The sequence below is a fragment of the Streptomyces sennicomposti genome, from assembly GCF_019890635.1.
GTDB lineage: Bacteria > Actinomycetota > Actinomycetes > Streptomycetales > Streptomycetaceae > Streptomyces > Streptomyces sennicomposti.
Genome location: NZ_JAIOAB010000001.1, coordinates 173,015 through 230,685, shown reverse-complemented (window position 1 = coordinate 230,685; position 57,671 = coordinate 173,015). Strand labels below are relative to the sequence as shown.

Genomic DNA, 57,671 nt, shown 5'->3' with positions numbered 1-57,671 from the left:
ACCACCGGAACTGCGGCGGCTGGCCCGGTCGTTCAACGAGATGGCCGACAACGTCGAGAACGTGCTGGAGCAGCAGCGCGCCTTCGTCGCCGACGCCTCCCACCAACTGCGCAACCCGCTCTCCGCGCTGCTGCTGCGCATCGAACTGCTCGCCCTCGAACTGCCCGAGGGCAACGAGGAGATCGCCTCCGTGCGCACCGAGGGCAAACGCCTCGCGCAGGTCCTGGACGATCTGCTCGACCTCGCGCTCGCCGAGCACGCCGAGGCGGACCTCCAGCTCATCGACATCGGCGAGCTGACCGCGGAACGCGTGGCGGCCTGGGCGCCGGCCGCCGACGCCAAGGGCGTCCGGCTGACCGGCGACTGCCCGGCGACCACCGCCTGGGCCGACCCCGTGGCCCTGTCCTCCGCACTGGACGCGGTGATCGACAACGCCGTGAAGTTCACCCCCGAGGGCAAGAGCGTGACGGTGACGGTCTCCGGCGGCGGCGACACCTCGAAGGTCGTCGTCGCCGACGACGGACCCGGTCTCACCGACGACGAACTCGCCCGCGTCGGCGACCGGTTCTGGCGCAGCGGCCGCCACCAGAACATCAAGGGTTCCGGCCTCGGCCTCTCCATCACCCGCGCCCTGCTGGCCGCCGGCGGCGGCTCGCTGGCCTACGACCACCACCACGACCGCGAGCCGCGCGGACTGAAGGTGACGGTCAGCGTCCCGCGCACGGACCCGCGGCGGCCGGACCCGCACCCGGCACAGCGCTGAACGACCCGATCGCGGCTACGGCTTGACCGACCGGTAGTAGCGGCGCGCGCCCTCGTGCAGCACCAGCGGATCGGTGTAGATGGCGGTGCGCAGATCCACCAACTGCGCCGAGTGGACGTGGGCGCCGATGCCGTCCCGGCTCTTGATCACGGTCCGGGTCACCCACTCGGTGAGCCTCGCGTCCACGTCCGCACGCGTCATCAGCACATTGGAGACGGCGATCGTCGGCACGGTCGAGCCGTTCTGGATGCTCGGATACGCCGACTCCGGCATGTTGGTGGCACGGTAGTAGCGCATGGCGCCGCCCTCGGCGTGCAGCTTGCTCACCAGCTCCGGCTCTATCGGCACGAACCGGTACGCGAACTTCGAGGCGAGCTGCTTGAGCCCGTCCGTCGGCAGCCCGCCCGACCAGAAGAACGCGTCGATCGAGCCCTGCCGCAACCGCCCCGGACCGGTGTCGATGCCGTCGGCCATCGGCTCGATGTCCTGGCGCGGATCGATCCCGGCCGCCTTCAGCACCCGCTCGGCGATCAGCCGGACGCCCGACTCCGGCGGCCCGACCGCCACCCGCTTGCCCCGCAGGTCCGCCACCGAGTTGATCCGCGAGTCCCGCGCGACGACCAGCTGCACATAGTCGTCGTACAGGCGGGCGACCCCGCGCAGCCGCGCCGCGCCCGGCCGCTGCTCCAGCTCGTACGTCTCCACCGCGTCGGCCGCCGCGATGGTGAAGTCCGCCTTCCCGGTCGCCACCCGCGTCACGTTCTCCTGGGAACCGTCGCTGGTCAGCAGCTTCACCCTCAGGTTCGGCATGTCCTTGCCGAACGCGGTGCGCAGCCGCTCGCCGTACTCCTGGTAGACCCCGCGCGTGGTCCCGGTGCTGAAGGTGATCGTCCCGCTCGGCGGCCGCTCGCCCAGCGGCAGCAGCCACCACAGCAGCAGCCCGAGGACGACGGCGCCGACGGCCGCGCCCTGCAGGCCGCGGCGCCTGCCGAAGGAGGAGAACAGCTTGGACATGCGCGCGATCCTGCCAGCCGGAGGCCGGTGCTGACCAGGCCGCCGGGGGCTGTCGGCGACGGCGGATAGAGTCGCCGCATGAGCAGTTCGCCCGCCGTTCTCGTCCGTGAGTTCCACCGTGCCTTCGGCCTCGACGCCCGCAGCACGCCGACCCGGGTGCCGCCGGCGCTCGCCGCGCACCGCGGCGAACTCCTCGCCGAGGAGGCGGCCGAGGTCGCCGAGGTCTCGGTCGAGGGCCCGCTCGACCGGCTGGCGCACGAACTCGCGGACGTGGTCTACGTCGCCTACGGCACCGCCCTGGTGCACGGCGTGGACCTCGACGAGGTGATCGCCGAGATCCACCGCGCCAACATGAGCAAGCTCGGCCCCGACGGAGAGGTCGCCCGCCGCGCCGACGGCAAGGTCCTCAAGGGCGACCACTACCGCGCGCCCGACGTGGCGGCCGTACTGCGCCGCCAGGGCTGGGACCCGGACGCCGCCTGAGCGACGGCGAAAGGCCCTTTCGGCCGGGGGCTCAGGGCGCCGGGGCCGGTACGTCCGCCGCCGGGCCGCTCCCCGCGGGCGCGGCCGTCCGCCGGGCCGGTGGGCGCGCGCACCGCACGGCCAGGACCAGCGCCAGCCCCGTCAGCGTCACCACGTCCTTGAACGCCCTGCGCGTCGAGGGCTCCAGGTACGGGAAGACGAAGCCGGCCGTCTGCGGGACGAGCGCCGCCCAGAACCACGGCGAGCGCGCCACCGAGTCGGCGGCCGTCGCCCCGGCGAGCAGCAGCGGCACGACGACGACCGGATAGTGCTCGTAGGACGGCCGGGAGACCAGGAGCGACGCCAGCATGAGCATCGCGGCCGTCTCCACGAGCCGCGAGGGGCCCGCGTCGCCGCGCCGCCAGCGCAGCCCGGCGCACACCACCCCGGCCGCCGCCGCGATCAGGGCCGGCGCCTCGGCGGCCACCGGCGGCACCCCGAGGCGCGGCAGGACCGCCGGCCAGGAGCAGTCGAACGGCCGCATCAGGGCGTCCCCGCCCCTGAGGAGGAAGGGCAGCGTGCGGGTGAGGAACCCGCCCGGGTCCGGCATGACCAGCGCCGCACCCGCGGACAGCGCCGCCGGCACCAGCACCGTCCAGGCCAGGGCCCGCCACCGCCGGGCCAGCACCAGCAGCAGCACCACCGGCACCAGCAGCGGCTTCACCGCCAAGGACAGCCCGAGCACCACCCCGGCCGCGTCCCAGCGGCCCCGGTCCGCCAGCAGCAGCGCCGCCGGCAGCGCGAGGACGCTCACCGCGGTCCAGTTCCCCAGGTCGATCAGATGACCGACCGGGACCCAGCACAGCACCAGGCCCAGCAGCCCCAGCACCGCGAACCGGGAGCGCGCCGGCACGCGGAACAGGCGCACGGCGCACCACCAGCCGGCCGTGACGAGCCCCACGCACACCACAGGCGCGGCCACCCGCAGTACGGGCGCCGGCAGCAGCGCCTGCCCCGCCGCGAACAGCACGGCGCTCGGCAGGTAGAGGAACCGCCGGTCGCCGTACGGGGCGCCGCCGTCCAGCCACACCCGCCCGGCGTGGACGACGAAGGCGTTGTCCATGCCGCCCTGCGGGTGCACGAGGGCCACGTGCGCCGCGCGGGCCAGCAGGACGAGGGCGAGGACGGCGAGCGGGACCGGACCGGCCGGCCGCAGGAGCCAGGCGCGCAGCGCCGGGGCCGCGGGCGCCCGCGGTGCGGAGGCCCGCACGGCGTCACGAAGCTGCATCGGGTACCTGTCACTGTGCGGGGCCGCTCGGGGCGAAGCGGCCGTGAGCGGCGCGGGAATGCCGTCACCGAGCGGTGCGGAGTGTCCCTATTTTGGAGCTGCCGTCCCGGTATGGGAGGCAGCTCCCGCCTCGTGTCGCGAACCGGGCGGAAGCTTGTGCCGCGATCCGGCCGGAGCCGCCCGCCCGTGGCCCTGGGCCGTCCGCCCGTGGCTCCGGGCCGTCCGCCACTGGCTTCGGGCCGTCCGCCCGTGGCCCCCGGGCCGTCCGGGGGCACTTCGCCGAGCGCCTACCCTTATGGCATGAGCAGCATCGACCGGAGCCGAGAAGTGGGCGTCACTCGCAGCTATGAGATCCGCACCTACGGGTGCCAGATGAACGTCCACGACTCCGAGCGGCTCGCCGGGCTGCTGGAGGACGCGGGCTACGTGCGGGCGCCGGAGGGCTCGGACGGCGACGCGGACGTGGTCGTCTTCAACACCTGCGCCGTGCGCGAGAACGCCGACAACCGGCTCTACGGCAACCTCGGCCACCTCGCCCCGAAGAAGGCGAAGCGGCCCGGGATGCAGATCGCGGTCGGCGGCTGCCTGGCGCAGAAGGACCGGGACACCATCGTCAAGAAGGCGCCCTGGGTGGACGTCGTCTTCGGCACGCACAACATCGGCAAGCTGCCCGTCCTGCTGGAGCGCGCCCGCGTCCAGGAGGAGGCCCAGGTCGAGATCGCCGAGTCGCTGGAGGCGTTCCCCTCCACGCTGCCGACCCGGCGCGAGAGCGCGTACGCCGCCTGGGTCTCGATCTCCGTGGGCTGCAACAACACCTGTACCTTCTGCATCGTCCCGGCGCTGCGCGGCAAGGAGAAGGATCGCCGCCCCGGCGACATCCTCGCCGAGGTGGAGGCGCTGGTCGGCGAGGGCGTCTCCGAGATCACGCTGCTCGGCCAGAACGTCAACGCCTACGGCTCCGACATCGGCGACCGCGAGGCGTTCAGCAAGCTGCTGCGGGCCTGCGGGAACGTCGAGGGCCTGGAGCGGGTCCGCTTCACCTCGCCGCACCCGCGCGACTTCACCGACGACGTGATCGCGGCGATGGCCGAGACGCCGAACGTCATGCCGCAGCTGCACATGCCGCTGCAGTCCGGCTCGGACACCGTCCTGAAGGCGATGCGCCGCTCCTACCGCCAGGAGCGCTACCTCGGGATCATCGAGAAGGTCCGCGCCGCGATCCCGCACGCCGCGATCACCACCGACATCATCGTGGGCTTCCCCGGCGAGACCGAGGAGGACTTCGAGCAGACGCTGCACGTGGTGCGTGAGGCGCGGTTCGCGCAGGCGTTCACCTTCCAGTACTCCAAGCGGCCCGGCACCCCCGCCGCCGAGATGGACGACCAGGTCCCCAAGAAGGTCGTCCAGGCGCGCTACGAGCGGCTGGTCGCCCTCCAGGAGGAGATCTCCTGGGAGGAGAACAAGAAGCAGGTCGGCCGCACGCTGGAGCTGATGGTCGCCGAGGGCGAGGGCCGCAAGGACGGCGCCACGCACCGCCTGTCCGGCCGCGCCCCCGACAACCGCCTCGTGCACTTCACCAAGCCGGACGAGGAGGTCCGCCCCGGCGACGTGGTCACCGTCGAGATCACCTACGCCGCCCCGCACCACCTCCTGGCCGAGGGCCCGACCCTGGCCGTACGCCGCACCCGCGCGGGCGACGCCTGGCAGAAGCGCACCGCCGCGGAGGCCGCGAAGCCGGCCGGCGTCATGCTCGGCCTCCCGAAGATCGGCGCCCCGGCCCCGCAGCCGGTTCCGGCGGGCAACGGCTGCGGCTGCGACTGACGCGCCTCTGGGGGCGCGGCGGCGCGGGGAACGGCGCGCCCGGCCCCCGCACACCCGCCGTGGCGTGCCGGCGGGCAACGCTGCGGCTGTCCCGACCCGGGGCGCGTGCCCGCCAAGGGGCGCGGGGAACGGCGCGCCCGGCCTTCCGAGACCCGCACCCACCCTCTCCGGAGGCGGGAAGAAGGGGGGTCCGGGGGCGAAGCCCCCGGGGACGGGACGGGTAGGGGCGGCGGGGGCGGAACGAACCCATCGGACACCCCACCCAGGACCTCCGCGCCCCCCAGAACCACCGCGCCGTCCGCGGAACCGCCGGGCGTCCCGCGACGCGGCTGCGGGCGGGGCGGACCGCTCGGCGGCGCGGCCGGAGCGACGGCGGCAGGGGTGAGGCGGCCGGACCGCCCACGGGGTTACGCTGCCGATCATGCTTGTCGCCGCCGCAGTCTGCCCCTGCCCGCCGCTCCTCGTACCCGTGGTCGCCGCCGGAGCGGCGCCCGAACTGGACGCCGCGCGCGCCGCGTGCACGGACGCGCTCGGCGTCCTCGCCGCCGCCCGGCCGGACCGCCTCGTGGTCGTCGGCCCCACCGAGGCGGCCGGGCACGGCCCGTACCCGGAGGGCGCCCGGGGGTCCTTCCGCGGGTTCGGCGTCGACGCGGACGTACGCCTCGGTCAGGGCGGCGGCACAGCGCCGGACCGCGAACTGCCGCCCTCGCTCGCCGTCGCCGCCCACCTGCTGGAGCGCACGGACTGGTCCGACGCCCCGGTCGAGGGACTGGGCGTGGACGCCTCGCTGGCGCCCGAGCGCTGCCTGGCCACCGGCCGCGACCTCGCCGTACGGGCCGACCGGGTGGCGCTGCTGGTCATGGGCGACGCCAGCGCCTGCCGGTCGCTCAAGGCGCCCGGATACCTCGACGAACGGGCCGAGCCCTTCGACGCCGAGGCCGCCCGCGCGCTGGGCGCCGCGGACGTACCGGCGCTCGCGGCGCTCGACGCGGCGCTGGCCGCCGAGCTGAAGGCGTCGGGCCGGGCCCCGTGGCAGGTCCTGGCGGGCGCGGCCGAGACCGCGAACCTCTCCGGCGCCCTGCTCTACGACGAGGCCCCTTACGGCGTCGGCTACCTGGTGGCCACCTGGACCTGACGGACCCCGGCCGGTCGCGCACCGGCCGCGGGACCGCGACCGGCGCCGGCCGGCGGCCGCGAGGAATCGCCCCGGCGGGCGACCGGCGAGCACGCGGCTCACCGGCCACCCGCCGATGTACTCCCGGCCGGACGGCACCGCGCCCCCGCGTCCTTCACCCGCGGCGACGCGTTCCGGGCCGCGCCCGAGCGCGTCGCGTCCCGCTCAGGACGTCGGCGGCGGAGGCGTCCGCGGGCCCGCGCCCGGCTCGTCGCCGCCCCGGCCCTCGGGGCCGGCACCAGGACCGGTGCCGGGGCCAGGGCCGGTGCCGGCGTCGCCGCCCTGGTGGGCGAGCCGGTCCACGGCCTCCTTCGCCTTGTCCGTACCCGCGTGGATCTTGTCCCGGTACTTGCCCTTGGTCTTCTCGTCGACCACCTTCGCGGCCCGGTCGAGACCCTGGCCGATCTGGCCTCCGTGCCGCTGCGCGAGGTCCGAGACCTTTTCCCTGGCCGGACCGAGCTTGGCCTTCATGTTGTCCAGCAGACCCATGGTTCAGCCTCCCTTGCGGGACATCACGTCCGGGCGCCCTTGCCGGTCTCCTGTTCGGCCGCCTCCTCGGCGGACTGCTGCTTGGGGATGTCCACGCCGTCGCCGCCGGCGTCCGCCGCGGCCTCGGGGGCGGCCGCGCCGTCCCCGGTCTCCGCCGCCTCCGGGTCGCTCCCGGCGGCGCCGTCCGCCGCCGTACCGGCGCTCACCGCACCGGCCGGAGCCGGACCGGCCGGCTCCTCGGCGACCGACGCGCCCTCCACAGACGTGCCCTCCACAGCCTCGGACCTCCGGAAAAGTCGCGCAAAAACGCCCATGTCAACTCCATACGTTACTTGTGCGGGCGAAATCCCGCGTGGTCCGCTGTGTCCGTTCACGGCGCCCGCGCCATCGCCCTGACGCGATCCGGGCGCGGGTACCTCTCACCGGGCAACGAGACCGTGACCGCGCCGTCACGTAACTCGTTCGAGACACCCCCGCGGGGTTTGCGAAACTGGTGCGGTGAGCAGCGCACCCCCCGCACCCCGCGTCATCGCCGTCGTCGGCCCGACCGCGGCCGGAAAGTCCGATCTCGGCGTCTTCCTGGCCCAGCGCCTCGGCGGCGAGGTCGTCAACGCCGACTCCATGCAGCTCTACCGAGGGATGGACATCGGCACCGCGAAACTGACGCCCGAAGAGCGCGGCGGCGTACCGCACCACCTCCTGGACGTGTGGGACGTGACGGTCACCGCCTCCGTCGCCGAGTACCAGCGCCTCGCCCGGGAGCGGATCGACGCCCTGCTCGCCGAGGGCCGCTGGCCGATCCTGGTCGGCGGCTCCGGCCTCTACGTCCGCGGCGCCGTCGACAACCTGGAGTTCCCCGGCACCGACCCGGAGGTCAGGGCCCGGCTGGAGGAGGAGCTGACCCTGCGCGGCTCCGGCGCCCTGCACGCCCGTCTGGCCGCCGCCGACCCCGAGGCGGCGCGCGCGATCCTGCCCAGCAACGGCCGCCGCATCGTCCGCGCGCTCGAAGTGATCGAGATCACCGGCCGCCCCTTCACGGCCAACCTCCCCGGCCACGACTCCGTCTACGACACCGTCCAGATCGGCGTCGACGTGGCCCGTCCCGAGCTGGACGAGCGCATCGCGCGCCGGGTGGACCGGATGTGGGAGGCGGGGCTCGTCGCCGAGGTGCGCGAGCTGGAGGCACAGGGCCTCAGACAGGGGCGTACGGCCTCCCGCGCGCTCGGCTACCAGCAGGTCCTCGCGGCGCTCGCGGGGGAGTGCACGATCGAGGAGGCGCGCGCGGAGACCGTCCGCGCGACCAAGCGTTTCGCGCGCCGCCAGGACTCCTGGTTCCGCCGCGACCCGCGCGTGCACTGGCTCAGCGGCGCCGCCGCGGATGTCACGGAACTTCCGCACCTGGCGCTGGCGTTGGTCGAACGACCGGTTACAGCCTGATCACGTGATGGCATCGGGACGCCCAGGCCGTCATCCAGGCCTGCGGCGGCGTGCCATCATCGTGCTTCGATCCACCGAATGAAGTCCTAGTTGGGAGGGCGCGTGGCGATGGAGGCCGGCCCTCGCGACACCGCACAAGGCGGCACCGAGCACGTCACCGCCGAGCACGCCGGTGCGGACCCGGACGAGCCGACGCTCAGCCCCGACGGCCCTGACGGTCCTGACGGGACGCAGGGCGGGGTGACCGAGGACGGTCCCGGGCCCGAGGAGATGTTCGCCGGGCCCGAGGTGGAGGTCGAGCTGCGCCCGCAGCGGCGGCTGCGCATCTGGCAGCTGGCGCCCATCGTGGGCCTGGCCGCCGTCGGCTCGCTGATGTTCGCCTTCCCGCTCGCCTTCGACGGCGACAGCGGCGCGATGATCGCCATGCTGGGGCTGCTGATCTGCTCCTGCGCGGCAGGCTGGGGCATGATGGCCGCACGCCGCGTGGGCTACACCTGGCCCGGTCTGCCCCCGCGGGGCGCCGGACGCCGCGCCGACTGGCGGCTGATCGGCGCCTACGCCCTGATCGTCGCCTTGGCCGTCGTCCTCGCGGTCTGGCGCGTCGCCCGCCTGCGCTAGGGCCGCCCGCACCGGGTCTGTCGTACCCGCACCGTACGATCGAGGCATGAGCTCGCGCATCGCCTTCCTCAAGGGGCACGGCACGGAGAACGACTTCGTGATCCTCCCCGACCCGGACAACGCCCTCGACCTGTCCCCGGCCGCCGTCGCCGCCCTGTGCGACCGGCGCGCGGGCATCGGCGGCGACGGCGTGCTGCACGTCGTGCGGTCGGCCGCGCACCCGGAGGCCCGCGCCATGGCGGCCGAGGCGGAGTGGTTCATGGACTACCGCAACGGCGACGGCTCCGTCGCGGAGATGTGCGGCAACGGCACGCGCGTGTTCGCGCGCTACCTCCAGCACGCCGGCCTCGCCGCCGAGGGCGACCTCGCGATCGCCACCCGGGGCGGCGTGAAGAAGATCCACATCGCCAAGGACGGCGACATCACCGTCGGCATGGGCAAGGCCCGCCTGCCCGAGGGCGACGTCGCCGTGAGCGTCGGCGAGCGCAGCTGGCCCGCGCGCAACGTGAACATGGGCAACCCCCACGCGGTGGCCTTCGTGGACGATCTCGCGGACGCCGGCGACCTGCTCTCCCCGCCCTTGTTCAGCCCGGCCGCGGCCTATCCGGACGGGGTGAACGTCGAGTTCGTCGTCGACCGCGGCCCCCGCCACGTCGCGATGCGCGTGCACGAGCGCGGCTCGGGCGAGACCCGCTCGTGCGGCACGGGCGCGTGCGCCGTCGCCGTGGCCGCCGCCCGCCGCGACGGCGCCGACCCCGCCGTCACCGGCGCCCCGGCGACGTACACGGTCGACGTGCCCGGCGGCACCCTCGTCATCACCGAGCGGCCGGACGGCGAGATCGAGATGACCGGCGCCGCGGTGATCGTCGCCGAGGGCGAGATCGCCGCGGACTGGCTGGAAAGCGTCGCCGGCTGACCGTGCCCCCGCCGGCCGATCGCAAGGCCGGCGCGCGGCAAGATCGACAAGACCCAGGGCGGAGATCCGGACGCACGCGGGAATCCACGGTCACCCGCATGTCAGGTGACCGAAAACCGTAAACCTCCGGATCGTCGCTCGAATGGGTGATCCGTTTCACGCTCCCCGAGAGGTGGTCGGCCGAGTGTGCTGGGCTCGGTAGCATCAAGCACCGGCCCGGACGGGGGATCCGACGCCAACCCCTGAGCCGCGTACGCCCTGGGGCACCCCGTCCACCGGTCCACGCAGCCGGAGGTGCCCATGAGTGCGGATGCCACGAATCCCGCGGCCCCGGGAGCGGTGGTGCCGGCGGCGCCCCGCAGGAAGGCCCGCCCGCGGCTCGACCTGCGCCGCCTGGGGCGGGCCGCACTGCTCGGCCCCGCCGCCCGCGACCGCCTGCCCGACGCCATCGGCCATGTCGCCGAGGCGCACCGGGCCCACTTCCCGGACGCCGACCTCGAACCGCTGCGCCGCGCCTACGTCCTGGCCGAGTCCTCGCACCGCGGCCAGATGCGCAAGAGCGGCGAGCCGTACATCACGCACCCGCTCGCCGTGACCCTGATCCTCGCCGAACTCGGCGCGGAGACCACGACGTTGACCGCGTCCCTGCTGCACGACACCGTCGAGGACACCGACGTGACGCTCGACCAGGTCGGCGAGGAGTTCGGCGCCGAGGTCCGCTATCTCGTGGACGGCGTCACCAAGCTGGAGAAGGTCGACTACGGCGCCGCCGCCGAGCCCGAGACGTTCCGCAAGATGCTCGTCGCCACCGGCAGCGACGTGCGGGTGATGTCGATCAAACTCGCCGACCGGCTGCACAACATGCGCACCCTCGGCGTCATGCGCCCGGAGAAACAGGCCCGGATCGCCAAGGTGACCAGGGACGTGCTCATCCCGCTCGCCGAACGGCTCGGCGTGCAGGCCCTCAAGACCGAGCTGGAGGACCTGGTCTTCGCGATCCTCCACCCCGAGGAGTACCGGCACACCCGCGAACTGATCGCGGAGAACGCGAGCCGCCCCGGCGACCCGCTCACCGAGGTCGCCGAACAGGTGCGCGGGGTGCTGCGCGAGGCCGACATCGCCGCCGAAGTCCTCGTCCGGCCACGGCACTTCGTCTCCGTGCACCGGGTCTCCCGCAAACGGGGCCGGCTGCGCGGCGCCGACTTCGGCCGGCTGCTGGTCCTGGTCACCGAGGACGCCGACTGTTACGGCGTCCTCGGCGAACTGCACACCTGTATGGCGCCGGTGGTCTCGGAGTTCAAGGACTTCATCGCGGTCCCCAAGTTCAACCTGTACCAGTCGCTGCACACCGCCGTCGCCCGCGAGGACGGCCAGGTCGTCGAAGTCCTCATCCGCACCCACCAGATGCACAAGGTCGCCGAGGCCGGCGTCGTCGCCCTCGGAAACCCCTACGCCGCTCCCGCCGAGGAGCAGAGCGCGGGCGACGGCGAGCGCGTGGACCCCACCCGCCCCGGCTGGCTCTCCCGCCTCCTCGACTGGCAGGAGGCCGCGCCCGACCCCGACACCTTCTGGTCCACCCTGCGCGAGGACCTCGCCCAGGACCGCGAGATCACCGTCTTCCGGCCCGACGGCGGCACCCTCGGCCTGCCCGACGGCGCCACCTGCGTGGACGCCGCCTACGCCCAGTACGGCGAGGACGCGCACGCGTGCATCGGCGCCCGCGTCAACGGCCGCCTCGCCAGGCTGAGCACCGTCCTGAAGGACGGCGACACCGTCCAGCTCCTGATGGGCCAGGACCCGGCCTCCGAACCCTCCCGGGAGTGGCTCGAGCACGCCCACACCCCGGCCGCCCGCATCGCCATCCAGCGCTGGCTGGCGACCCACCCGGCCCCGGCCGACGACGAGCCGGAGGAGGAACGGGACCTGCGCGACGCGGCGGCCCCGGACACCGCCGACGCCTCCGGCGCCCTGGCCGAGCCGACGACCGACGCGCTCGGCGGCCCGGTGACCGGCGCCCTCGGCGGGCCGGCTGCCGAAGCCCCCGCCGGCCCCGGTGCCGAGGCGCTCGGCGGGCGGTCCGATGCGGCGGGCGCGGTCGTCGTGGACGCCCCCCACACCGCCGTACGGCTCGCCGGCTGCTGCACGCCCGTACCGCCCGACCGGGTCGCCGCGTTCGCCGTGCGCGGGGGAGTGGTCACCGTGCACCGCGTCGAGTGCCCCGGGGTCGCCCGGATGAAGGGCACGGGGCGCGCGGAGGTCGGCGTGCGCTGGGGAGACACCACCGCCTGCCGGGTGACGCTGCTGGCCGAATCGTTCGGCCGGCCTCATCTGCTCGCCGACCTGACCGAGGCCATCGCGCTGGAAGGCGTCGAGATCGTCTCGGCGACCGTGGCCCCACCGGCCCAGCAGCGCGTCCACCACACCTACACCCTGCAACTGCCCGACGCCGCCCGGCTGCCCGCCCTGATGCGGGCGATGCGCAGCGTCCCCGGCGTCTACGACGTCAGCCGCGCCCAGCCGCAGCCGCCGGGGGCGTGAGCGGGCACCCGCCGGGGCGTACGGGAGCGCGCCGGGCGGAAGACTGAGCGCCGGCTCCAGAAGAACCCGTTCGGGTGGCCCGGGCGCGCGTCGCCGCCGTACTCGCACTAGGCGCTGATAGCGGTGTGTGCATGCCGCGCACCCTCCGTCACCACGTCCCGCGTCGCCTGAAGGCGACCCTCCTCGCGTCCGCCGCCTGCGTCTGCCTGCTGGCCGCGAGCGCCCCGCCCGCACCGCTCGGGGTCGGCGACCGGCTCTTCCCGTACCTCGGCAACCCGGGGTACGACGTGTCGGCGTACGACCTCTCCTTCGCCTACTCCGGCGACAACGGCAAGCCGCTCCAGGCCGTCACCACGATCGACGCCCGCACGACCAGGACCCTGGACAGCGTCAACCTGGACTTCACGCACGGCACCGTCGACTCCGTCGAGGTCGACGGCGAGCCCGCCGCCTTCGCCTTCGCCGACGAGGATCTCGTGATCACCCCGAAGCACCCGCTGCCCGAGCACAGCCGGACGCGCATCACCGTGCGCCACACCAGCAATCCGGTCCCCCAGAAGGGCCGGGACGGCGGCTGGGTGCAGACCGCGGACGGACTGGCCATGGCGAACCAGGCCGACGTCGCCCACCTGGTGTTCCCGTGCAACGACCACCCCTCCGACAAGGCGATGTTCACCATCCACGTGACCGCGCCCGAGGGCTACACCGCCGTCGCCAACGGCCTGCCCGTCCAGGCCGCCCGCAGCCGCGCGGGAACCACCTGGACGTACCGCACCCAGCACCCGATGGCCACCGAGCTGACCCAGGTCTCCATCGGCCGCTCCGCCGTGCTGCACCGCCCCGGCCCGCACGGCCTGCCCGTCCGCGACGTCGTCCCCGCCCAGGACCGCGCCGCCCTCGAACCCTGGCTGGCCAAGACCCCGGACCAGATCGCCTGGCTGGAGGGCAAGATCGGCGACTACCCGTTCGAGACGTACGGCGTGCTCGTGGCGTCGGCGAAGACCGGCTTCGAACTGGAGACGCAGACCCTCTCCCTCTTCGAGAAGGACCTGTTCACCGACGCCGCCTACCCGAAGTGGTACGTCGAGTCGGTCATGGTGCACGAGCTGTCCCACCAGTGGTTCGGCGACAGCGTCAGCCCCCGCTCCTGGTCCGACGTATGGCTCAACGAGGGCCACGCGACCTGGTACGAGGCCCTGTACGCCGAGGAGAAGGCGAACCGGCCCATGGAAGCCCGGATGAAGGCCGCCTACGGCGCCTCCGACGGCTGGCGCGCGGCCGGCGGACCGCCCGCGCGGCCCAAGGCCCCGAAGGCCGGCGAGAAGATCAGCATCTTCCGCCCGAACATCTACGACGGCGCGGCCCTCGTCCTGTACGCGCTGCGCCAGGAGATCGGCAAGCCGGCCTTCGAACGCCTGGAGCGCTCCTGGGTGCGCGACCACGAGGACGGCACCGCCACCACCGCCGACTTCGAGCGCCTCGCCTCCCAGATCGCCGGCCGCGACCTGAGCGCCTTCTTCCAGGCGTGGCTGTACGGCGAGAAGACCCCGCCGATGCCCGGCCACCCGGACTGGAAGCAGCAGCCGCCCCTGAAGTCGGTGAAGACGAAGAAGTGACGCGGCGGCGCACATCGGCGCCCGGGAAGAGGTGACAGGACGGGCGAGCGGGGAAATAACACCGTGACGAGACGGGCCGTGCCGTGCGACCATCTTCCGGTCGGCGCGGCCCGGCGCCGGGAATCTCCCGGAGAGCCCGGACGTTGTCGACAGTGACGGAGTGGCCGTCGCGGCGCATCAGATGTGTGACCGCGCCCCCGCGCCGCACCACGGATTCCCCAACGACGTAAGGACCCAATGACCTCCTCTTCTTCCTCTTCCCAGGCCACCAAGCGCCTCGCGCACACCTATCCCGAAGGTCTTCGGGCCGATGCCCTGATGGAGGAGGACGTCGCCTGGAGCCACGAGGTCGACACGGAGCGGGACGGCGACCAGTTCGACCGCTCCGAGCGCGCGGCCCTGCGCCGCGTCGCGGGCCTCTCCACCGAACTCGAGGACGTCACCGAGGTCGAGTACCGCCAGCTCCGGCTGGAGCGGGTCGTCCTCGTCGGCGTCTGGACCTCGGGGACCGTGCAGGACGCGGACAACTCCCTCGCCGAGCTGGCCGCCCTCGCGGAGACCGCGGGCGCGATGGTGCTCGACGGCGTCATCCAGCGCCGCGACAAGCCCGACGCGGCCACCTACATCGGTTCCGGCAAGGCCGACGAGCTGCGGGACATCGTCCTGGAGACGGGCGCCGACACCGTCATCTGCGACGGTGAGCTGAGCCCCGGCCAGCTGATCCACCTCGAGGACATCGTCAAGGTCAAGGTCATCGACCGCACGGCCCTGATCCTGGACATCTTCGCCCAGCACGCCAAGTCCCGCGAGGGCAAGGCGCAGGTCGCGCTCGCGCAGATGCAGTACATGCTGCCGCGGCTGCGCGGCTGGGGTCAGTCGCTGTCCCGGCAGATGGGCGGCGGCAGCGGCGGCCTCGCCACCCGAGGTCCCGGTGAGACCAAGATCGAGACGGACCGGCGGCGGATCCGCGAGAAGATGGCGAAGATGCGCCGGGAGATCGCGGAGATGAAGACCGGCCGCGAGCTGAAGCGCCAGGAGCGGCGCCGCAACAAGGTGCCCTCCGTCGCCATCGCCGGCTACACCAACGCCGGCAAGTCCTCCCTGCTCAACCGTCTCACCGGCGCGGGCGTCCTGGTCGAGAACGCGCTGTTCGCGACCCTGGACCCGACCGTGCGCCGGGCCGAGACCCCGAGCGGCCGGCTCTACACGCTGGCCGACACCGTCGGTTTCGTCCGGCACCTGCCGCACCACCTGGTCGAGGCGTTCCGCTCCACCATGGAGGAGGTCGGCGACTCCGACCTGATCCTGCACGTGGTGGACGGCTCGCACCCGAACCCGGAGGAGCAGCTGGCCGCCGTGCGCGAGGTGATCAGGGACGTCGGCGCGACCGACGTGCCCGAGATCGTCGTCGTCAACAAGGCGGACGCGGCCGACCCGCTGGTCCTCCAGCGGCTGCTGCGGGTGGAGAAGCACTCCATCGCGGTGTCGGCCCGCACCGGCCGGGGCATCCCCGAGCTGCTCGCCCTGATCGACGCCGAGCTGCCCCGCCCGTCCGTCGAGATCGAGGCGCTCGTGCCGTACACGCACGGCAAGCTCGTCGCCCGCGCCCACACCGAGGGCGAGGTGATCTCCGAGGAGCACACCGCGGAGGGCACCCTGCTCAAGGCCCGGGTGCACGAGGAGCTGGCGGCCGACCTGGCGCCGTACGTGCCGGCCTCCGCGCTGTAGTCGACCGGACGGCCCGGTTGCGCCGGGCTCACGACAGTCGGACGCACGACAGCCGGACGCACGACAGGAGGGCCCGCCCCCGATTCACCGGGGGCGGGCCCTCGTCGTCTTCAGGGGCGGGACCTGTGCCGCGCCTCGTGGGCGTGCCTCGTGCCGGGGCCCGTGTCACCCGCCGCCGTGGGCGCGGCTCATGTTCTCGTACAGCGCCTGCGCGCCCCGGCCCAGCTGCGGGCCCCGTAGGTTCGTCTGCTGCTGCTCGGCTTCGTCGTTTCCGTCGCGTGGCGCGCCGCTCGGGCGCGGGCCGGCGGCGGGGTGTGGGTGTGCGGCACCCCGCCGCCTGCGCGTTCACCGCGTGCCCGGCGCGGCACGGGTCACCGCGTGCTCAAGGCGGGTGCGGTCACCGCGGGCTCATCGAGGAGCGGTCACTGCCCGGCGAACTTCTTACTGACCGAGTCGTACACCTTCTTCGCCACCGGACCCAGCCGCGGCCCGGCCAGCCAGCCCGCCGACACCGGGCCGATCGAGGTGTTGGACACCAGCGCCGGCTTGCCGTCCGCGCCCGTCTCGACCCAGCCGCCGCCGGACGAACCGCCGGTCATGGTGCAGCCGATGCGGTACATCGTCGGGTCGGAGGCGGTCACCGACAGTCGCCCGGGCTTGTCCTGGCACCGGTACAGCCGCTGCCCGTCGTACGGCGGGGCCGCCGGGTAACCGGTCGCGGTGATGCTGCTCACCTTCGGCACCGCCGGGGCGTCGAAGTTCACCGGCAGCGCCGCGCCGACCGTCTCCTGAAGGGACTTGCCGTTCCCGCCCTTCTCCGGCGTCACATGGATCACCGCGTAGTCGTACGGTGCGCCCTGGCCGCCGGTCGCACCGCCGTTCGCGATCCACTGGTCGGAGGTCTGCGCCCAGTCGCCCCACCACACGCCGTACGGGGCGACCTCGTCACGGCTCGCGCCCTGCAACTGAGCGGCGCTGCGGCCCGCGTCGTTGTACGACGGCACGAACGCGATGTTGCGGTACCAGCCGCCCTTCTTGCCGGCGTGCACGCAGTGGCCCGCCGTCCACACCAGGTTCGACTTGCCCGGGTGGGCGGGGTCCTCGACGACCGTCGCCGAGCAGACCATCGTGCCCTCGGGGGAGTCGAAGAACACCTTGCCCGCGGTGGCCGCGTTGGCGTGGTAGCTCGGCGCCACCGCCTGCGCCTGGACCGGGGCCGGCGTCGGGTCCGTGACGCCCTGGTCACCGGAGATGTCGTTGTCGTCCACGCCCTTGTCCGGGTCATCGGCCCGGCGCATCCGGTCCGGGTCCCACAGCCCCTGGATGATCGGGTTGACGAAGTCGTCGGCCTCGCGCAGCCAGTCGTCCTTGTCCCAGTTCTTCCAGGCGCCGTTCTTCCACTTGTCGATGTCGATCCCGTGGTCCTTGAGCTTCTGGCGCAGCTGGTCCGGGATCTTGATCTTGCCGTCGCCGGTGGCGTCCGACCCGTCGGCGGCCGCGGAAGGGGAGGACTTCGCGTCCGCGTGGTCGTCGCCCGAGTTGCAGCCGGTGGCGGTGAGCGCCATGACCGAGACCAGCGCGGCGGCGGCCAGTACGGGGGAGGTCCCCCGCCGGGCGCTCCCTCCCCGACGAGCGGTGACGGACGGGCGTATGGGTCGCATGCTCTGACTCCCCCTGGGATGAACGGACTTGCTGCTGCCGCCGCGACCACGCGCCCAACTCCGCACGGATACGGGCGTGTCACGGCGTGCCGGAACGCCACCACACACTATGCGGTCGCTGTGGGGCGGTGCCGACGGAACGGCAACGGTTCGGCTACAGCCGCTGACCTGGACCGATCGTCCGGAGTTCCGCCGGTTTGCCGCGGTTGCGCGGGTGCGGTCGGCGGCGGGGCGACGCCTGGTCCGGGGGCGCGGCGGGGAGGCGCGCCGGGCCGGGGGCTGCTGCGTCGGCGTGGATCTCGCCGCAACCCGTAACCCGGCGGACGGCCGGCGGTTGTAGCGGCGGGGGCCCGCTGTCCGCGTCCGGGTCCCCGCCGCTGACGTGCGCTGTCGTGCGGGGAGTGGGAGCCGGGCCCCTCGGGACAGGTGGCGGCCGAGACCTTGGGACAGCGGGAGGACGGGAAACCGTGACCGTGACGGAGTCTGCGCCCGGAGGACACGCCTCCGCGGACGAGTACGCCCTGCACGAGGGGATCCTGCGACGCCAGTCGGCGCGCGAGTCCGCGGCGCGCACCTACGCCCGCACCCTGCCCATCGTCCCGGTGCGGGCGCGCGGGCTCACCATCGAGGGCGCGGACGGCCGCCGTTACCTGGACTGCCTCTCCGGCGCCGGGACCCTCGCCCTCGGGCACAACCACCCCGTGGTCCTCGCCGCCGTGCGCAGGGTGCTGGAGTCGGGCGCCCCGCTGCACGCGCTCGACCTGGCCACACCCGTCAAGGACGCGTTCGTCACCGAACTCTTCGCCACGCTGCCGCCCGGACTCGCGGCACGCGCGCGCGTGCAGTTCTGCGGCCCGGCCGGCACGGACGCGGTGGAGGCCGCCCTCAAACTGGTCCGCGCCGCCACCGGCCGCAGCACGGTCATGGCCTTCACCGGCGCCTATCACGGCATGACCGCCGGGGCCTCCGCCGCCTCCGGGCACGCCGAGGACGTACGGGTCGCCCGGCTGCCGTACCCGCAGGAGTACCGCTGCCCGTTCGGAGTCGGCGGGGCTCGGGGGGCCGAACTCGCCGCCCGCTGGACCGAGTCCGTGCTGGACGACCCCAAGTCCGGGGTGCCGGCGCCGGCCGGGATGATCCTGGAACCCGTGCAGGGCGAGGGCGGCGTCCATCCCGCGCCGGACGCGTGGCTGCGGCGCATGCGGCGGATCACCGCCGAGCGCTCCATCCCGCTGATCGCCGACGAGATCCAGACCGGGGTCGGCCGCACCGGCGCGTTCTGGGCGGTGGACCACAGCGGGGTGACACCGGACGTGATGGTGCTGTCCAAGGCCATCGGCGGCAGCCTGCCGCTGGCCGTCGTCGTCTACCGGGACGACCTGGACGTCTGGGAGCCGGGCGCGCACGCGGGCACGTTCCGCGGCAACCAGCTCGCCATGGCGGCGGGCGCCGCCACCCTCGCCCACGTCCGCGAGAACCGCCTCGCCGAACGCGCCGCGACGCTGGGCGCCCGTATGCTCGCGCAACTCGGCCGGCTGGCCGAGGAGCACGCGTGCGTGGGGGAGGTGCGGGGGCGCGGGCTGATGCTCGGCGTGGAACTGGTCGACCCGGAGACCGAGCCGGGCCACGACGACCCCGGCATCGCGGCCGACGGCCCCGGCATCGCGGCCGAGGACCAGGGCGCCGTGGCCGAGGACCAGGGCGTAACCCTGATGTGGGGCAACTCCCCGAAGCCCCGGCCCGCCGCGCCCGCACTCGCCGCCGCGGTCCAGCGGGAGTGCCTGCGGCGCGGCCTGATCGTCGAACTCGGCGGCCGGCACGCGAGCGTCGTACGGCTGCTTCCGCCGCTGACGATCACCGACGAGCAGGCGGCGGCCGTGCTCGACCGGCTGGCCGACGCGGTCGACGCGGTGGCCCGGGACCACGCGGGCGGGATCGCCCGCCCGTGACCCGCCGCTCCCCGCCGCGGCGGCGTGCCGGTCGCCGCCGAGGGCGTGGCGATCCCGCACGACGCTCCACCACCGCGACCACCGCGACCACCGCGCCCGCGGACGGTGCGGGCTGAACCGCGCGTCCGGCCGCCGCCTCCGCCCCCGGCCGGCGATCAGCAGGACTTGATCAGCACGACTCGATCAGTACGACACCCCGAGGAACCGTCTTGACCACCGCCCCGCCCCCGCACGGCCACCCGACCCCTCCGCAGGACCCGCACGAACCGGCGGACACGGTTCCCCGCCAAGCCACCAGGTCACCCCACCTGCAAGGGCCGGACGACCACCGCGGCACCGACCTTCTGGACCACCCGGACCCGCACACCGCCGCCCAGGCCGCGGGCGTCGAGAACCTGCTGCGCTGCTGGGTGCGCGAGACCGGCGCCGCCACCCCCGACGGCGACGTCCTGCGCATCCCCCTCCCCGCCAGCGGCACCGCGCTGCTCGTGCCCGTCCGCCACTGGTCCCCGACCGGCTGGCACCGCTTCGGCCTGCCGCGCCTCGCCGGCGCCCCGGCCTCCGCCGCACCGGCCGACGCGGTCACGGTCGCCGCGCTGCTCACCCGGGAGGCGACGGGGCCGGCACCGGAGGCGGCCCCGGAAGCGAGCCCGGACGGGAGCCCGGGGGAGAAGCCGGCGGAGACTCCGGGGGAGGCCGCCACCGCCCCGGCCGACGCCGTGGACCTCGTGGGGCGGGTCGCCGACTCCGTCCGCCGTACCGCGCTCTTCCTCACCGACCGCCGCGAGCGCCCCGCCGACGGCCCCGACCTCTTCCTCGCCGCCGAACAGGCGCTCGTCCTCGGGCACCCGCTGCATCCGGCGCCCAAGAGCCGGGAGGGCCTGACCGAAGCGGAGACGGGACCCTGCTCGCCCGAGCTGCGCGGCTCCTTCCCGCTGCACTGGACGGCGGTCTCCCGCCGACTCCTCGCCGCCGACTCGGCGTGGACCGAGCGCGGCCGCCCGGTGCCCGCGGACCGGCTCACCGAACGCCTCGCCGGGACGCCACTGCCGCTCCCCGACGGCTACGCCGCCCTGCCGCTGCACCCCTGGCAGGCGCGCGAGGTCAGGCACCGCCCCGACACGGCGGCGCTCCTGGCGGCGGGACTCCTGCGCGACCTGGGCCCGTACGGCCCCGCCTGGCACCCCACCTCCTCCGTGCGGACCGTCCACCGCACCGGCGCGGCCGCCATGCTCAAGCTCTCCCTCGGGCTGCGCATCACCAACTCCCGCCGGGAGAACCTCCGCAAGGAACTGCACCGCGGCGTAGAGGTCCACCGTCTGCTGCGCAGCGGTCTGCGGCAGGAGTGGCAGGCGGCGCACGACGGCTTCGACATCGTCCGCGACCCGGCCTGGCTGGCCGTGGACGACGAGAACGGGGCGCCGGTGCCCGGCCTGGACGTGATGATCCGGCACAACCCGTTCGCCCCGGCGGACGACGTCGCCTGCGTCGCCGGACTCGTCGCGCCCCGGCCGTATCCGCAGCCCGGCGGCTCCCCGCGGGCCGGTGCCGTTCCCGGTGCGCGGTCGCGCCTGGCCGACCTCGTCACGCGGCTCGCCGCCCGCACCGGCCGCCCGCGCGGAGCCGTCGCCGCCGAGTGGTTCCTGCGCTATCTCGAACAGGTGATCCGGCCCGTGCTCTGGCTGGACGGCGAGGCGGGCATCGCCCTCGAAGCCCACCAGCAGAACACGCTGGTGCTGCTCGACCCCGACGGCTGGCCCGCCGGCGGCCGCTACCGCGACAACCAGGGCTACTACTTCCGCGCGTCCCGGCAGGCGGAACTGGCGGCACGGCTGCCGGGCATCGGCGAGCGCAGCGACACCTTCGTCGCCGACGAGGTCGCCGACGAACGCTTCGCCTACTACCTCGCCGTCAACAACGTCTTCGGCCTCATCGGCGCCTTCGGCTCCCAGCGGCTCGCCGACGAGACGCTGCTGCTGGCCGCCTTCCGCCGGTTCCTCGGCGACGCCGCCGCCGGTCCGGCCCGGATGCGCTCGACCCTGCCGGCCCGGCTGCTCGACTCTCCGGTACTGCGCTGCAAGGCCAATCTGCTGACCCGGCTGCACGGCCTGGACGAACTCGTCGGCCCGGTCGACACCCAGTCCGTCTACGTCACCGTCGCCAACCCCTTGCACACCTGACCGAATCCGCCCCCGCGCCCACCGCCGTCCGGCGACCCGGCGTCCGCGCCGGACGGCACGGTCGTACGTCGGCACTAGTCGTGTCGTACGTCGGCACCGGTCGTGTCGTACGTCGGCATGGTCGTGGGGCGGAACAGCCGTACGCCGGCACCGTCGCCGCAGGGCCGTACCGCACCCCGTTCCCCACCCAGGACTCCGTCTCACACCACCCACCCCACCTGCCTCCCCGTCCTCCGAGAGGAGCGCGCCATGCCTCCCACCGACGCCGGCACCGCCGTCGAGCAGGCCCCCGCCGCCACGACCGCCCCCGATGCCGTCCGGCTCCCCGATCCGCCCGCGCCGACGGTCACCGACACCAGGGGCGGCGGCGGGCCCGACACCGAGGACACGCTCGACCTGCACCTGCCCGACGACTTCGTCGCGCGCTTCACCGACGGCGTCGGCGACCCGCCCCCGGACGACCTGCTGGACGGGGCCGGTGACTGGGGAGCGGTCAGCACCCGGGCCGGCGCCTTCCAGCTGGCGCCCGTCCGCTTGGAGCGCGACCTGCCCGTCGTCGCCCGCTGGATGAACGACCCCGCCGTCGCCGAGTTCTGGCAGCTGGCCGGCGAGCAGCGGCTCACCGAGGTCCACCTGCGCGGACAGCTCGACGGCGACGGACGCAGCCTTCCCTGCCTCGGGCTGCTCGACGGCACCCCGATGAGCTACTGGGAGATCTACCGGGCCGATCTCGACCCGCTGGCCCGCCACTACCCGGCCCGCCCGCACGACACCGGCGTCCACCTCCTCATCGGCAGCGGCGCCGACCGCCGGCGGGGGCTCGGCAGCGCACTGCTGAGAGCCGTCGCCGACCTGATCCTCGACAGGCGGCCCGCCTGCGCCCGCGTCGTCGCGGAGCCCGACCTGCGCAACGCGCCCTCCGTGACCGCGTTCCTCGCCGCGGGTTTCCGCTACGCGGCCGAGCTGGATCTGCCCGGCAAGCGGGCCGCCCTCATGATCCGGGACCGGTCGCTGCGGCACCTGATGTGACGGGGGCCGGGTCGCAAGTGACGGCGGGCGGGGCTGCATGTGGCGGCGGGCCGGGCCGCGTCCGCGGGGCAGGAGGCCGCCGCGAACAGGTCGCCGTCGCTTTGGGCGCCTTACGGCCGTGACCGGATCTGATCGGTGCTGACCGTGTCGGGGCGGGGGTGAGCCGCCCGTCCCCGGCTCGGGGACACGTTTGTCGGTCCCGGGCCGTAGGGTGGTCGCGCTATGACGAAGCCCTCCCTCCCCGAACTCCTCCACGCCGCGGTCGCCGCCGTCGGCGGCACGGAGCGCCCCGGCCAGGTGACCATGGCCCAGGCCGTCGCGGACGCGATCGACGACGGATCGCATCTGCTGGTGCAGGCCGGCACCGGCACCGGAAAGTCCCTCGGCTACCTCGTGCCCGCGCTCGCCCACGGGGAGCGCGTCGTCGTGGCGACGGCCACCCTCGCCCTGCAGCGCCAGCTGGTCGAGCGGGACCTGCCGCGCACGGTCGACGCCCTGCACCCCCTGCTGCGCCGCCGCCCGGAGTTCGCCATGCTCAAGGGCCGCTCCAACTACCTGTGCCTGCACCGGCTGCACGAGGGCGTCCCGCAGGACGAGGAGGAGGGCCTGTTCGACCAGTTCGAGGCGGCGGCGCCCACCAGCAAGCTCGGCCAGGACCTGCTGCGGCTGCGCGACTGGTCGGACGAGACCGAGTCCGGCGACCGCGACGACCTCACGCCCGGCGTTTCCGACCGGGCCTGGGCGCAGGTGTCGGTCTCCTCCCGGGAGTGCCTGGGCGCCTCGAAGTGCGCCTACGGCGCCGAGTGCTTCGCCGAGATGGCCCGCGAGCGCGCCAAACTCGCCGAGGTCGTCGTCACCAACCACGCGCTGCTCGCGATCGACGCGATCGAGGGCGCCCCGGTGCTGCCGCAGCACGAGGTGCTGATCGTCGACGAGGCGCACGAACTGGTGTCGCGGGTCACCGGCGTTGCCACCGGCGAGCTGACCCCGGGGCAGGTCAACCGCGCGGTGCGGCGCGCCGCGAAACTGGTGAACGAGAAGGTCGCCGACCAGTTGCAGACCGCCGCCGAGGGCTTCGAGCGGCTGATGGAGCTGGCCCTGCCCGGCCGGCTGGAGGAGATCCCGGAGGACCTCGGCTACGCGCTGCTGGCGCTGCGGGACGCCGCGCGCAACGTGATCTCGGGGATCGGCGCGACCCGTGACAAGTCGGTGCAGGACGAGGACGCGGTCCGCAAGCAGGCCCTGGCCTCCGTGGAGAGCGTGCACGACGTGGCCGAGCGCATCACCGAGGGCTCCGAGTGGGACGTCGTCTGGTACGAGCGGCACGACCGGTTCGGCGCGTCCCTGCGGGTGGCGCCCATGTCCGTCTCGGGGCTGCTGCGGGAGAAGCTGTTCACCGACCGCTCGGTGGTCCTGACCTCGGCGACCCTGAAGCTCGGCGGCGACTTCAACGGCGTGGGGGCCTCCCTCGGCCTCGCCCCGGAGGGCACCGAGGGCGACGACGTGCCGCAGTGGAAGGGCGTGGACGTCGGCTCGCCGTTCGACTACCGCAAGCAGGGCATCCTCTACGTCGCCAAGCACCTGGCCCGCCCGGCGCGGGACGGCGACCGCGGCGACATGCTGGACGAGCTGACGGAGCTGATCCAGGCGGCCGGCGGCCGCACGCTCGGCCTGTTCTCCTCGATGCGGGCCGCTCAGCTCGCCGCGGAGGAGCTGCGCGGCCGGGTCCCGGAGTTCCCGATCCTGCTCCAGGGCGAGGAGACGCTGGGCGAACTGATCAAGAACTTCGCCGCCGACCCGAAGACCTGTCTGTTCGGCACGCTCTCGCTCTGGCAGGGCGTGGACGTGCCCGGGCCCAGCTGCCAGCTGGTGGTCATGGACAAGATCCCGTTCCCGCGTCCGGACGACCCGCTGATGAGCGCCCGCCAGAAGGCCGTGGAGGACGCCGGGGGCAACGGCTTCATGGCGGTCGCGGCCACCCATGCGGCGCTGCTCATGGCGCAGGGCGCCGGGCGTCTCGTCCGCGCCTCGGGGGACCGGGGCGTCGTCGCCGTACTGGACCCGCGGCTGGCCACGGCGCGGTACGGCAGTTATCTGAAGGCCTCGCTCCCGGACTTCTGGTACACCACGGACCGCAACCAGGTGCGCAAGTCCCTGGCCGCGATCGACGCCGCGGCACGGCAGACGGAGGGGGAGTGACGGCCGCAGTACGTCCCCGGGCGGCCTGACGGGCGTGGGCCGCCCCGGCACCAGCCGCCCCGCACCGATCGGGCCGCACCGAGCAGGCCGCACCGATCGGGCCGCACCGATCGGGTCCCCGGCCGGTCCGGGAGGCCGTCGCCCGGAGACGGGCCATCCGGCGGTTCGGCCGTCGCCCGGAGGCAGGCCGCCCGGCGCTCCGGCCTGGGACCGCCCGACGGAGGCAGACCGCCCCGGGGACCGACGGAGGCAGACCGCCCCGGCAATGCGGGCCGTTCCGGCGCGGGACGCGGACAGCACAGAGCCCCGGAACCGGCGCAGAGGTTCCGGGGCCCGATCAGGGGGGCGGGTCGCGGCGAGCGCGTCCTCGGCGGTCGCTCAGACGCGCCGCAGGACGGCCACCACCTTGCCGAGGATGGTCGCGTCGTCACCCGGGATCGGCTCGTAGGCCGCGTTGTGCGGCAGGAGCCAGACATGGCCGTCCTCGCGCTTGAAGCGCTTGACGGTGGCCTCGCCGTCGATCATGGCGGCCACGATGTCGCCGTTCTCGGCGACCTGCTGACGGCGGACCGTCACCCAGTCGCCGTCGCAGATCGCGGCCTCGATCATCGAGTCGCCGACGACCTTCAGCACGAACAGCTCACCGTCGCCGACCAGCTGCCGGGGAAGAGGGAAGACGTCCTCGACCGACTCCTCGGCGAGGATCGGGCCGCCGGCGGCGATCCGGCCGACCAGCGGGACGTACGACGCGGCGGGCTTGCCGACGGTGTCCGTGGGCTGCAGCGTGGCCGCCTGGTCCGAGCCGCGCACCTCGTAGGCGCGCGGGCGGTGCGGGTCGCGGCGGAGGAAGCCCTTGCGCTCCAGCGCCATCAGCTGGTGCGCGACCGAGGAGGTGCTGGAGAGGCCGACGGCCTGGCCGATCTCACGCATCGACGGCGGGTAGCCGCGCCGCTGGACGGAGTCCCTGATGACCTCGATCACCCGGCGCTGCCGGTCGGTGAGGCCCGAGCTGTCCGCCCGGATCCCTGGAGGTCGGCCCGGCAGGGAGCGCTTGGGTCCCTCAGGGTTCACGGCTTCGTTCATGGCATGCACCGGCTCGAGTCGGCCCTGGGGGCGGTCCTGGGCAGTGATGGTGGCACTGTCTGCGGTGGTGGTCACGTCGGCCCCTCTCGATGGTCTCCCTCCGGCACAACGGTAGTGGCTTTCGAAAGGTTGCGCCAAACACACGTTCGAGTGAAAAAACGTGGAGAGCCGGACTTGATCACGTCTTGGGGTGTATAGGCTCGCGCCGCACCTCGCGGACAAAAGGTCCCATTGCGGTACTCTTCACCGCCGGGGCGGAAGTCCGTCGTCCGCGCCCCAGTCTGCCATCCGGCGCCCCCTTCGCCGAGCACCGGCGCCCTCCCGCGCCGCGGTCGCACAGCACCTCCATGCGGTGCGCACGGCTCGCCCCCACGAGGCGCGCCCGGCGTCGCGGCGCGCGCCCGCGCGGCGGGGTCGTCCGCAAGGGTGTTCGCCGCCGCTGTCGGGGCATACGGCCTCTGGTCCTTCCCGCGACACGCCGCTGCCGCCGCGCGCGACACGCCGCCGATGGTGACTGCGCGCGAGTCGATCCCCACATCTAGTGGCTGTTCGGTCAAGGCATCCCAGAAGTTGTGGTGACCCGGGTCTGCGGCGCCTCTTTCATCGCCTATGCTTGGGGCTGCTTCGCGGGGCCCATGAGGCCCGACGAGGCTCATGAGTCTGCTGTGAGGAGGGTTGGAGTCCATGCACTGCCCCTTCTGCAGGCACCCCGACAGCCGTGTGGTCGACAGCCGTACGACGGACGACGGCACGTCGATCCGCAGGCGCCGCCAGTGCCCTGACTGCTCCCGTCGGTTCACGACCGTGGAGACGTGCTCGCTCATGGTGGTCAAGCGGTCCGGTGTCACGGAGCCCTTCAGCCGCACCAAGGTCATCAACGGTGTGCGCAAGGCGTGCCAGGGGCGGCCGGTCACCGAGGACGCGCTCGCCCAGCTCGGGCAGCGGGTCGAGGAGGCGATCAGGGCCAGCGGAAGCGCCGAGGTCGCCGCCCACGAGGTGGGGCTCGCCATACTCGGCCCCTTGCAGGAACTCGACCTCGTCGCCTATCTGCGGTTCGCGTCCGTCTACCGGGCGTTCGACTCGCTGGAGGACTTCGAGGCCGCCATCACGGAACTCAGGGATGGCGCGCGGCGCCCCGCCGCCGAGCAGCGGGACGGCGAGGACGCCGTCGCGGGGAGCCCGGAAGAAGACGACCGCGGGCAGGGCGGGACGGCCGACGTCCCCGCGCCCGCGCGCGCCGCCGACTGACAGGCGGGCCGGTCCGGACGCACATCCGGGGCCGGCTCAGCGGCGGCGGGAAAGACGGCTGCGGGCGGCAGGGAACAGGTGCCCGCAGCACCAGACAGAACACCGTGTCCCGGAACATCGGGGCACTTCAGGGCGTTTTCGCCCGTACAGGGAGGCGGCATGACAGAGACGGCGAGCGGTCCGGCACGAGGTTCCCGAGCCAAGGGCGCGAAGGCGGGGAACAAGGGGCTGCACATCGAGCGCATCCACACCACCCCCGGCGTACACCCGTACGACGAGGTGGCCTGGGAGCGCCGTGACGTCGTCATGACCAACTGGCGCGACGGCTCGGTCAACTTCGAGCAGCGTGGCGTCGAGTTCCCCGACTTCTGGTCGGTGAACGCGGTCAACATCGTCACCAGCAAGTACTTCCGCGGTGCCGTCGGCACCCCGCAGCGCGAGACCAGCCTGAGGCAGCTGATCGACCGCATCGTGAAGACGTACCGGAAGGCCGGTGAGGACCACAAGTACTTCGCCTCGCCCGCCGACGCCGAGATCTTCGAGCACGAGCTGGCCTACGCCCTCCTGCACCAGATCTTCAGCTTCAACAGCCCGGTCTGGTTCAACGTCGGCACGCCCCAGCCCCAGCAGGTCTCCGCCTGCTTCATCCTGTCCGTCGACGACTCCATGGAGTCGATCCTCGACTGGTACAAGGAAGAGGGCATGATCTTCAAGGGCGGTTCGGGCGCCGGCCTGAACCTCTCCCGCATCCGCTCCTCCAAGGAGCTGCTCTCCTCCGGCGGCAACGCCTCCGGTCCCGTCTCCTTCATGCGCGGCGCCGACGCCTCCGCCGGCACCATCAAGTCCGGCGGCGCCACCCGCCGCGCCGCCAAGATGGTCATCCTCGACGTCGACCACCCCGACGTGGAGGACTTCATCGAGACCAAGGTGAAGGAGGAGGAGAAGATCCGCGCCCTGCGCGACGCGGGCTTCGACATGGACCTGGGCGGCGACGACATCACGTCCGTCCAGTACCAGAACGCCAACAACTCCGTCCGTGTGAACGACGAGTTCATGAAGGCGGTCGAGCAGGGCGGCAAGTTCGGGCTGCGCGCCCGGATGACCGGCGAGGTCATCGAAGAGGTCGAGGCCAAATCCCTCTTCCGCAAGATGGCCGAGGCCGCCTGGGCCTGCGCCGACCCGGGCATCCAGTACGACGACACGATCAACCACTGGCACACCTGCCCGGAGTCCGGCCGGATCAACGGCTCGAACCCCTGCAGCGAGTACATGCACCTGGACAACACGTCCTGCAACCTCGCCTCGCTGAACCTGATGAAGTTCCTCAAGGACGACGGCAAGGGCCACCAGTCCTTCGAGGTCGAGCGCTTCGCCAAGGTCGTCGAGCTGGTCATCACCGCGATGGACATCTCGATCTGCTTCGCCGACTTCCCGACCCAGAAGATCGGCGAGAACACCCGCGCCTTCCGCCAGCTCGGCATCGGCTACGCCAATCTCGGCGCCCTGCTGATGGCGACCGGCCACGCCTACGACTCGGACGGCGGCCGCGCCCTCGCCGGCGCCATCACCTCCCTGATGACCGGCACCGCCTACAAGCGCTCCGCCGAGCTGGCCGCGGTCGTCGGCCCCTACGACGGCTACGCCCGCAACGCCCAGCCGCACCAGCGCGTCATGAAGCAGCACGCCGACGCCAACGCCGCCGCCGTGCGCATGGACGACCTGGACACCCCGGTGTGGGCCGCCGCCACCGAGGCCTGGCAGGACGTGCTGCGCCTCGGCGAGAAGAACGGCTTCCGCAACTCCCAGGCGTCCGTCCTCGCGCCGACCGGCACCATCGGCCTGGCCATGTCCTGCGACACCACCGGTGTCGAGCCCGACCTCGCCCTGGTCAAGTTCAAGAAGCTGGTCGGCGGCGGCTCGATGCAGATCGTCAACGGCACCGTCCCGCAGGCCCTGCGCCGCCTGGGCTACCAGGAGGAGCAGATCGAGGCGATCGTCGCCCACATCGCCGAGCACGGCAATGTGATCGACGCCCCCGGTCTCAAGCAGGAGCACTACGAGGTGTTCGACTGCGCCATGGGCGAGCGCGCCATCTCCCCGATGGGCCACGTCCGCATGATGGCCGCGATCCAGCCGTGGATCTCCGGCGCCATCTCCAAGACGGTCAACATGCCGGAGACGGCGACCGTCGAGGAGGTCGAGGAGATCTACTACGAGGCGTGGAAGCTCGGCGTCAAGGCGCTGGCGATCTACCGCGACAACTGCAAGGTCGGCCAGCCGCTGTCCGCCAAGACGAAGGACTCGGAGAAGAAGACCGAGGCCGTCGAGGAGCCGCAGGCCAAGGTCGAGAAGGTGGTCGAGTACCGCCCCGTCCGCAAGCGCCTTCCGAAGGGTCGTCCCGGCATCACCACGTCCTTCACCGTCGGTGGCGCCGAGGGCTACATGACCGCCAACTCCTACCCGGACGACGGTCTCGGCGAGGTCTTCCTGAAGATGTCCAAGCAGGGCTCGACCCTCGCGGGCATGATGGACGCCTTCTCCATCGCCGTCTCGGTGGGCCTGCAGTACGGCGTGCCGCTGGAGACGTACGTCTCGAAGTTCACCAACATGCGCTTCGAGCCGGCCGGCATGACCGACGACCCGGACGTGCGGATGGCGCAGTCGATCGTCGACTACATCTTCCGCCGCCTGGCGCTGGACTTCCTGCCCTTCGAGACCCGTTCCGCGCTCGGCATCCACTCCGCCGAGGAGCGCCAGCGCCACCTGGAGACCGGCTCCTACGAGCCGATCGACGAGGACGTCGACGTCGAGGGGCTGGCCCAGTCCGCGCCGCGGCAGACCGACCTCAAGGCCGTCGCCACGCCGAAGGCCGAGATCGAGGCGGCTGCGCCCGCTCCGAAGGAGGCGCACACCAGCGCCGAACTGGTGGAGATGCAGCTCGGCATCCAGGCCGACGCCCCGCTGTGCTTCTCCTGCGGCACCAAGATGCAGCGGGCCGGCTCCTGCTACATCTGCGAGGGCTGCGGCTCGACCAGCGGCTGCAGCTGATCTGACGGGCATGTGATGAAGTAAGGGGCGTCGGCCATGGCCGACGCCCCTTACCCGTTCCCACCGGCCGATCAGCGTCGGTGCACGGCGCCCATGGTCCGGGTGAACTCCGCCGGGTCGCCCTCGAAGCCGAGGACGCCCGGGCGGAACTGCCAGCTCCCGGAGCCGTCGCGGACGAACTCGGCCACGGCGGCCGCCGTCGCCGACGGGACGCCGCCGAAGTCGTCCTCGGCCAGCACGGTGTAGCCCTCCCGGATGCGCAGCCCCGCGTCGAGCACCCCGGAGAACGTGCGCGGGGCGGACCGCTGCTGGATGACCACGCCGACGACGACGCGCGCGTACCGCTCGGACAGCCGCTCGAGCTCCAGCGTCATGACCTCGTCCCAGCCGAAGCCCTTGCCGTCGGTGCTGTCCCGGTTGAGGTAGATCGTGCCGTCGGGGGAGCGGCTGTCGAAGTGCACCAGATAGTCGGCCGCGCCGTACGGATCGCTCGCGAGATAGGTCCCCGCCACGATGTCGAGGTCGGTGGGCGGCTGCCCCGCCGGACTGGGATCCCACTTGACCGCGACCTCGACCTTGCGGATTCCCTTGCTGAGCCCGCTCACCGGACTCCCCCTTCCCGGTTCCCGTGCGCCCTCTCTGCTTCAACTGCCTCACGGCGGGCGCTGGTTGTCCCATCGTGCCACGTCCGCCGGGGTGCCCGCGCGGGCGCCGTCCCCGCGGAAGTGACCAACGCCACGCTCCGGGGCCGTACGATGGCGCGGTGCTGGTCAAGTGGACTCGCTGCACCGTGGTGGACCGCCGGGGGTTCGAGCGGGGGCAGCGGAAGTGGGCGGGGCTTCCGGGGGAGCCGGGGTTTCGGGGACAAGGGGGTGGCTGGAGCCGGGGGCGGCAGGACGTGGCGCACATCTTCGCCTTCTGGGAGAGCCGCGCCTTCTACGACTCCTTCATGGCCCGCTCCCACGACCGGCTGGCGGCGGCCCAGAACGGCACCTTCAAGGACGCCCAGGTCCGGCTGTTCGACCACCGGTTCGACGTGAAGACGGGGTTCGAGCCCCGGTTCACCGACGCCGACCTGCTGCGCGTCGCCCTGTGCCGGGTCCACGAGGAGCGCGCCGAGCACTTCGCGCTGATGCAGGAGAAGGTCTGGAACCCGGCGATGGCCGGCTCGCCCGGCATGATCCGCGGACTGTTCGGCGAGGCCCCGGGCAGCGAGTTCCTGGTGCTGTCCATGTGGCAGTCCTCCGCCGAGCACGGGAAGTACCGCGCCGAACGGGTGGAACGGCTCGCCCTGCGCGCCCAGACGGAGGCCGACGTCGCGGCGCTCACCGGCGACATCGTGGCCCTGGAACCCGCCTGGACGGTGTAGCGGCGCCGCCCGGTCCACCGGGCGGTTCCCGGAAACCGTCCGTGCGGTCCGTGTGACGTACACCGTACGGGGGCCGCTCGAGTCTTCGATCGGCCCTCACCCGATCTAGTGTTTTGGCATGGCACGACCACGGCGCATCGTCCTCGTCCGGCACGGCGAGTCGGAGGGCAACCTCGACGACTCGGTGTACGAGCGCGAGCCCGACCACGCCCTGGCCCTCACCGAGCGCGGCCGCCTGCAGGCCGAGGAGACGGGCAAGGAACTGCGCGACCTGTTCGGCAGGGAACGCGTCAGCGTCTACGTCTCCCCCTACCGCCGCACCCACGAGACCCTGCGCGCCTTCCACCTCGACCCCGACCTGATACGGGTGCGCGAGGAGCCGCGGCTGCGCGAACAGGACTGGGGCAACTGGCAGGACCGCGACGACGTACGCCTCCAGAAGGCCTACCGCGACGCCTACGGCCACTTCTTCTACCGCTTCGCCCAGGGCGAGTCCGGCGCCGACGTCTACGACCGGGTCGGCGGCTTCCTGGAGAGCCTCTTCCGCAGCTTCGAGGCCCCCGACCACCCGCCCAACGTCCTCCTGGTCACCCACGGCCTGGCGATGCGGCTGTTCTGCATGCGGTGGTTCCACTGGACCGTCGCGGAGTTCGAGTCGCTGTCCAACCCGGGGAACGGCGAGATGCGGATGCTCGTTCTCGGTGACGACGGCAGATACGTCCTGAACCGGCCGTTCGACCGCTGGCGTGAGCCGGAACCCTACGGGATCACCGGACAGCACGGGACGACTGGGACGACTGGATAGAGTGGCTGAGCGATGACCCCTGACTCCTCTCCCGGCGGGCGCCTGGAACGCGCCCTGGCCAGCGCACGCGGACTCGCGGTGGGAGACGCCCTCGGCTCCCAGTTCTTCGTCCCGGCCAACTATCCCCTCCTCAAGCGGCGCGAGCTGCCGCCCGGCACCTGGCAGTGGACGGACGACACGGAGATGGCCTGCTCCGTCATCGCCGTGCTCGCCGCCCACCAGCGCATCGACCAGGACGCCCTGGCCCTGTCCTTCGCCCGGCACCACGACTTCGACCGGGGCTACGGCCCCGCGGTCAACCGCCTGCTGCGCCTCGTGCGCGAGGGCGGGGACTGGCGGGAGCTGGCCGCCGCCCTCTTCGACGGCCAGGGCTCCTGGGGCAACGGCGCCGCCATGCGCATCGCGCCCCTCGGCGCCTGGTACGCGGACGACCCCGAGCAGGCCACCCACCAGGCCGAGATCTCCGCCTACCCCACCCATCAGCACCGGGAGGCGGTCGTCGGCGCCATGGCCGTGGCGGCCGCCGCCGCCCTGGCCGCCGCTCCCGGCGGTCCGCCGAGCCCGCAGGCGCTGCTCGACGGCGTCATCGCGCTCGTACCGGCGCGCAGCGCCGTCGGCGCGGGACTGCGCCGGGCCCGCGACATGCTCGACTTCGGCGACGCGGGCACGGTCGCGGCCGTCCTCGGCTGCGGACGGCGCACGACCGCCCACGACACGGTGCCGTTCGCGCTGTGGTCGGCCGCCCGCCGGCTCGGGGACTACGAGGAGGCCTTCTGGACGACGGCCCAGGCCGGCGGCGACGTGGACACCACGTGCGCCATCGTGGGCGGCGTACTGGCCTCGGGCAAGGCGGGGACGCCGCCCGCCGAGTGGGCACGGCGCACGGAGGCACTGCCGGAGTGGGTGCCGACGGCGGTGTGAGAGGGCGGGCGCCGGTGGCTGCCCCGCCAGACCCTTCGCTTCGCTCCGTGATTCCCGTGTGCGATCCGCGGAGGACGGGGCATGGGTCCGCCGAGGTCGTCGCCGAGACCGCGGCACTTGTCCCGGCCGCCCGCAGGACGTGGTGAGCCCCGCAACCAGACGGCGAGAACTGCGTCCTGCCGCGGGCGGCGGCTGCTACCCTCCCCGGGATCCGGATCATGGAGACCCATCGGTCGAGCGTGTGCGGGAGCGAACGATCCGATGGTTCGACCGGTGGCGGAAACCGGGGTGTCGAAGCGGGATCGGGGCGGCGTAGGCTAAGGGCGCCATGCCGTACGAACCACCCACTCACACCGTCGAGCGCTCCCTGCGAGCCACGACCGGAGCGAAGGTCATTGCCGGTGTCGACGAAGTGGGGCGCGGTGCGTGGGCCGGCCCCGTCACCGTCTGCGCGGCGGTGACCGGACTGCGCCGGCCCCCCGTGGGCCTCACCGACTCCAAACTGCTCACCGTCAAGCGACGCAACGAACTCGACGCGGAACTGCGGAAGTGGGTGACGGCGTACGCCCTCGGCCACGCCTCGCCCGAGGAGATCGACGACCTCGGGATGACCGCGGCGCTGCGGCTCGCGGCCTCGCGGGCCCTGGAGGCGCTTCCGGTCCGTCCCGACGCGGTCATCCTCGACGGGAAGCACGACTACCTCGGCGCCCCGTGGAAGGTCCGCACGGTCATCAAGGGCGACCGGTCGTGCGTGGCCGTCGCGGCGGCCTCGGTGATCGCCAAGGTCCATCGCGACAAAATGATGGCCGAACTCGGCAGCGAGCATGCAGACTTCGGTTTCGCGGCCAACGCCGGCTACCCGTCGCCCGTGCACAAGGCCGCGCTGGAGGAGCGGGGACCCACCCCGTACCACCGGCTGTCGTGGGCGTATCTTGATGCGCTGCCGCGGTGGCAGCACCTCAAAAAGGTCCGCGTCCCGGCGGACGGAGGCGTTCCGGAGATCGAGGGCCAGCTCGGCTTCGATTTCTGACGGTTCCGCCTGTCCGGATCTGCCACCCGCCCGCGCGGGCCGCACCAACGTTTGATAAATATCAGCCCATGCCTCTCATTCCCGAGGAGCCTCAGATTCACGAGAGCGCCCAGGGTCCCCGCGTCACTCCGGCCACCGGCCGCACCGCGCCGACCCCCCGTCCCGTACCCGGCCCCCGTCCCGCGGCTCCGTCGCGCCCCGGTCGTCCCGGCCCCGCGCGGCCGGCGCCGCCGGTGCAACGCACGGCGCGGGACGCGGCCGCCACCAAGCCCGGACTCTCGGGTCCGGCTGCCCCCGCCGCCCCGCAGATCCAGTTGCTCCCGGCTTCCGCCGAGGGCGCGCTGGACGCCGCGGAGGAGGCCGTAGACCTGCTCCTGGAGTCGGGCCGCGCCCCCGGTGACATCCTGGTGATCACCACCGGCGATCCGCACCCCTGGGCCGCGCACGAGCTGTCCTTCGGCGAGGCCTCCTACTGGGCGCAGCACGACGCGGGCGACGACGTCTTCTACACGGACGCCGCCGTCGCCTCCCGTGCCGCGTCGCGTCCGGTGGTCGTGGTCGCCGTCAACGGCGGCGCCGACGGCACCGCCGCCACCGCCCTGCCGCTGGCCCACTCCCGGGCCAGCGCCCTGCTGATCGTCTGCGGCGACCCGCAGCAGATCAACTCGGTGCTGGGCGCGGGCGTCTGAGTCGTTCCGGAGGCGTCCGGAAGGCTCCGCCGTCCCGGGGCCGGGCCGGACCGCAGCCGTCGTCGCGGCACCACCGCGCGACGGCCGCTTCGGCGTGCCCGGACCATGGGCCGTGCCCGGATCACGGACGCGGTGCGGCCTGCCGGAGGGGCGCCGAGGAGGTCGGTAGAGGGCCCCGAGGCGGCCCGGAGGGGGCGCTGGGGCGGGTCCGGAGGCAGGCCCCAAGGCGACCCGGAGGTCAGCGTGCGACGGCTCGCCGCAGTACCTCGGAGGCCGCTCCGCCGGTGCGGGACGGCGGCGGCTGCGTCCCGGCCGAGCCGAAGGGCTCGGGCGCGGAGCCGGCGCTCGGCCGCCGGCCGCCGCGGCCTTCGCCGAGGACCTGCCAGCCGTCCCGGGTCAGCGTGATGTACGCCCCGCAGCGCAGCCCGTGCAGCGTGCAGGCGTCACGCAGGCCCCACATCCACGCGCCGTCCTCCTCCGTCCAACGCGCGTCGCCCTCACGGCAGTACAGCAGCACGGCGGTGCGCACGGGGGTGCGGCGGCGCAGGTCGTGCGGGATGACCCGGCGCAGCTGGGCCAGCAGCGCGTTGCGGAACAGCCAGCCGTCGGCGGCCGCCGAACGGCGGGTGAACGACGCGCTCGCCCGCAGCCGTTCGTCCGGGTCGAGGACCGCGACCACGGCGGTGGCGGGACCGGGACGGTGCCGGGCGTGCAGTCCGCTGACGACCTCCCGCGGGTTGCGCAGCAGGGGTATGCCCGCGGCGGCCCACTCCGCGGGTTCGAGCACACGATGGGCGGAGGCGGCGGACGCAGACAACGATGCCGCCGAGGACGGAGCGAATCCGAAGGTCACGTTCCTCCCTTCGGCTACGCGCCCACACTGCGGGCGGGGTGGGAATTCGGGGGGCGCACACCGCAGTAGAGCCCTGCCGGACCACGGCCGGGCCGTGCGGGGAGCGGACTTCAATTCTTCCTGTCGAACTTGGATGCGGCAACGAGCAATTGGGGCCACCGACCGTTATCGGACGACCCGCGCCTTATATCCCTACCCAGGGTGTTGCGCTACGACGCCTGAGGCGCCGAGAGCCCGGCGTCCCGGCCCCGCCGCGGCACGCAGACACGGCGGTCAGCGGGCATGTACGGCCTTTCCGGACGGCCGCTCCGGATCCGGCCGGGCCGATCACTGTCCGTGAGGCCCGGCGTGCGCGGGTGCGGCCGCGACGGCCGGCCGACCGGTACGGCGCCGGCTCGACCCGGGCCGGAGTCGACGGTGCTCGGGCTCACCCCCTGTCGGCGTCGACGCGGCACTGGCTCACTCCTGGATGGCGTCGACGGTGCTCGGGCTCACCCCTGGACGGCGAGCACCAGCGGCAGCACTCCCTGCGCACCGGCCCTGCGCAGCAGGCGGGCGGCGACCGCCAGCGTCCAGCCGGTCTCGGTGTAGTCGTCCACGAGAAGCACCGGACCCGGGTTGTCCGCGAGCGCGGAGGCCAGCGCGGGCGGCACCGTCAGCACCCCGTCCAGATCCTTGAGCCGCTGCGCGCTGTTGCTCCGGGGCACCCGGGGCGCCTCCTCGGCGTACTCGACGGACCCCAGCAGCGGCAGCCGGCCGACCTGCGAGATGTGCGCGCCCAGGGACTGGATCAGCCGGGGCCGGGTGCGGGAGGCCACCGTGACGACGCCGACCGGGCGCGGCTGCGCGTCCGCCGCCCCGGCGGCCCAGCCGCCGGGCCCCTTCGCCCAGTCGGCCAGCACGCCCACCACGGCCCGCGCCACGTCCTCGGGCACGGGGCCGTCCGGTGCGTGCGGGGCGAGCATCGGACGCAGCCGGTTGCCCCAGCCGATGTCCGACAGCCGCCCCAACGCCCGCCCCTCGGCGGCCTGCTCACCGGCCGGAATGCGGCCCTTGAGGTCGACGCCGATGGCCGGCAGGCCCGTCGGCCACATACGGCGCGGCTCCACCTCCACCCCGGCCCGGCCGAGATCCACACGGGCGGCGTCGAGCGCGGCCGTGGAGGTGTCGGCGGTGAAGCGGGCGCCCGCGCAGTTGTCGCAGCGGCCGCACGGCTTGGCGCTCTCGTCGTCCAGCAGGCGCTGCAGGAACTCCATCCGGCAGCCGGAGGCGGCCGCGTACTCGCGCATCGACTGCTGCTCGACCGCCCGCTGCCGTGCGACCCAGTCGTAGCGCTCCGCGTCGTACGTCCACGGCCGGCCGGTGGAGACCCAGCCGCCCTTGACCCGCCGGACCGCGCCGTCCACGTCGAGCACCTTGAGCATGGCCTCAAGCCGGGAGCGGCGCAGCTCCACCAGGGGCTCCAGGGCGGGCAGCGACAGCGGCCTGTCGGCCCGGGCCAGCACGTCCAGGGTCCGGCGCACCAGCTCTTCGGAGGGGAAGGCGAGCGAGGCGAAGTACTCCCAGATCGCCTCGTCCTCCTTGCCCGGCAGGAGCAGCACCTCGGCGTGCTCGACACCACGGCCGGCGCGGCCCACCTGCTGGTAGTAGGCGATGGGGGAGGAGGGCGAGCCCAGGTGCACCACGAAACCGAGGTCCGGCTTGTCGAAGCCCATGCCGAGGGCCGAGGTGGCGACGAGGGCCTTGACCTTGTTGGCGAGCAGGTCGTCCTCGGCCTGCTGACGGTCGGCGTTCTCCGTCTTGCCGGTGTACGAGGCGACCGGGTGCCCGCGGTGCCGCAGGAAGGCGGTCACCTCCTCGGCCGCGGCCACCGTGAGCGTGTAGACGATCCCGGACCCGGGCAGGTCGTCGAGGTGGTCGGCGAGCCAGGCCATCCGGTGCGCGGCGTCCGGCAGCCGCAGCACGTTCAGGCTCAGGCTCTCCCGGTCCAGCGGGCCCCGCAGCACCAGGGCGTCCGAGGAGTCGCCGGTGCCCAGCTGCTCGGCCACGTCGGCCGTCACGCGTGCGTTGGCGGTGGCGGTGGTGGCGAGGACCGGGACGCCCGGCGGCAGCTCGCCGAGCATGGTCCGCAGCCGCCGGTAGTCGGGCCGGAAGTCGTGGCCCCAGTCGGAGATGCAGTGCGCCTCGTCCACCACGAGCAGCCCCGTCGCGGCGGACAGCTTGGGCAGCACCTGGTCGCGGAAGTCGGGGTTGTTGAGCCGCTCGGGACTCACCAGCAGGACGTCGACCGCGCCGGCGGCGATCTCGGCCTGGACGGTGTCCCACTCTTCGGTGTTGGCGGAGTTGATCGTGCGGGCGTGGATGCCGGCGCGGGCCGCCGCGTCCACCTGGTTGCGCATCAGCGCGAGCAGCGGGGAGACGATCACGGTGGGGCCGCTGCCGCGCGCCCGGAGCAGGGAGGTGGCCACGAAGTAGACCGCGGACTTGCCCCAGCCGGTGCGCTGGACGACCAGGGCCCGGCGCCGCTCGGCGACCAGCGCCTCGATCGCCCGCCACTGGTCCTCGCGCAGCCGGGCCGTGCCCGTGGGATCGCCGACGAGGCGGGCGAGGACCGCGTCGGCCGCCGCCCGGAGTTCCGCGTTGCTCGTGTGCTCCATGCGTTCCATACAACAGGACGCCGCTGACAACGGCACCGACAGCCGGGGCGGTCCGGGCCGTCGGACCGGACCGTAGGGGGCGCGCATCGTGGTGGTTGACGTGTCCCTGGCCGGACTTATCCACAGGGCCCAGCGGAAATCCGCGATCCGCGAGATCGTCGGCGCATGACGAATCACAGCGAAACGGCCGGACCGTCCGAAAACGGCGACATCACCTACGACGGCCCCGGCCCCGAACACCAGATCACCCTGCGCACCCCGGCCGAGCTGGCCGACGCGCTGCCGTATCTGCTCGGATATCCGCCCGAGGACAGCATCGTCCTGGCCGCCCTGCACGACCAGGGCGGGCGCGGCAGGTTCGGCGGCCGGGCCCGGCTCGGCATCCCCCCGAACCCGGCCGACTGGCCGTCCGCGGCCCGTCAGCTGGCCCAGGGGCTCATCACCGGCAGCGAGCGCCGGGGCGCCAAGCCGGAACAGATGGTCGCCTTCGTCTGCCAGGAGCCGTCGCCGGGCGAGACGGGACGCGAGGTCATGCTCAGGCTGAGGCCCCTGGCGCAGAAACTGCGCACGGAATGCGGCCGCCTCGACGTGCCCGTGATCGAGGCGCTGTGCATCTCCGCCGGCCGCTTCTGGTCCTACTGCTGCCCCAGCACCGGATGCTGCCCCGACGAGGGCCTGCCCATGGGGCTGCCGGGCACCTCCGTGCTGGCCGCCGCGGCGACCTACGCCGGTATCCAGGTGCGGGGGAGTCTCCGGGAGCTGCGGGCCAGGCTGCTCCCCCGGGAGACCGGTGCGGACCGCGGCCAGGAGAGCGCGCTGGACGCCGCGAACAGGGCGCTGGTGCCCAGGATCCTCGACGAGGACAAGCGGGCCGAGGTGGCCGCACAGACCCTGGACCTCGCCGAACGCGTCATGCGCCGGTTCGCGCAGGCGTCCTTCCTCGCCGACGCGCCCGCCGCCGACCTGCGCGACGACGCACTGCTCCGCGACGAGGAGGCGGCCTCGCTGATCCTCGGTCTGCAGGACCGCACGACCCGCGACCGCGCCGCCGAGTGGATGGAGGGGGACGAGGCCGGTCCGGCGCTCCGGCTGTGGCGGGCCCTGGCCCGACGCTGCGTCGGTCCGTACGGCGAGCACGCTGCGGTGCCGCTGACCCTCGCGGGCTGGGTGGCCTGGTCGACCGGTGACGGCATCGAGGCCCGGGAGGCGCTGGCCATGGCCCTGGGCGCGGACCCCGACTACCTCTTCGCCCGCCTCCTGCACCAGGCCTGCAACGAGGGCCTGGACCCGGAATCGGTACGGCGCTGCCTGCGCACGGAGCGCGAGGCCCGCATCCGGCCGGCCGACGACGACATCGACACAGGCGGACCGGGAGAGGGGCCCGTGGCAGAAGACGACGGAGGTGTGGGCGGCACACCGTGCGGAGGCGGTGCAGTCGGGGTGCGCGGCGGGGGAGGAGCGGACGGCGGAGTCCCTCAGGACGCTCCTCCCGCAGGGGACGACGCGGGCTCCGGGGCACGGAACACGACCGCACACCGGGGCCGGGGCGTCGCCCGCGCGGTGCCCGACGCGACGCCCGCGCGTCGGCGTCGGCCGCGGCCCGACGGCTCCGGCACGGCGGCCCACCCGGCTCCCGAGGGCACCCGCCCGACGGCTCCCGGCGGCGGCCGCACCCGCCCCGGCCCTTCCCCGGCACCGAGCCGCACCCGCCCGCACGCCGCGGGAAAGGGGGCTGCGCCCCGACGCCGGGACGCGCGTCAGCCCGGAGCCGGCCTCCGACGGCACACCCCCGAGGGCCGGGCGTGACCGGGCTCCGACGACCCGGCTTTGCGGCAGGCGACGCCGTACAGCGCGGCCGCCTCCGGGCGCGTGGGCGAGCGCGAGGCCGCGGCCCTCACGACCGGCGAAGGGAGTGTTTATCGTCAGGCAGACGACTATGATCGCCGCATGTCCTACGACCCGTCAGCCTTTCCGCCCTTCGCCGTGACCGTGGACCTGGTCGTGCTGACCGTGCGCCGCCATGCCCTGTGCGCGCTGGCGGTGCGCAGGGCGGAGCCGCCGTTCCAGGGGCGCTGGGCGCTTCCCGGCGGCTTCGTGCGGGCCGACGAGGATCTGGCGCAGGCGGCGGCGCGGGAACTGGCCGAGGAGGCCGGCCTGCACGCCCACGACCCGTCGTCGCCCGGCCCGGACAACGGTGCCCACCTGGAGCAGCTCGCGACCTACGGCGACCCCGAGCGCGATCCCCGGATGCGCGTCGTCAGCGTCGCCCATCTCGCCCTGGCCCCTGACCTGCCCGCGCCCCGGGCGGGCGGCGACGCGGGCGACGCCCGCTGGGCGCCCGTGGCGGAGCTGCTGCAGCAGGACGGCTACGGCCGCGACGGCGAACCGGTGGCGCCGCTCGCCTTCGACCACGCGCAGATCCTCGCGGACGGCGTGGAGCGGGCCCGCTCGAAGATCGAGTACTCGTCCCTGGCCACGGCGTTCTGCCCGCCCGAATTCACGGTCGGGGAACTCCGCCGCGTCTACGAAGCGGTATGGGGCGTCGCTCTCGATCCGCGCAATTTCCACCGCAAGGTGACGGGCACTCAGGGCTTCCTCGTGCCCACCGGAGGCACGACCACGCGCCAGGGCGGGCGCCCGGCACAGCTCTTCAGAGCCGGCGGCGCCACGCTGCTCAACCCGCCCATGCTCCGCCCCGAGGTCTGATTTCCTCCGGGCTGTGAGAGGCGCCGCGAATGAACTGTTCTCACGAAAGGCGAACACAGGGGCGAGCGGCGGCTTCGGTGGCCGCCGTACGCGCGTCGTGATCACAATAAAAGGGACATAACGCGCTATCTTGCTGCGGGTGATCCAGGCCTTCGGACTGACCAGCGACTCCCGCAAGGACCTTCCCTCCGCCGTCGACGACGTCTCCTTCGAAGTGCCCCCGGGGCGTGTCACCGCGCTCCTGGGGGCGGCGGGCGCGGGCAAGACGACGACGCTCAGACTCATGCTCGAACTCCAACAGGGCCGGGGCATCACCTACTTCAGGGGGCGGCCGCTGCACCGCATCCCCCGCCCGGCGCGTGAGGTCGGCGCGCTGCTCGGCGACGTCCCCGGTCATCCCTCCCGCACCGTGCGGGGTCATCTGCGCATGCTGTGCGCGGCGGCCGGCCTGCCCGCGCGGCGCGCCGACGAAGTCCTGGAGGCCGTCGGGCTCGTCAGCTTCCGAGAGGAGCGGCTGGGCACCCTCTCCCGCGGCATGGACCGTCGTCTGGGGCTGGCCTGCGCCCTGTTGCCCGAGCCCCACACGCTGGTGCTCGACAACCCGGCCGACGGACTCTCCGCGCGCGAAGGCCGTTGGCTGCACGGCATGCTGCGGGCCCACGCGGACCGCGGCGGCACCGTACTGTTCACCACGGCCGACCCCAAGGAGGCGGCCCGCACGGCCGACCGCGTCCTCACCCTCGAACGCGGCGTGCTCGTCGCCGACCAGGAGGCGACGGACTTCGCCCGCCACCGGCTGCGCCCCCGCGTCGCCGTGCGCAGCCCGCACGCCGCCCGCCTCGCGGACCTGCTCGCCAAGGAGGCGCGCACCGGCCGCCGCTCCGTGGAAGTCGTCCGGGAGGACGGCAACCGGCTGTCCGTCTACGGCAGTACCTGCGCGGACGTCGGCGAGGTGGCGTTCCGACACGGCATCCTCGTCCATCAACTCGCCGACGAGGTCGGCGACATGGGCCCTGGAGCGGGAGCCGCGCCGAGGGCCGCCGCCCCCCGGGCCGGGCAGCAGGGCCGGGCCGTGGCGGCCGTGAGCGCCGTCGACAAGCGGCAGCCGTCCGTCAACACGCCGTCCGCCGCGCGTCGCGAGCCCGCCGTCGCCCGAGGGGCCCAGGACGCCCGTTCGACCGACCGCCCGGGGCCGTCCGGCGGGGCGTTCTTCGACCAGGAGCAGACCACCGCCGATGACGGGCCCCCCGAGGCGGCGGCGCACGCCGCGCCTCCCGGCGGCGCGCCGGGCGCGGTGAACTCCGGCCAGGCATCCCACGCTGCCGGGGCGGCCCACGCCCGGACGTCCGGCGCCGCCAAGACGGGCTCCGCCAGGACGGGCTCCGCCAGGACGGGCTCCGCCGAGGCGGTCGCCGTCGCGCAGCGCCCCGACGGCGCCTCTGCCACGGTCCGCACCGACAGCGGAACCGCGTCGGTCGGCCGGGACCACGACCGCCTCCCCGAGGGCGCGGACGGCGGCTCCGGCGCGGCCCGCGCCCGCGCCGAGCACCGCGCCCTCGTCATCGCCTCCGAGAACCCGCCCCCGGCGGCCCTCACCCAGCCCGACACCCACTCCGCGTCGCCGCACCAGGACCGACCGTCCGTCTCCAGGGGCCTCGGCGGCGCCCTCACGTCCGACCGTCCGGACGCCGCGCGCCTCTCCGGGCGTCACTCGGAGACCTCCGAGGCGGCGCCCGGACGTGCGCCGGACGACCCCCGCCCCGCCCCGGGGCAGCCCGCGTCCGCACAGCACGCCGACCCCGGCCGCGCCGACCCCCGCCACGCCGACACCGAGCACGGCGACTTCCGCCGCGCCGACTTCCGTCACGGCGCGGCGCGGTCCGCCACCGCCCGCCCCGCCGCCGGACAGCCGACGACACCGCCCCCCGCCGGCGCCCACGCCTCGATCCCCACCCCGCGTCCCGCCGAAGCCGTCAGGCTCGACCCCTCGTCCCCGCTGCCACCCCCCATCTCCGTCCGTCTCGGCCCCGGCCCGCTGCGCCCCCTCCGCTACGAACTGCGCCGCGCCTGCGGCATCGGCACCGGCTTCGTCACCAGCGCCGCCGTCCTGGCCGTGTCCGCCCTCACCGCCCTGGTCATGGGGGCCATGGGACACAGCCCGCAGCCCCGGCTGCTGGCCGCGTGGCCGCAGCAACTTCCGCTGCCGCCCACGGCCCTCGGCGCCGGGCTGCTCGGCGCCCTGGCCTTCGGCGACGAGTTCCGCCATCCCGCGCTGGCGGTGGACCGCGGCACGGTGCCGCGCCGTATCGGACTGCTCGCCGCCAAACTCCTCGTCGCCGCCGCGACCGCGCTGGCGCTGGCCTTCCTCACGATCGGCTGCGACGCCGAAGTGCTCTACCTCGTCTACGGACGGGAACTCACGCAGGTTCCCGGCGACTGGCTCTCGCTGGGCGCCGACTGGTTCGGGCTCGTCGTGGGATGCGCCTGGGCCGGCCTGCTGGCCGCGGGGCTGTTCCGGTCGACGACGGCGGGCCTGGCCGCCGTGCTCGCCGTACCGGTCGTCGTCGCACCGCTCGCGCAGGCGGCGATGGGAGGGGCGGACTGGGACGCGGACGGCCTGCCCACGAGGCTGCGCGGGGCATTTCTGCTGGAGTGGCCTTTCGGGGGGGATCGCTACTTCGCCGCGGCGGCCCGCATGATTGCTCAACCTCTCGCGGGATCACTGGTGTTGTCGCTGGTGACGCTGGGGTGCGGGTACGTGCTGACGGCCCTGCGGAGCCGATGCCGATGAAAAAACCTCGAGCATTTTCGGTCGCACACTGCACACAACTCCTCACGGAAAGTCCATTTCTTTCCAATAAGGCGTCAATTGCGGCAGAGTGAGCGATCACCCTTTCGTGTGCTTTTCACCAAAGACCTCAAGGGAGTTGGAAACGACGCCGACAAAGGATGCGTGAGTACCCTTGCGCACACCATGATGACCGCCGCCCGCCCCACAGACTCCGGTCTTGTCGGCCCGGGCGAACTCGACCGCTACCCGTACGCCGAGGCGCCCGTTCCCGACCGTGTCGGAAGCCCCGCCTGGGAGGGCGCGGAGCCCGAGCTGGGCCGCGTCAGCCGGCGCGCCGCGGGCCGCGGCCGCGGGCTGCACGGCCAACTCGTCCAGCAGCTCGGACAGATGATCGTCTCCGGGGACCTGGGCGCCGACCGCCCGCTGGTGCCCGAGGAGATCGGGCAGCGCTTCGAGGTCTCCCGCACCGTCGTCCGTGAGTCGCTCCGCGTCCTGGAGGCGAAGGGCCTGGTCAGCGCCCGGCCGAACGTCGGCACGCGCGTGCGCCCGGTCAGCGACTGGAACCTCCTAGATCCGGACATCATCGAATGGCGCGCCTTCGGGCCGCAGCGCGACGACCAGCGGCGCGAGCTGAGCGAGCTGCGCTGGACGATCGAGCCGCTCGCCGCGCGGCTCGCCGCCGGGCACGGGCGCGAGGACGTCCAGCAGCGCCTCGTCGACATGGTCGAGATCATGGGCCACGCCCTCGGGCAGGGCGACGCGCTCACCTTCTCCCGCGCCGACAGCGAGTTCCACTCGCTGCTGATCCAGGTCGCGGGCAACCGGATGCTGGAGCACCTCTCCGGGATCGTCTCGGCCGCCCTCCAGGTCTCCGGCGGCCCCGTCACGGGCTGCGACCGCCCCAACGAGACCTCGGTCGCGCAGCACGCCCGGATCGTCGACGCGCTCGCGGCCGCCGACGGGGCGGCCGCGGAGAGCGCCATGCGCCAGCTCCTCACCGTGCACCCGGAGATCGAGCGGGTGGTTCCCGCGCCGCGCGAGCACTGACCCGTGCGCGCTGCTTCGGGCCCGGACGGCACGGCGACCGCGCCCTGCCGTCCTCCGGCGGCCCCGTCGGGCCGGTGAGCGGCCTCCCGCAGGACCCCGCCGGTTCCTCCGCGTACGGCGGGGTCCGCGTCTGTGGCGGGCGGACGGGCCTCGGTGAGTGTCGCCGTATCGCGATCACCCATGACTTCAGCTGATCCTTTTTGTTCGCATATGGCCGCTTTTAAGCGCTTACGGGGTGTGACTCGGGCCACGCGGATTGGGCGTAACGCTCCTGGAAACAGCGCGATGACCTAAGAGGTGACAGCCGCGGAGGGAATACGGACGCCGTTCATGGCGCTGTGCATCTTCCCGGCCCCCGCCCGCGCCGTCGGCCCATTCCCAGGCCGGTGGTCGGCTCCTGTCCGCTGTGGACGGGGCCGGAAGCCGTTTTCCAACGTTCCGAGAGGTTGTTCGTGTCGGCCAGCACATCCCGTACGCTCCCGCCGGAGATCGCCGAGTCCGTCTCTGTCATGGCGCTCATTGAGCGGGGAAAGGCTGAGGGGCAGATCGCCGGCGACGATGTGCGTCGGGCCTTCGAAGCTGACCAGATTCCGGCCACTCAGTGGAAGAACGTACTGCGCAGCCTCAACCAGATCCTCGAGGAAGAGGGTGTGACGCTGATGGTCAGTGCCGCGGAGCCCAACAAGCGCACCCGAAAGAGCGTCGCAGCGAAGAGCCCGGCCAAGCGCACCGCCACCAAGACGGTCGCGGCGAAGACGGTGACCACGAGGAAGGCCACCGCCACCGCCACGCCTGCGGCGCCCGCCGTCGACTCGCCCGTCGAGGACGACGCCCCCGCCAAGAAGGCGGCGGCGAAGAAGGCGGCCCCTGCCAAGAAGACGGCGGCCAAGAAGACCACCGCCGCCAAGAAGACCGCGGCCAAGAAGACGACCGCCGGCAAGAAGGACGACGTCGAGCTTCTCGAGGACGAGGTGCTCGAGGACCCGAAGGCCGCCGAGGAGCCCGAGGGCACCGAGAGCGCCGGTTTCGTGCTCTCCGACGAGGACGAGGACGACGCGCCCGCGCAGCAGGTCGCCGCGGCCGGCGCCACGGCCGACCCGGTCAAGGACTACCTCAAGCAGATCGGCAAGGTCCCCCTGCTCAATGCCGAGCAGGAGGTCGAGCTGGCCAAGCGCATCGAGGCGGGTCTCTTCGCCGAGGACAAGCTGGCCAACTCCGACAAGCTCGCCCCCAAGCTCAAGCGCGAGCTGGAGATCATCGCCGAGGACGGCCGCCGGGCCAAGAACCACCTGCTGGAGGCCAACCTCCGCCTGGTGGTCTCCCTGGCCAAGCGTTACACCGGCCGCGGCATGCTTTTCCTGGACCTCATCCAGGAGGGCAACCTCGGTCTGATCCGCGCGGTGGAGAAATTCGACTACACCAAGGGCTACAAGTTCTCCACGTACGCCACCTGGTGGATCCGGCAGGCGATCACCCGCGCCATGGCCGACCAGGCCCGCACCATCCGCATCCCGGTGCACATGGTCGAGGTCATCAACAAGCTCGCGCGCGTGCAGCGCCAGATGCTCCAGGACCTGGGCCGCGAGCCCACCCCGGAGGAGCTGGCCAAGGAACTCGACATGACCCCGGAGAAGGTCATCGAGGTCCAGAAGTACGGCCGCGAGCCCATCTCGCTGCACACCCCGCTCGGCGAGGACGGCGACAGCGAGTTCGGCGACCTCATCGAGGACTCCGAGGCGGTCGTCCCGGCCGACGCGGTCAGCTTCACCCTGCTGCAGGAACAGCTGCACTCGGTTCTCGACACCCTGTCCGAGCGCGAGGCGGGCGTCGTCTCGATGCGCTTCGGCCTCACCGACGGCCAGCCGAAGACCCTCGACGAGATCGGCAAGGTCTACGGCGTCACGCGTGAGCGGATCCGCCAGATCGAGTCCAAGACGATGTCGAAGCTGCGCCACCCGTCGCGTTCGCAGGTCCTGCGCGACTACCTCGACTAGGCCGCGGCCCGTTCTGCACCCAGAGCCCGGCTCCCTCGTGGGGGAGCCGGGCTCTCGTGCTGCGGTGCGCGCCGCCCTGTCTGACTCTGGGTGTCCAACGATCATCCAGAGTGAGGAGCGCGCATGCGAGGCCGTATTGCCCGGGCACTGGCCCGGCCGCTGGTCATGGCGGCCGTCGGGACCGCGATACCGCTGCTGAACGCGGCGCCCGCGACCGCCGACAGCGTCGTCGTCGGCGGCTTCCCCGTCGACGTGTCACAGAGCCCGTGGACCGTGGCGCTCGCCAGCCGTGACCTGTTCGGAGGCACCCGCGCGGGGCAGTTCTGCGGCGGGGTGGCCGTCGCCCCGAACGCCGTGCTCACCGCGGCCCACTGCATGGGCACAGACGTCGTCGGCGCGCCGCCGACACCCGATCTCAAGGTCATCACCGGCCGCACGGACCTTCTCTCCGACGAGGGCAAGGAGATCGCCGTGCGCTCCGTCTGGGTCAATCCGGGCTACGACCGCGCGACCAACAGCGGCGATTTCGCCGTGGTCACCCTCGCCGAGCCGCTGCCCCGCGGCGCGGTCATCCCGATGGCGGGCGCCGGCGACCCCGCCTACACGCCCGGCACCGGCGCCACGGTCTACGGCTGGGGCGACACGGACGGCAACGGCTCGTACGCGCACCGTCTGTACGGCGCGCGGGTGCACGTCCTGCCCGACGCCCGGTGCGAGCGGGCCTACCCGGGCGGCGGCGACGGCGCGTACACGGCCGAGACGATGCTGTGCGCGGGCGAGACCACCGGGGGCCGGGACGCCTGCCAGGGGGACAGCGGCGGGCCGCTGGTGGCCCAGGGGCGGCTGATCGGGCTGGTCTCCTGGGGCAACGGCTGCGGGCGCGCGGACAGCCCCGGCGTCTACACCCGGGTGTCCGAGGTCGTGAAGACCCTGAGCGGGGCCGTCGGCGCCAAGGCGCTGCACCCGGGGGCGGACGCGTCCTGACGGCGCCGGAGGAGGAACGGCGGGCGCCGGCCTGACGCGCCCGACGAGACGAAAACGGGCGGCCGCCCCTGTCGTGACAGGGGCGGCCGCCCGTTCGCCGGCCTGTGCCGGTCCTGGCTCGTCGTGCGAGGTGTCAGCGCTCGTCTTCGGACGTGCTTGCCGGGATGGAGGTCAGGCGCTCCGTCTCGTCCTGTATCTCAGCGGCGATCTTCTTGAGTTCCGGCTCGAACTTGCGCCCGTGGTGGGCGCAGAAGAGCAGTTCTCCGCCGCTGAGCAGCACGACGCGCAGGTATGCCTGGGCGCCGCAGCGGTCGCAGCGATCAGCGGCCGTCAGCGGGCTCGCGGGGGTCAGAACAGTAGTCACGTCGCCTCTTCTCTAGCTCGACGAGCTGTCGTACCAGGGTCAACATCCAACCAGCCCCAAACGTTCCCGCTCGCGGCTTTTCCCGGAAAAATCTTTCCGGGCGGCTGTCCGTTGCCGGTTTGGCGGCGAATGTGCCGTATTACGTGTCTGTGTGTCTTACGGGTTCGCGCTGTCGGTCATGGTCGGTCCTCCCGGCTGGGTTGCCGGTTGTTCATGAGGACGTGCCCGGAGCCTAAATGGTTCATGCCCCGAAGGGAACGTGATATGTGCTTCACTCCATCGAGGGATCGAACGTGCATGCGACTCTGGACTAGTCTGGGTCGCTGCCGAGGGTTGCGTTACAAGGGCTCTACCAGGCCTCGGTACCCTCTGAGCGGCAACCGAAGCCGCGCCCTTACCCATCAGGGCCTCATCTGAAATTCAGCGAGGAGCGAACCGCGTGACCGCCGATACGTCCGTGCCGTCCACAGCGCTGCTGGCAGGAGCAGACCGGGACGGTTCCAACTACACCGCGCGGCACCTGCTCGTCCTCGAGGGCCTCGAAGCCGTGCGCAAACGTCCCGGCATGTACATCGGATCGACCGACAGCCGCGGTCTGATGCACTGCCTCTGGGAGATCATCGACAACTCCGTGGACGAGGCCCTGGCCGGCGTCTGCGACCACATCGAGGTCGTCCTGCACGACGACGGCTCCGTGGAGGTCCGCGACAACGGCCGCGGCATCCCCGTCGACGTCGAACCGCGCACCGGCCTGTCCGGCGTCGAGGTCGTCATGACCAAGCTGCACGCGGGCGGCAAGTTCGGCGGCGGCTCCTACGCGGCCTCCGGCGGTCTGCACGGCGTCGGCGCCTCCGTGGTCAACGCCCTGTCCGCGCGACTGGACGTCGAGGTCGACCGCGGCGGCCACACGCACGCCATCAGCTTCCGCCGCGGTGTGCCCGGAGCCTTCACCGGAAGCGGCCCCGAGGCGAAGTTCGAGGCCACGAGCGGCCTGCGCAAGGTCAAGAAGATCCCCAAGTCCCGCACCGGCACGCGCGTGCGCTACTGGGCCGACCGCCAGATCTTCCTCAAGGACGCCAAGCTCTCCCTGGAGACGCTGCACCAGCGCGCCCGCCAGACGGCGTTCCTGGTGCCCGGCCTGACCATCGTCGTCCGCGACGAGTTCGGCCTCGGCGAGGGCGGCAGCAAGGGCGAGGAGTCCTTCCGCTTCGACGGCGGCATCAGCGAGTTCTGCGAGTACCTGGCGAACGACAGGCCGGTCTGCGACGTCCTCCGCCTCAGCGGGCAGGGCACCTTCAAGGAGACCGTCCCGGTCCTCGACGAGCACGGCCAGATGACGCCCACCGAGGTCACCCGCGAACTCGGCGTGGACGTCGCCCTGCGCTGGGGCACCGGCTACGACACCACCCTGCGCTCCTTCGTCAACATCATCGCCACCCCCAAGGGCGGCACCCACGTGACCGGCTTCGAGCAGGCCGTCACCAAGACGATGAACGAAGTGCTGCGCGCCAAGAAGCTGCTGCGCGTCGCCGAGGACGACATCGTCAAGGACGACGCCCTGGAGGGCCTCACCGCGGTTGTCACCGTGCGCCTGGCCGAGCCCCAGTTCGAGGGCCAGACCAAGGAGGTCCTCGGCACCTCGGCGGCCCGGCGCATCGTGAACAACGTGATCTCCAAGGAACTCAAGGCGTTCCTGACCTCCACCAAGCGCGACGCCGCCCAGCAGGCCCGCGTGGTCATGGAGAAGGCGGTCGCCGCCGCCCGTACCCGCATCGCCGCCCGCCAGCACAAGGACGCGCAGCGCCGCAAGACGGCCCTGGAGTCGTCCTCGCTGCCCGCCAAGCTCGCCGACTGCCGCAGCGACGACGTCGACCGCAGCGAGCTGTTCATCGTCGAGGGCGACTCCGCGCTCGGCACGGCGAAGCTCGCCCGCAACTCCGAGTTCCAGGCGCTGCTGCCGATCCGCGGCAAGATCCTCAACGTCCAGAAGTCGTCCGTCACGGACATGCTGAAGAACGCCGAGTGCGGGGCGATCATCCAGGTCATAGGAGCGGGTTCGGGCCGCACCTTCGACCTGGACGCGGCGCGCTACGGCAAGATCATCATGATGACCGACGCCGACGTGGACGGCTCCCACATCCGGACGCTGCTCCTGACGCTGTTCCACCGCTACATGCGGCCCATGGTCGAATCCGGCCGCGTGTTCGCCGCGGTGCCGCCGCTGCACCGCATCGAGCTGGTCCAGCCGAAGAAGGGCCAGGACAAGTACGTCTACACGTACTCCGACCGGGAGCTGCGCGACAAGCTGCTCGAGTTCCAGAGCAAGAACATCCGCTACAAGGACTCGATCCAGCGGTACAAGGGCCTCGGCGAGATGGACGCCGACCAGCTGGCCGAGACCACCATGGACCCGCGCCACCGCACCCTGCGCCGGATCAACCTCTCCGACCTGGAGGCCGCGGAGCAGGTCTTCGACCTCCTGATGGGCAACGACGTCGCGCCCCGCAAGGAGTTCATCGCGAGTTCGGCGGCCACACTGGACCGCTCGCGCATCGACGCCTAGCCGCACCCGGCCCGATCCCCGGCCGCACGGACGGTGAACGCCGCTGGTCTCCACCCACGGGTGGAGACCAGCGGCGTTCCTGCGTCCACCCGTGATCCACCCGTGGTCCGATCAAGAAGCCCGCCCTCTTCCGTAGCGTCGAAGGCGTCGGCAGCGCTCCGCCGCCGGCCTTTCCTTCCCGCCCCACGGAGGCACGATGTCCGGGCTCGTCGACGCGCTGGTGATCCTCGCCGTCGCCGCACTGGTGATCACCCGGCAGTTCCGCGCCCGCCGGCTCGACACGGACCGGCGCTGGTGGGTCCTGCCCGCGATCCTGGCGGTCGTCGCGCTGCGCGAACCGGGCATGCTCGACGCCCACCACCGCACCGCGTCCGCCCTGCTGCTCGCCGTCGAGATGCTCGTCGGCCTGGGCATAGGAGCCGGCTGGGCCTGGACCACACGCATATGGACGGAGCCGGACGGCGCCGTGTGGACCAAGAGCACCAGGGCGAGCATCGCCGTGTGGCTCGGCGGCATCCTCCTGCGCGTCGGCCTCTTCGGAATCGGCGCACTGCTCGGTGTGCACCAGGACAGCGCCGCCGTGATGCTCGCGCTCGCGGCGACCCTCCTGGTCCGCTCGGGAGTCCTCGTCCAGCGCACCAGGAACCTCGCCCCGGCGGACGCGCGGACCCCGGCGTACGGTGGCGAGGGGCCCCGGCCCGCGTGGAAGGAACGGGTATGACGGAGAACCTCTGGACGCGCTGGCCCTCGCCGGAAGCACTGGGGCGCGAAGGGATCTCACGGCCCCGGCGCCTGCTCGGCTGGGGTGTGCGGCTGCTGGTGGCCGGCACGCTGCTGTGGGGCGCCGTCAACGCCCACCACGCCCACACGTGGGCGGCCGTCGCGGCCGCGGCGGGCCTCCTGGCGACCGCTGTCCTCGCCTGGGCCTTCTTCCGGACCACCCTCGCACACCGCCTCTGGCCCTCCCTGGGACTCGTCGCGGCCCTCCTCGGCGTCGGAGCCGCAGCCCGGGCCGGTGACTTCGGCGTACCCGCCCTCGTCATCTGGTGCGGCTGCGCCGTCGTGGCGCTGGAGCGGCTGCCGCTCGCCGCCGCCACGCCCGTCACCGCACTCGCTCTCACCGCCTACGCCGTCGCCGACGACGACAGACTGCTCACGACAGTCGTCACGGCGGTCGGTCTCGCCCTCGCCGGCTATGTGCTGCGGCTGGACGCCGACGCCCGGGGCAACGCCCAGCGGCTGCTCGCCCAGGAGCGGGCCGCGCGTGCGGCGGAGGCGGAATCGGCGGCGCTCGCGGAGCGGGCCAGGATCGCGCGGGAGATCCACGACGTGCTCGCCCACAGCCTCTCGGCGCAGCTGGTGCATCTGGAGGCCGCCCGGCTCCTCATCGAGCGGGACGCGGACCGGGACCAGATCCTCCAGCGGGTCGTGGCCGCCCGGGGGATGGCCCGGGACGGGCTCGCCGAGACCCGGCAGGCGCTGTCCGCCCTGCGCGGCGAGCTGACGCCCCTGGAGGAGTTCCTCAGCGATCTGGTGGGCGCGGACGACGGCGCGGAGGTCACCGTCTCGGGTGAACGCAGACCGCTGCCGGCCGAGGCCTCGCAGGCCGTGCGCAGAGTGGCCCAGGAGGCCCTGACCAACGTCCGCAAGCACGCCGCGGGCGCAAAGGTCCGGGTGCGGCTCGACTACGGCGAGCACCAGGTCGTGCTGGACGTGCGGGACTCGGGCGGTTCGCCGGGCGAACTCACCGGCGCCGGCGGCGGGTACGGTCTGCTGGGTATGCGCGAGCGTGCCGAACTGCTGGGCGGTTCGCTGGAGGCCGGGCCGCGCGAGGAGGGGTTCGCGGTGACGTTGAAGGTGCCGGTATGACGCGGGAGGACGGGAAGAAGCCCGCGCGGGTGGTGGTCGCCGACGACCAGACCGTGGTGCGGGAGGGCATCGTCATGCTCCTCGGACTGCTGCCCGGCATCGAGGTGGTGGGAGCGGCGGGAGACGGGGACGAGGCCGTGAAGCTCGTCGCGGAACTCGCTCCGGACGTGGTCCTGATGGACCTGCGGATGCCCCGCTGCGACGGAGTCGAGGCCACCCGGCGGATCCGGACGGAGCACCCGGGGACGCAGGTGGTGGTCCTCACGACGTTCGCGGACGACGACTCGCTGTTCCCCGCCCTCAGAGCGGGGGCCCGCGGGTATCTGACCAAGGACGCGGGCGGTGACGAGATCGTCCGGGCCGTGGAGAGCGTGCTGTCCGGTGAGGCGGGGCTGGCCCCCAGCATCCAGCGGCGGCTGCTGGAGCGCCTGTCCGAGCCCGAGCCGTGGGCGACCCCGGCGGACCAGGCCCCCGACGGCCTCACCGCGCGCGAGTGCGAGGTGGTGGTGCTGATCGCCGAGGGCCTGAGCAACCAGGAGATCGCCCGCCGGCTGCATGTGTCCACGGCGACCGTGAAGACCCACATCAACAACCTCTTCGCGAAGACCGGCCTCAAGGACCGGGCGCAGGCGGTGCGTTACGCCTATGCGAAGGGTCTGGTGCGGCCACCGGCGAAGTGAATCACCTGATGGGGTGAAGAGCGGGAGGAAGGGAAGTCGGGGATCTTCCCGTTCTGTCCATGCTTGGGCATGCAGTCAAGCAACGGCCGTCCCCCAGGGGGCGGGGGCGCTCCCGACAGAACGCCCGGGAACCACGATGGACAGGAACAGGCACGGGAGGACACGGCGTACCGCGACCCCTGGTACGACGCGCTGGCCTCCGGCTGGGGCGAGGGCGACGGCACCGCGGCCCCCGTCGCACCGGTCCCGGCGGCACGCCGTGAGGACCGCCCCGGAGGGGGCGCCCGCGCCGCGGCCGAGGCGTACCTCGAGGTGCAGCGCAGCCCGGAGTTCCAGGAGGTGCGCAGGCGCTACCGGAGGTTCGTGGTGCCCGCGGTGACGGCGTTCCTCGCCTGGTACGTGGCCTATGTCGTGACCGCCACGACCGCACCGGACTTCATGGCCAGGCCGGTGGCGGGCGCGGTGAACGTGGCGATGCTCGCCGGCCTCGGGCAGTTCCTGACCACCTTCCTCCTCGCCTGGGCCTACGCCCGGCACGCACGGCTGCGCCGGGACCGCGCCGCGCTCGAACTGCGCTGGAACACCCAGGAACTGGCCCGCGGCGCTCGGGGCGGTGTGTTGTGACCGGTGACCACCAGACCCTGGCGCTGCTGCTGTTCAGCGTGTTCGTGGCGGTCACGCTGGGCATCACGACCTGGGTGAGCCGCAACCGGCACGGTTCGGCGGAGGAGTTCTACGCCGGCGGACGGCTCTTCTCGCCCATGGAGAATGGTTTTGCCATCGCCGGCGACTACGCGTCCGCGGCCTCCTTCCTCGGCGTGCCCGGACTGATCGCCCTGTTCGGCTACGACGGGGTGCTGTATGTGGTCGGCTTCCTGGTGGGCTGGCTCGTGGTGCTGTTCCTCGTCGCCGAACTGGTGCGCAACTGCGGGCGGTTCACGCTCGCCGACGTGGTCGCGGCGCGGATGAGCGAGCGGCCGGTGCGGATCGCCGCGGGCACCAGCTCGGTCACCGTGTCCGTGCTGTACCTGGTGGCGCAGATGGTCGGCGCGGGCAGCCTCGTCGCGCTGCTGCTCGGGCGTACGGGCGGGGCGGCCCAGGTCTGGACGGTCATCGGCGTCGGCGCGCTCATGGTGATCTATGTGTCGCTCGGCGGGATGCGCGCCACCACCTGGATCCAGATCGTCAAGGCGGTGCTGCTGCTCGGCGGCACCGTCGTACTGACCGTGCTCGTCATGATCCGCTTCCACGGCGACCTCGACCGCCTGCTGCTCACCGCCGCCGAACGCAGCGGACACGGCAGCGCCTTCCTCGCGCCGGGCCTGCACTACGGGGGCGACTGGACCGCGCGCCTGGACTTCATCAGCCTCGGCCTCGCCCTGGTGCTCGGCACCGGCGGCCTGCCGCACATCGTGTCCCGCTTCTACACCGTGCCGACCGCGCTGGCCGCCCGCCGCTCGACCATCTGGTCCATCGGGCTGATCGGCGCGTTCTACCTGATGACGATCGTGCTCGGCTTCGGCGCGGCCGCGATCGTGGGCCCCGAGGCCGTGAAGGGCTCGAACGGCGCCGGCAACACGGCGGTGCCGCTGCTCGCCCTCGACCTCGGCGGCGGCGCCTCCTCCACGGGCGGCACGGTGCTGTTCGCGGTCGTGGCCGCCGTCGCCTTCGCCACCATCCTCGCCGTGGTCGCCGGGATCACACTCGCCTCCTCGGCGTCGGTGGCGCACGACCTGTACGCGTCGCTGCGGCGGCGCAGGGGCGGCCGGCCGCGCAGCGAGGTCGCCGTGGCGCGTGGCGCGGCGGTCGGCATCGGGGTGGTCGCCATCGCCCTCGGCCTGGTCGCCCGTGACCTCAACACCGCCTTCCTGGTCGGTCTCGCCTTCGCCGTCGCCGCCTCCGCGAACCTGCCCGTGCTGCTCTACTCGCTGTTCTGGCGCGGTTTCACCACCCGCGGCGCGGTGTGGGCGGTGTACGGCGGGCTGATCCCGGCGCTGGGACTCGTCGCGCTCTCCCCGGTGGTCTCCGGCAGCCCCGGCTCGCTGTTCCCGGGCGTCGACTTCCAGTTCTTCCCGCTGGACAACCCCGCCCTCGTCTCCGTCCCGCTCGGCTTCCTCGCCGGCTGGCTCGGCACCGTCACCTCCGCCGAACTGCCGGACGAGGCCAAGCACGCGGAGACGGAGGTGCGGTCGCTGACCGGCGCGGGGGCCGTGTAGGGCCGCCGCGGCGGGGACTGTGCAGGACCGCTGCGGGCCGTGCAGGACCGGTGCGGCAGCGGCCCGGCCCGTCCGCCGTCGTGGCGCCGCTCGCCGTACCGCAACCGCACCGGCAGGCCGTCCTCCGCAACCGCGCCGGCAGGCCGTCCTCCGCCGCCGCACGGGTCGGCCGTCCGCCACCGCCGTAGCGCTACGGCGTCACCCACGCGTAGCGGTGCTCCGGGCGGCCTGTGTCGCCGTACTTCAGGGACAGGCGCAGGCGGCCGGCCTGTTCGAGGTGGCGGAGGTAGCGTTGCGCGGTGGAGCGGCTCAGGCCGGTGCGGGCGGCCACCTCGTGGGCCGACAGGGGATGCCCGGCGCGGTGCAGAACGCCGCAGATGAGGTCCGTCGTCGGCTCCGAGTGGCCGCTGGGCAGGCCGGGGGAGGAGGGCGCGGGCCCGGTGCGCAGCGCGCCGAAGATCCGGTCCACCTGCTCCTGCCCGGCCACCCCCCGGCCGCCGACCCGGTCGACGGTGCGGCGCAGGGCCGCGTAGGAGTCCAGCCGGGTGCGCAGCGCGGCGAAGGTGAACGGCTTGACCAGATAGTGCAGGGCCCCCAGCCGCATCGCCTGCTGCACGGTGGCGACGTCCCCGGCCGCCGTGATCATGATGACGTCGGTGCCGAGGCCCTGTTCGCGCAGGCGGTGGACGAGGTCGAGGCCGGTCCGGTCGGGCAGGTAGTGGTCGAGCAGCACCAGGTCGATGTCGCCGCGCTCCACGGTGGCCAGCGCCTGGGCGGCACTGTGCGCGCGGGCGGCCACCCGGAAACCGGGAACCTTTCCCACGTACTTGGCGTTGATCTCGGCGACACGGAAGTCGTCGTCGACCACCAGGACGTCAATCATCGGGCCTCTTCCTCCAGGCCGGGCGAGTGTTAAGCCCGTGTTTCGGCTCCGTTGTTGTAGCGCGAGCAAAACGAGCACAACAGGTCCTTGCGAGCAAAAGAACGGCTTGCGCACCAAAGACTGCTGCTGTGGCCGGGGCCACACCTACCGTCCCGGGCCATGAGCACAGACACCAGCCCCGCCATCGAACTGCGGGGCGCGAGCAAGACGTTCAGGACCCCGTCCGGGGGACTGCACACGGCCGTGCGGGACCTCGACCTCACGGTCGGCCGGGGCGAGTTCGTGGCCGTGGTCGGCCCCACCGGCTGCGGCAAGTCGACCACGCTGACGCTGGTCAGCGGCCTGGAGGAGCCCACGCAGGGCGATGTGCTGGTGGCCGGGGAGCCGGTTCGCGGTGTCGGCGGCAAGGTCGGCTTCGTCTTCCAGCAGGACGCCACCTTCCCCTGGCGCACCGTGCTGTCCAACGTGATGGCCGGGCCGCGCTTTCGCGGTGTGCCGAAGGCGGAGGCCAAGGAGAGGGCGCGCGCCTGGCTGGCCCGGGTCGGTCTCGCCGCGTTCGAGGACCGCTACCCGCACCAGCTCTCCGGCGGCCAGCGCAAGCGCGTCGCCCTCGCCGCCACCTTCGTCAACGACCCCGAGATCCTGCTGATGGACGAGCCCTTCTCGGCGCTCGACGTGCAGACCCGGGCGCTGATGTCGGACGAGCTGCTGGAGCTGTGGGAGGGCACGGGCGCGTCGGTCGTCTTCGTCACCCACGACCTGGAGGAGGCCATCGCGCTCGCCGACCGGGTCGTGGTGATGACGGCCGGTCCCGCGACCGTGAAGCAGGTCTTCGACATCGACCTGCCCCGGCCGCGCAAGGTCGAGCAGGTGCGCCTGCAGACGCACTTCATCGAGATCTACCGGGAGATCTGGCAGTCCCTCGGCGAAGAGGTCCGCATCACCCGCGAGAGGGGCGCCGCCCATGTCGCCTGAAGTCCTCGGCACTC

General features: G+C 73.2%; 46 protein-coding genes (2 of these 46 running past the window's edge). 35 read left to right on the top strand and 11 right to left on the bottom strand.

What is annotated here, in order from left to right; all coding sequences use genetic code 11:
• On the top strand, nucleotides 1–763 hold the 3' portion of the coding sequence (locus K7787_RS00880; RefSeq protein WP_223000107.1) for a sensor histidine kinase. The gene continues 677 nt to the left of window position 1, outside the view; 763 of the gene's 1,440 nt are visible here — the last part of the coding sequence; its start codon lies beyond the left edge, outside the window; it ends in the stop codon at nucleotides 761–763.
• A gap of 15 nt (nucleotides 764–778) precedes the next feature.
• On the opposite strand, the gene K7787_RS00875 is transcribed toward K7787_RS00880, so the two are convergent.
• Nucleotides 779–1,777 (bottom strand): TAXI family TRAP transporter solute-binding subunit, encoded by a 999-nt coding sequence (locus K7787_RS00875; protein ID WP_169436561.1) that lies wholly within the window; start codon nucleotides 1,775–1,777, stop codon nucleotides 779–781.
• 78 nt (nucleotides 1,778–1,855) lie between these two features.
• On the opposite strand from K7787_RS00875, the gene K7787_RS00870 reads away from it, so the two are divergent.
• A complete protein-coding gene (locus tag K7787_RS00870) occupies nucleotides 1,856–2,260 on the top strand; it encodes a pyrophosphohydrolase domain-containing protein (protein ID WP_223000106.1) in 405 nt (134 codons plus the stop codon).
• Nucleotides 2,261–2,291: 31 nt separating this feature from the next.
• Here K7787_RS00870 and K7787_RS00865 read toward each other — a convergent pair whose 3' ends face one another.
• A complete protein-coding gene (locus K7787_RS00865; RefSeq protein WP_223000105.1) occupies nucleotides 2,292–3,527 on the bottom strand; it encodes a glycosyltransferase 87 family protein in 1,236 nt (411 codons plus the stop codon).
• A 300-nt stretch (nucleotides 3,528–3,827) separates the two neighbouring features.
• Between K7787_RS00865 and miaB the strand changes: the two genes are divergently transcribed.
• A complete protein-coding gene (gene miaB, locus K7787_RS00860; protein ID WP_223000104.1) occupies nucleotides 3,828–5,348 on the top strand; it encodes a tRNA (N6-isopentenyl adenosine(37)-C2)-methylthiotransferase MiaB in 1,521 nt (506 codons plus the stop codon).
• 421 nt (nucleotides 5,349–5,769) lie between these two features.
• Nucleotides 5,770–6,483, top strand: coding sequence for a class III extradiol dioxygenase subunit B-like domain-containing protein (locus K7787_RS00855; protein WP_223000103.1), 714 nt, complete (start codon nucleotides 5,770–5,772; stop codon nucleotides 6,481–6,483).
• Between the two features lie 204 nt (nucleotides 6,484–6,687).
• On the opposite strand, the gene K7787_RS00850 is transcribed toward K7787_RS00855, so the two are convergent.
• Together K7787_RS00850 and K7787_RS00845 are read right to left on the bottom strand one after the other, a co-directional pair.
• Nucleotides 6,688–7,011 (bottom strand): antitoxin, encoded by a 324-nt coding sequence (locus tag K7787_RS00850; protein ID WP_223000102.1) that lies wholly within the window; start codon nucleotides 7,009–7,011, stop codon nucleotides 6,688–6,690.
• A 23-nt stretch (nucleotides 7,012–7,034) separates the two neighbouring features.
• The gene (locus K7787_RS00845; RefSeq protein WP_308036264.1) at nucleotides 7,035–7,286 is read right to left on the bottom strand and encodes a hypothetical protein; all 252 of its coding nucleotides are present in this window, start codon (nucleotides 7,284–7,286) and stop codon (nucleotides 7,035–7,037) included.
• Nucleotides 7,287–7,509: 223 nt separating this feature from the next.
• Between K7787_RS00845 and miaA the strand changes: the two genes are divergently transcribed.
• From miaA to hflX, 6 genes are all read left to right on the top strand, one after another.
• Complete coding sequence (gene miaA / locus K7787_RS00840; protein ID WP_223000101.1) at nucleotides 7,510–8,448, top strand: tRNA (adenosine(37)-N6)-dimethylallyltransferase MiaA; 939 nt, start codon at nucleotides 7,510–7,512, stop codon at nucleotides 8,446–8,448.
• Nucleotides 8,449–8,556: 108 nt separating this feature from the next.
• Complete coding sequence (locus K7787_RS00835) at nucleotides 8,557–9,066, top strand: hypothetical protein (protein WP_223000100.1); 510 nt, start codon at nucleotides 8,557–8,559, stop codon at nucleotides 9,064–9,066.
• A 46-nt stretch (nucleotides 9,067–9,112) separates the two neighbouring features.
• Nucleotides 9,113–9,982 (top strand): diaminopimelate epimerase, encoded by an 870-nt coding sequence (gene dapF, locus K7787_RS00830; RefSeq protein ID WP_223000099.1) that lies wholly within the window; start codon nucleotides 9,113–9,115, stop codon nucleotides 9,980–9,982.
• Nucleotides 9,983–10,282: 300 nt separating this feature from the next.
• Nucleotides 10,283–12,520 (top strand): RelA/SpoT family protein, encoded by a 2,238-nt coding sequence (locus K7787_RS00825; RefSeq protein ID WP_223000098.1) that lies wholly within the window; start codon nucleotides 10,283–10,285, stop codon nucleotides 12,518–12,520.
• A gap of 131 nt (nucleotides 12,521–12,651) precedes the next feature.
• Nucleotides 12,652–14,136 carry a M1 family metallopeptidase gene (locus K7787_RS00820; protein ID WP_223000097.1) on the top strand — a complete coding sequence of 495 codons (1,485 nt, stop codon included), beginning with the start codon at nucleotides 12,652–12,654 and terminating at the stop codon, nucleotides 14,134–14,136.
• Nucleotides 14,137–14,373: 237 nt separating this feature from the next.
• Nucleotides 14,374–15,864, top strand: a complete 1,491-nt coding sequence (hflX, locus tag K7787_RS00815; protein WP_009191048.1) for a GTPase HflX — start codon at nucleotides 14,374–14,376, stop codon at nucleotides 15,862–15,864.
• 422 nt (nucleotides 15,865–16,286) lie between these two features.
• Here the strand turns inward: hflX and K7787_RS00810 are convergent, their stop codons facing one another.
• Nucleotides 16,287–17,525: a trypsin-like serine peptidase gene (locus K7787_RS00810; protein WP_009191049.1), complete on the bottom strand. Its 1,239-nt coding sequence runs from the start codon at nucleotides 17,523–17,525 to the stop codon at nucleotides 16,287–16,289.
• Between the two features lie 467 nt (nucleotides 17,526–17,992).
• On the opposite strand from K7787_RS00810, the gene K7787_RS00805 reads away from it, so the two are divergent.
• From K7787_RS00805 to K7787_RS00790, 4 genes are all read left to right on the top strand, one after another.
• Nucleotides 17,993–19,474, top strand: a complete 1,482-nt coding sequence (locus tag K7787_RS00805; RefSeq protein WP_223000096.1) for a diaminobutyrate--2-oxoglutarate transaminase family protein — start codon at nucleotides 17,993–17,995, stop codon at nucleotides 19,472–19,474.
• A gap of 209 nt (nucleotides 19,475–19,683) precedes the next feature.
• A complete protein-coding gene (locus K7787_RS00800; protein ID WP_223000095.1) occupies nucleotides 19,684–21,654 on the top strand; it encodes an IucA/IucC family protein in 1,971 nt (656 codons plus the stop codon).
• Nucleotides 21,655–21,903: 249 nt separating this feature from the next.
• Nucleotides 21,904–22,683, top strand: coding sequence for a GNAT family N-acetyltransferase (locus K7787_RS00795; protein ID WP_223000094.1), 780 nt, complete (start codon nucleotides 21,904–21,906; stop codon nucleotides 22,681–22,683).
• A 222-nt stretch (nucleotides 22,684–22,905) separates the two neighbouring features.
• Nucleotides 22,906–24,882 (top strand): ATP-dependent DNA helicase, encoded by a 1,977-nt coding sequence (locus K7787_RS00790; RefSeq protein WP_019981903.1) that lies wholly within the window; start codon nucleotides 22,906–22,908, stop codon nucleotides 24,880–24,882.
• 378 nt (nucleotides 24,883–25,260) lie between these two features.
• Here K7787_RS00790 and lexA read toward each other — a convergent pair whose 3' ends face one another.
• Nucleotides 25,261–26,040, bottom strand: coding sequence for a transcriptional repressor LexA (gene lexA, locus K7787_RS00785; protein ID WP_009191055.1), 780 nt, complete (start codon nucleotides 26,038–26,040; stop codon nucleotides 25,261–25,263).
• 609 nt (nucleotides 26,041–26,649) lie between these two features.
• Between lexA and nrdR the strand changes: the two genes are divergently transcribed.
• Nucleotides 26,650–27,213 (top strand): transcriptional regulator NrdR, encoded by a 564-nt coding sequence (nrdR, locus tag K7787_RS00780; RefSeq protein WP_027758051.1) that lies wholly within the window; start codon nucleotides 26,650–26,652, stop codon nucleotides 27,211–27,213.
• A 159-nt stretch (nucleotides 27,214–27,372) separates the two neighbouring features.
• Nucleotides 27,373–30,261, top strand: coding sequence for a vitamin B12-dependent ribonucleotide reductase (locus tag K7787_RS00775; protein ID WP_009191057.1), 2,889 nt, complete (start codon nucleotides 27,373–27,375; stop codon nucleotides 30,259–30,261).
• 71 nt (nucleotides 30,262–30,332) lie between these two features.
• Here K7787_RS00775 and K7787_RS00770 read toward each other — a convergent pair whose 3' ends face one another.
• Nucleotides 30,333–30,866, bottom strand: coding sequence for a TerD family protein (locus K7787_RS00770; protein ID WP_019981900.1), 534 nt, complete (start codon nucleotides 30,864–30,866; stop codon nucleotides 30,333–30,335).
• Nucleotides 30,867–31,024: 158 nt separating this feature from the next.
• On the opposite strand from K7787_RS00770, the gene K7787_RS00765 reads away from it, so the two are divergent.
• The 5 genes from K7787_RS00765 to K7787_RS00745 all read left to right on the top strand — a co-directional run bounded on the left by K7787_RS00765 (nucleotide 31,025) and on the right by K7787_RS00745 (nucleotide 35,075).
• Nucleotides 31,025–31,630, top strand: coding sequence for a YdbC family protein (locus K7787_RS00765; protein WP_009191059.1), 606 nt, complete (start codon nucleotides 31,025–31,027; stop codon nucleotides 31,628–31,630).
• A gap of 118 nt (nucleotides 31,631–31,748) precedes the next feature.
• Nucleotides 31,749–32,435, top strand: coding sequence for a histidine phosphatase family protein (locus tag K7787_RS00760; protein ID WP_009191060.1), 687 nt, complete (start codon nucleotides 31,749–31,751; stop codon nucleotides 32,433–32,435).
• Between the two features lie 12 nt (nucleotides 32,436–32,447).
• The gene (locus tag K7787_RS00755; RefSeq protein WP_223000093.1) at nucleotides 32,448–33,356 is read left to right on the top strand and encodes an ADP-ribosylglycohydrolase family protein; all 909 of its coding nucleotides are present in this window, start codon (nucleotides 32,448–32,450) and stop codon (nucleotides 33,354–33,356) included.
• A gap of 328 nt (nucleotides 33,357–33,684) precedes the next feature.
• Nucleotides 33,685–34,386 carry a ribonuclease HII gene (gene rnhB / locus K7787_RS00750; RefSeq protein WP_009191062.1) on the top strand — a complete coding sequence of 234 codons (702 nt, stop codon included), beginning with the start codon at nucleotides 33,685–33,687 and terminating at the stop codon, nucleotides 34,384–34,386.
• 68 nt (nucleotides 34,387–34,454) lie between these two features.
• Entirely contained in the window at nucleotides 34,455–35,075 is a 621-nt protein-coding gene (locus K7787_RS00745) for a hypothetical protein (protein ID WP_223000092.1), read from the top strand.
• Nucleotides 35,076–35,313: 238 nt separating this feature from the next.
• Here the strand turns inward: K7787_RS00745 and K7787_RS00740 are convergent, their stop codons facing one another.
• Together K7787_RS00740 and K7787_RS00735 are read right to left on the bottom strand one after the other, a co-directional pair.
• Nucleotides 35,314–35,928 carry a hypothetical protein gene (locus K7787_RS00740; RefSeq protein ID WP_009191065.1) on the bottom strand — a complete coding sequence of 205 codons (615 nt, stop codon included), beginning with the start codon at nucleotides 35,926–35,928 and terminating at the stop codon, nucleotides 35,314–35,316.
• A gap of 491 nt (nucleotides 35,929–36,419) precedes the next feature.
• Nucleotides 36,420–38,585, bottom strand: a complete 2,166-nt coding sequence (locus tag K7787_RS00735; protein WP_223000091.1) for a RecQ family ATP-dependent DNA helicase — start codon at nucleotides 38,583–38,585, stop codon at nucleotides 36,420–36,422.
• A 165-nt stretch (nucleotides 38,586–38,750) separates the two neighbouring features.
• Between K7787_RS00735 and K7787_RS00730 the strand changes: the two genes are divergently transcribed.
• The 6 genes from K7787_RS00730 to K7787_RS00700 all read left to right on the top strand — a co-directional run bounded on the left by K7787_RS00730 (nucleotide 38,751) and on the right by K7787_RS00700 (nucleotide 48,107).
• Nucleotides 38,751–40,391, top strand: coding sequence for a DUF4192 domain-containing protein (locus K7787_RS00730; protein WP_223000090.1), 1,641 nt, complete (start codon nucleotides 38,751–38,753; stop codon nucleotides 40,389–40,391).
• 141 nt (nucleotides 40,392–40,532) lie between these two features.
• A complete protein-coding gene (locus tag K7787_RS00725) occupies nucleotides 40,533–41,291 on the top strand; it encodes an NUDIX hydrolase (protein WP_043261394.1) in 759 nt (252 codons plus the stop codon).
• Nucleotides 41,292–41,430: 139 nt separating this feature from the next.
• Nucleotides 41,431–44,082 (top strand): ATP-binding cassette domain-containing protein, encoded by a 2,652-nt coding sequence (locus K7787_RS00720; RefSeq protein WP_308036263.1) that lies wholly within the window; start codon nucleotides 41,431–41,433, stop codon nucleotides 44,080–44,082.
• A gap of 162 nt (nucleotides 44,083–44,244) precedes the next feature.
• The gene (locus K7787_RS00715; RefSeq protein WP_009191070.1) at nucleotides 44,245–45,129 is read left to right on the top strand and encodes a FadR/GntR family transcriptional regulator; all 885 of its coding nucleotides are present in this window, start codon (nucleotides 44,245–44,247) and stop codon (nucleotides 45,127–45,129) included.
• 452 nt (nucleotides 45,130–45,581) lie between these two features.
• Nucleotides 45,582–47,123 carry an RNA polymerase sigma factor gene (locus K7787_RS00705; RefSeq protein WP_037724922.1) on the top strand — a complete coding sequence of 514 codons (1,542 nt, stop codon included), beginning with the start codon at nucleotides 45,582–45,584 and terminating at the stop codon, nucleotides 47,121–47,123.
• Between the two features lie 123 nt (nucleotides 47,124–47,246).
• Nucleotides 47,247–48,107 (top strand): S1 family peptidase, encoded by an 861-nt coding sequence (locus K7787_RS00700; protein ID WP_043261396.1) that lies wholly within the window; start codon nucleotides 47,247–47,249, stop codon nucleotides 48,105–48,107.
• 133 nt (nucleotides 48,108–48,240) lie between these two features.
• Here K7787_RS00700 and K7787_RS00695 read toward each other — a convergent pair whose 3' ends face one another.
• The gene (locus K7787_RS00695; protein ID WP_009191073.1) at nucleotides 48,241–48,471 is read right to left on the bottom strand and encodes a DUF7455 domain-containing protein; all 231 of its coding nucleotides are present in this window, start codon (nucleotides 48,469–48,471) and stop codon (nucleotides 48,241–48,243) included.
• A gap of 439 nt (nucleotides 48,472–48,910) precedes the next feature.
• On the opposite strand from K7787_RS00695, the gene K7787_RS00690 reads away from it, so the two are divergent.
• The 6 genes from K7787_RS00690 to K7787_RS00665 all read left to right on the top strand — a co-directional run bounded on the left by K7787_RS00690 (nucleotide 48,911) and on the right by K7787_RS00665 (nucleotide 55,799).
• Nucleotides 48,911–51,034 carry a DNA gyrase/topoisomerase IV subunit B gene (locus K7787_RS00690; protein WP_223000088.1) on the top strand — a complete coding sequence of 708 codons (2,124 nt, stop codon included), beginning with the start codon at nucleotides 48,911–48,913 and terminating at the stop codon, nucleotides 51,032–51,034.
• A 196-nt stretch (nucleotides 51,035–51,230) separates the two neighbouring features.
• Complete coding sequence (locus K7787_RS00685) at nucleotides 51,231–51,755, top strand: CcdC protein domain-containing protein (protein ID WP_019981885.1); 525 nt, start codon at nucleotides 51,231–51,233, stop codon at nucleotides 51,753–51,755.
• Complete coding sequence (locus K7787_RS00680) at nucleotides 51,752–52,903, top strand: sensor histidine kinase (protein ID WP_009191076.1); 1,152 nt, start codon at nucleotides 51,752–51,754, stop codon at nucleotides 52,901–52,903. The genes K7787_RS00685 and K7787_RS00680 overlap by 4 nt, the downstream gene beginning before the upstream one ends.
• Nucleotides 52,900–53,583: a response regulator transcription factor gene (locus K7787_RS00675; protein WP_169436540.1), complete on the top strand. Its 684-nt coding sequence runs from the start codon at nucleotides 52,900–52,902 to the stop codon at nucleotides 53,581–53,583. Before K7787_RS00680 ends, K7787_RS00675 begins: the two co-directional genes overlap by 4 nt.
• A gap of 69 nt (nucleotides 53,584–53,652) precedes the next feature.
• Nucleotides 53,653–54,207, top strand: a complete 555-nt coding sequence (locus K7787_RS00670) for a DUF485 domain-containing protein (RefSeq protein ID WP_223000087.1) — start codon at nucleotides 53,653–53,655, stop codon at nucleotides 54,205–54,207.
• Nucleotides 54,204–55,799, top strand: coding sequence for a monocarboxylic acid transporter (locus tag K7787_RS00665; protein WP_223000086.1), 1,596 nt, complete (start codon nucleotides 54,204–54,206; stop codon nucleotides 55,797–55,799). The genes K7787_RS00670 and K7787_RS00665 overlap by 4 nt, the downstream gene beginning before the upstream one ends.
• Before the next feature lie 190 nt (nucleotides 55,800–55,989).
• Here the strand turns inward: K7787_RS00665 and K7787_RS00660 are convergent, their stop codons facing one another.
• A complete protein-coding gene (locus K7787_RS00660) occupies nucleotides 55,990–56,682 on the bottom strand; it encodes a response regulator (protein WP_164389113.1) in 693 nt (230 codons plus the stop codon).
• 159 nt (nucleotides 56,683–56,841) lie between these two features.
• On the opposite strand from K7787_RS00660, the gene K7787_RS00655 reads away from it, so the two are divergent.
• Both K7787_RS00655 and K7787_RS00650 read left to right on the top strand, forming a co-directional pair.
• Nucleotides 56,842–57,657 carry an ABC transporter ATP-binding protein gene (locus K7787_RS00655; protein WP_169436537.1) on the top strand — a complete coding sequence of 272 codons (816 nt, stop codon included), beginning with the start codon at nucleotides 56,842–56,844 and terminating at the stop codon, nucleotides 57,655–57,657.
• A protein-coding gene (locus K7787_RS00650; RefSeq protein ID WP_223000085.1) for an ABC transporter permease crosses the window boundary here: on the top strand, nucleotides 57,647–57,671 show its 5' portion. Its footprint extends 839 nt past the window's final position; 25 of the gene's 864 nt are visible here — the first part of the coding sequence; the start codon lies at nucleotides 57,647–57,649; its stop codon lies off the right edge, out of view. Before K7787_RS00655 ends, K7787_RS00650 begins: the two co-directional genes overlap by 11 nt.

Excerpts from the sequence above, each read along its gene's own strand:
- K7787_RS00875 (WP_169436561.1), bottom strand. The coding sequence starts at position 1,777 with ATGTCCAAGCTGTTCTCCTCCTTCGGCAGGCGCCGCGGCCTGCAGGGC.
- K7787_RS00870 (WP_223000106.1), top strand. The coding sequence starts at position 1,856 with ATGAGCAGTTCGCCCGCCGTTCTCGTCCGTGAGTTCCACCGTGCCTTC.
- K7787_RS00865 (WP_223000105.1), bottom strand. The coding sequence starts at position 3,527 with ATGCAGCTTCGTGACGCCGTGCGGGCCTCCGCACCGCGGGCGCCCGCG.
- miaB (WP_223000104.1), top strand. The coding sequence starts at position 3,828 with ATGAGCAGCATCGACCGGAGCCGAGAAGTGGGCGTCACTCGCAGCTAT.
- K7787_RS00855 (WP_223000103.1), top strand. The coding sequence starts at position 5,770 with ATGCTTGTCGCCGCCGCAGTCTGCCCCTGCCCGCCGCTCCTCGTACCC.
- K7787_RS00850 (WP_223000102.1), bottom strand. The coding sequence starts at position 7,011 with ATGGGTCTGCTGGACAACATGAAGGCCAAGCTCGGTCCGGCCAGGGAA.
- K7787_RS00835 (WP_223000100.1), top strand. The coding sequence starts at position 8,557 with ATGGAGGCCGGCCCTCGCGACACCGCACAAGGCGGCACCGAGCACGTC.
- dapF (WP_223000099.1), top strand. The coding sequence starts at position 9,113 with ATGAGCTCGCGCATCGCCTTCCTCAAGGGGCACGGCACGGAGAACGAC.
- K7787_RS00825 (WP_223000098.1), top strand. The coding sequence starts at position 10,283 with ATGAGTGCGGATGCCACGAATCCCGCGGCCCCGGGAGCGGTGGTGCCG.
- K7787_RS00820 (WP_223000097.1), top strand. The coding sequence starts at position 12,652 with ATGCCGCGCACCCTCCGTCACCACGTCCCGCGTCGCCTGAAGGCGACC.
- hflX (WP_009191048.1), top strand. The coding sequence starts at position 14,374 with ATGACCTCCTCTTCTTCCTCTTCCCAGGCCACCAAGCGCCTCGCGCAC.
- K7787_RS00810 (WP_009191049.1), bottom strand. The coding sequence starts at position 17,525 with ATGCGACCCATACGCCCGTCCGTCACCGCTCGTCGGGGAGGGAGCGCC.
- K7787_RS00795 (WP_223000094.1), top strand. The coding sequence starts at position 21,904 with ATGCCTCCCACCGACGCCGGCACCGCCGTCGAGCAGGCCCCCGCCGCC.
- K7787_RS00790 (WP_019981903.1), top strand. The coding sequence starts at position 22,906 with ATGACGAAGCCCTCCCTCCCCGAACTCCTCCACGCCGCGGTCGCCGCC.
- nrdR (WP_027758051.1), top strand. The coding sequence starts at position 26,650 with ATGCACTGCCCCTTCTGCAGGCACCCCGACAGCCGTGTGGTCGACAGC.
- K7787_RS00775 (WP_009191057.1), top strand. The coding sequence starts at position 27,373 with ATGACAGAGACGGCGAGCGGTCCGGCACGAGGTTCCCGAGCCAAGGGC.
- K7787_RS00760 (WP_009191060.1), top strand. The coding sequence starts at position 31,749 with ATGGCACGACCACGGCGCATCGTCCTCGTCCGGCACGGCGAGTCGGAG.
- K7787_RS00755 (WP_223000093.1), top strand. The coding sequence starts at position 32,448 with ATGACCCCTGACTCCTCTCCCGGCGGGCGCCTGGAACGCGCCCTGGCC.
- rnhB (WP_009191062.1), top strand. The coding sequence starts at position 33,685 with ATGCCGTACGAACCACCCACTCACACCGTCGAGCGCTCCCTGCGAGCC.
- K7787_RS00745 (WP_223000092.1), top strand. The coding sequence starts at position 34,455 with ATGCCTCTCATTCCCGAGGAGCCTCAGATTCACGAGAGCGCCCAGGGT.
- K7787_RS00735 (WP_223000091.1), bottom strand. The coding sequence starts at position 38,585 with ATGGAGCACACGAGCAACGCGGAACTCCGGGCGGCGGCCGACGCGGTC.
- K7787_RS00730 (WP_223000090.1), top strand. The coding sequence starts at position 38,751 with ATGACGAATCACAGCGAAACGGCCGGACCGTCCGAAAACGGCGACATC.
- K7787_RS00725 (WP_043261394.1), top strand. The coding sequence starts at position 40,533 with ATGTCCTACGACCCGTCAGCCTTTCCGCCCTTCGCCGTGACCGTGGAC.
- K7787_RS00700 (WP_043261396.1), top strand. The coding sequence starts at position 47,247 with ATGCGAGGCCGTATTGCCCGGGCACTGGCCCGGCCGCTGGTCATGGCG.
- K7787_RS00685 (WP_019981885.1), top strand. The coding sequence starts at position 51,231 with ATGTCCGGGCTCGTCGACGCGCTGGTGATCCTCGCCGTCGCCGCACTG.
- K7787_RS00680 (WP_009191076.1), top strand. The coding sequence starts at position 51,752 with ATGACGGAGAACCTCTGGACGCGCTGGCCCTCGCCGGAAGCACTGGGG.
- K7787_RS00675 (WP_169436540.1), top strand. The coding sequence starts at position 52,900 with ATGACGCGGGAGGACGGGAAGAAGCCCGCGCGGGTGGTGGTCGCCGAC.
- K7787_RS00670 (WP_223000087.1), top strand. The coding sequence starts at position 53,653 with ATGCAGTCAAGCAACGGCCGTCCCCCAGGGGGCGGGGGCGCTCCCGAC.
- K7787_RS00660 (WP_164389113.1), bottom strand. The coding sequence starts at position 56,682 with ATGATTGACGTCCTGGTGGTCGACGACGACTTCCGTGTCGCCGAGATC.
- K7787_RS00655 (WP_169436537.1), top strand. The coding sequence starts at position 56,842 with ATGAGCACAGACACCAGCCCCGCCATCGAACTGCGGGGCGCGAGCAAG.